The 56,792-nt window shown below is 59.9% G+C and carries 50 protein-coding genes and 1 pseudogene (1 of these 51 cut by a window edge); 24 read left to right on the top strand and 27 right to left on the bottom strand.

Annotation, left to right across the window (positions count from 1 at the left end; all coding sequences use genetic code 11):
* Positions 1 to 25: 25 nt before the first annotated feature.
* Positions 26 to 856 carry a transporter substrate-binding domain-containing protein gene (locus HWX34_RS18160; protein ID WP_178973585.1) on the bottom strand — a complete coding sequence of 277 codons (831 nt, stop codon included), beginning with the start codon at positions 854 to 856 and terminating at the stop codon, positions 26 to 28.
* A gap of 146 nt (positions 857 to 1,002) precedes the next feature.
* On the opposite strand from HWX34_RS18160, the gene HWX34_RS18155 reads away from it, so the two are divergent.
* A complete protein-coding gene (locus HWX34_RS18155; protein WP_178973584.1) occupies positions 1,003 to 1,896 on the top strand; it encodes a homocysteine S-methyltransferase family protein in 894 nt (297 codons plus the stop codon).
* 1 nt (position 1,897) lies between these two features.
* Here the strand turns inward: HWX34_RS18155 and HWX34_RS18150 are convergent, their stop codons facing one another.
* Positions 1,898 to 3,049 (bottom strand): alpha/beta fold hydrolase, encoded by a 1,152-nt coding sequence (locus HWX34_RS18150; protein WP_178973583.1) that lies wholly within the window; start codon positions 3,047 to 3,049, stop codon positions 1,898 to 1,900.
* 251 nt (positions 3,050 to 3,300) lie between these two features.
* On the opposite strand from HWX34_RS18150, the gene HWX34_RS18145 reads away from it, so the two are divergent.
* Together HWX34_RS18145 and HWX34_RS18140 are read left to right on the top strand one after the other, a co-directional pair.
* Positions 3,301 to 4,215 carry a substrate-binding domain-containing protein gene (locus HWX34_RS18145; RefSeq protein ID WP_178973582.1) on the top strand — a complete coding sequence of 305 codons (915 nt, stop codon included), beginning with the start codon at positions 3,301 to 3,303 and terminating at the stop codon, positions 4,213 to 4,215.
* On the top strand, positions 4,205 to 5,416 hold the full coding sequence (locus tag HWX34_RS18140) for a diguanylate cyclase (protein ID WP_178973581.1): 1,212 nt from the start codon (positions 4,205 to 4,207) through the stop codon (positions 5,414 to 5,416). The genes HWX34_RS18145 and HWX34_RS18140 overlap by 11 nt, the downstream gene beginning before the upstream one ends.
* Positions 5,417 to 5,435: 19 nt before the next feature.
* Here the strand turns inward: HWX34_RS18140 and HWX34_RS21125 are convergent, their stop codons facing one another.
* The 4 genes from HWX34_RS21125 to HWX34_RS18125 all read right to left on the bottom strand — a co-directional run bounded on the left by HWX34_RS21125 (position 5,436) and on the right by HWX34_RS18125 (position 9,673).
* Positions 5,436 to 6,827: a bifunctional diguanylate cyclase/phosphodiesterase gene (locus HWX34_RS21125; protein ID WP_218645257.1), complete on the bottom strand. Its 1,392-nt coding sequence runs from the start codon at positions 6,825 to 6,827 to the stop codon at positions 5,436 to 5,438.
* Between the two features lie 32 nt (positions 6,828 to 6,859).
* Complete coding sequence (locus HWX34_RS18135) at positions 6,860 to 7,429, bottom strand: LysR family transcriptional regulator (protein ID WP_304506144.1); 570 nt, start codon at positions 7,427 to 7,429, stop codon at positions 6,860 to 6,862.
* 143 nt (positions 7,430 to 7,572) lie between these two features.
* Positions 7,573 to 8,871: an MFS transporter gene (locus tag HWX34_RS18130; RefSeq protein ID WP_178973580.1), complete on the bottom strand. Its 1,299-nt coding sequence runs from the start codon at positions 8,869 to 8,871 to the stop codon at positions 7,573 to 7,575.
* Between the two features lie 13 nt (positions 8,872 to 8,884).
* Positions 8,885 to 9,673: a substrate-binding domain-containing protein gene (locus HWX34_RS18125; RefSeq protein WP_178973579.1), complete on the bottom strand. Its 789-nt coding sequence runs from the start codon at positions 9,671 to 9,673 to the stop codon at positions 8,885 to 8,887.
* Positions 9,674 to 9,763: 90 nt separating this feature from the next.
* On the opposite strand from HWX34_RS18125, the gene HWX34_RS18120 reads away from it, so the two are divergent.
* Positions 9,764 to 10,687, top strand: a complete 924-nt coding sequence (locus HWX34_RS18120) for a LysR family transcriptional regulator (RefSeq protein WP_178973578.1) — start codon at positions 9,764 to 9,766, stop codon at positions 10,685 to 10,687.
* Between the two features lies 1 nt (position 10,688).
* Here HWX34_RS18120 and HWX34_RS18115 read toward each other — a convergent pair whose 3' ends face one another.
* The 4 genes from HWX34_RS18115 to HWX34_RS18100 all read right to left on the bottom strand — a co-directional run bounded on the left by HWX34_RS18115 (position 10,689) and on the right by HWX34_RS18100 (position 16,413).
* Complete coding sequence (locus HWX34_RS18115; RefSeq protein ID WP_178973577.1) at positions 10,689 to 11,480, bottom strand: EAL domain-containing protein; 792 nt, start codon at positions 11,478 to 11,480, stop codon at positions 10,689 to 10,691.
* Between the two features lie 73 nt (positions 11,481 to 11,553).
* Positions 11,554 to 12,546, bottom strand: coding sequence for an L-threonylcarbamoyladenylate synthase (locus HWX34_RS18110; protein ID WP_178973576.1), 993 nt, complete (start codon positions 12,544 to 12,546; stop codon positions 11,554 to 11,556).
* On the bottom strand, positions 12,534 to 14,951 hold the full coding sequence (locus tag HWX34_RS18105; protein ID WP_178973575.1) for a YbcC family protein: 2,418 nt from the start codon (positions 14,949 to 14,951) through the stop codon (positions 12,534 to 12,536). The genes HWX34_RS18110 and HWX34_RS18105 overlap by 13 nt, the downstream gene beginning before the upstream one ends.
* A complete protein-coding gene (locus HWX34_RS18100; protein WP_218645246.1) occupies positions 14,938 to 16,413 on the bottom strand; it encodes an NADH-quinone oxidoreductase subunit L in 1,476 nt (491 codons plus the stop codon). The genes HWX34_RS18105 and HWX34_RS18100 overlap by 14 nt, the downstream gene beginning before the upstream one ends.
* 98 nt (positions 16,414 to 16,511) lie before the next feature.
* On the opposite strand from HWX34_RS18100, the gene HWX34_RS18095 reads away from it, so the two are divergent.
* Positions 16,512 to 17,402, top strand: a complete 891-nt coding sequence (locus tag HWX34_RS18095) for a LysR family transcriptional regulator (protein WP_178973574.1) — start codon at positions 16,512 to 16,514, stop codon at positions 17,400 to 17,402.
* Positions 17,403 to 17,557: 155 nt separating this feature from the next.
* Positions 17,558 to 18,004: a hypothetical protein gene (locus tag HWX34_RS18090; RefSeq protein ID WP_178973573.1), complete on the top strand. Its 447-nt coding sequence runs from the start codon at positions 17,558 to 17,560 to the stop codon at positions 18,002 to 18,004.
* 22 nt (positions 18,005 to 18,026) lie between these two features.
* Here the strand turns inward: HWX34_RS18090 and HWX34_RS18085 are convergent, their stop codons facing one another.
* Positions 18,027 to 20,012 carry a sigma-54-dependent Fis family transcriptional regulator gene (locus tag HWX34_RS18085; protein ID WP_178973572.1) on the bottom strand — a complete coding sequence of 662 codons (1,986 nt, stop codon included), beginning with the start codon at positions 20,010 to 20,012 and terminating at the stop codon, positions 18,027 to 18,029.
* A 431-nt stretch (positions 20,013 to 20,443) separates the two neighbouring features.
* Here HWX34_RS18085 and HWX34_RS18080 point away from each other — a divergent pair, with 431 nt between their 5' ends.
* The 10 genes from HWX34_RS18080 to cobA all read left to right on the top strand — a co-directional run bounded on the left by HWX34_RS18080 (position 20,444) and on the right by cobA (position 35,074).
* Positions 20,444 to 22,588 carry a hydantoinase/oxoprolinase family protein gene (locus HWX34_RS18080; RefSeq protein ID WP_178973571.1) on the top strand — a complete coding sequence of 715 codons (2,145 nt, stop codon included), beginning with the start codon at positions 20,444 to 20,446 and terminating at the stop codon, positions 22,586 to 22,588.
* A gap of 12 nt (positions 22,589 to 22,600) precedes the next feature.
* On the top strand, positions 22,601 to 24,925 hold the full coding sequence (locus HWX34_RS18075; RefSeq protein WP_178973570.1) for a hydantoinase B/oxoprolinase family protein: 2,325 nt from the start codon (positions 22,601 to 22,603) through the stop codon (positions 24,923 to 24,925).
* A gap of 25 nt (positions 24,926 to 24,950) precedes the next feature.
* Entirely contained in the window at positions 24,951 to 25,457 is a 507-nt protein-coding gene (locus HWX34_RS18070) for an acetone carboxylase subunit gamma (RefSeq protein ID WP_178973569.1), read from the top strand.
* Between the two features lie 107 nt (positions 25,458 to 25,564).
* Complete coding sequence (locus HWX34_RS18065; protein WP_218645245.1) at positions 25,565 to 26,155, top strand: ANTAR domain-containing response regulator; 591 nt, start codon at positions 25,565 to 25,567, stop codon at positions 26,153 to 26,155.
* 9 nt (positions 26,156 to 26,164) lie between these two features.
* The gene (locus HWX34_RS18060) at positions 26,165 to 27,268 is read left to right on the top strand and encodes a CmpA/NrtA family ABC transporter substrate-binding protein (RefSeq protein ID WP_178973568.1); all 1,104 of its coding nucleotides are present in this window, start codon (positions 26,165 to 26,167) and stop codon (positions 27,266 to 27,268) included.
* Positions 27,269 to 27,521: 253 nt separating this feature from the next.
* A complete protein-coding gene (locus HWX34_RS18055) occupies positions 27,522 to 28,724 on the top strand; it encodes a NarK/NasA family nitrate transporter (protein WP_178973567.1) in 1,203 nt (400 codons plus the stop codon).
* Between the two features lie 24 nt (positions 28,725 to 28,748).
* Entirely contained in the window at positions 28,749 to 31,199 is a 2,451-nt protein-coding gene (gene nirB / locus HWX34_RS18050) for a nitrite reductase large subunit NirB (RefSeq protein ID WP_178973566.1), read from the top strand.
* A 12-nt stretch (positions 31,200 to 31,211) separates the two neighbouring features.
* The gene (gene nirD / locus HWX34_RS18045; RefSeq protein WP_178973565.1) at positions 31,212 to 31,529 is read left to right on the top strand and encodes a nitrite reductase small subunit NirD; all 318 of its coding nucleotides are present in this window, start codon (positions 31,212 to 31,214) and stop codon (positions 31,527 to 31,529) included.
* 58 nt (positions 31,530 to 31,587) lie between these two features.
* Entirely contained in the window at positions 31,588 to 34,296 is a 2,709-nt protein-coding gene (locus HWX34_RS18040; RefSeq protein ID WP_178973564.1) for a nitrate reductase, read from the top strand.
* 16 nt (positions 34,297 to 34,312) lie between these two features.
* Complete coding sequence (gene cobA, locus HWX34_RS18035; protein ID WP_178973563.1) at positions 34,313 to 35,074, top strand: uroporphyrinogen-III C-methyltransferase; 762 nt, start codon at positions 34,313 to 34,315, stop codon at positions 35,072 to 35,074.
* A 14-nt stretch (positions 35,075 to 35,088) separates the two neighbouring features.
* On the opposite strand, the gene HWX34_RS18030 is transcribed toward cobA, so the two are convergent.
* Positions 35,089 to 35,574, bottom strand: a complete 486-nt coding sequence (locus HWX34_RS18030; protein ID WP_178973562.1) for an OsmC family protein — start codon at positions 35,572 to 35,574, stop codon at positions 35,089 to 35,091.
* Between the two features lie 12 nt (positions 35,575 to 35,586).
* Positions 35,587 to 36,069: a DinB family protein gene (locus HWX34_RS18025; protein WP_178973561.1), complete on the bottom strand. Its 483-nt coding sequence runs from the start codon at positions 36,067 to 36,069 to the stop codon at positions 35,587 to 35,589.
* 93 nt (positions 36,070 to 36,162) lie between these two features.
* On the opposite strand from HWX34_RS18025, the gene HWX34_RS18020 reads away from it, so the two are divergent.
* Positions 36,163 to 37,065, top strand: coding sequence for a LysR family transcriptional regulator (locus tag HWX34_RS18020; RefSeq protein WP_178973560.1), 903 nt, complete (start codon positions 36,163 to 36,165; stop codon positions 37,063 to 37,065).
* On the opposite strand, the gene HWX34_RS18015 is transcribed toward HWX34_RS18020, so the two are convergent.
* Complete coding sequence (locus HWX34_RS18015) at positions 37,062 to 37,316, bottom strand: DUF2917 domain-containing protein (protein ID WP_178973559.1); 255 nt, start codon at positions 37,314 to 37,316, stop codon at positions 37,062 to 37,064. The genes HWX34_RS18020 and HWX34_RS18015 overlap by 4 nt on opposite strands.
* 175 nt (positions 37,317 to 37,491) lie before the next feature.
* Here HWX34_RS18015 and HWX34_RS18010 point away from each other — a divergent pair, with 175 nt between their 5' ends.
* Entirely contained in the window at positions 37,492 to 38,916 is a 1,425-nt protein-coding gene (locus HWX34_RS18010) for a PLP-dependent aminotransferase family protein (RefSeq protein WP_178973558.1), read from the top strand.
* Between the two features lie 55 nt (positions 38,917 to 38,971).
* Here the strand turns inward: HWX34_RS18010 and HWX34_RS18005 are convergent, their stop codons facing one another.
* Positions 38,972 to 40,243, bottom strand: coding sequence for a RidA family protein (locus HWX34_RS18005; protein ID WP_178973557.1), 1,272 nt, complete (start codon positions 40,241 to 40,243; stop codon positions 38,972 to 38,974).
* Positions 40,244 to 40,541: 298 nt separating this feature from the next.
* Between HWX34_RS18005 and HWX34_RS18000 the strand changes: the two genes are divergently transcribed.
* The 3 genes from HWX34_RS18000 (at position 40,542) to HWX34_RS17990 (ending at position 43,851) form a co-directional block, all read left to right on the top strand.
* Positions 40,542 to 41,777: a hypothetical protein gene (locus HWX34_RS18000; RefSeq protein ID WP_218645244.1), complete on the top strand. Its 1,236-nt coding sequence runs from the start codon at positions 40,542 to 40,544 to the stop codon at positions 41,775 to 41,777.
* 87 nt (positions 41,778 to 41,864) lie between these two features.
* On the top strand, positions 41,865 to 42,041 hold the full coding sequence (locus HWX34_RS17995) for a hypothetical protein (RefSeq protein ID WP_178973556.1): 177 nt from the start codon (positions 41,865 to 41,867) through the stop codon (positions 42,039 to 42,041).
* Positions 42,042 to 42,600: 559 nt separating this feature from the next.
* Entirely contained in the window at positions 42,601 to 43,851 is a 1,251-nt protein-coding gene (locus HWX34_RS17990; RefSeq protein ID WP_178973555.1) for a cystathionine gamma-synthase family protein, read from the top strand.
* A gap of 132 nt (positions 43,852 to 43,983) precedes the next feature.
* On the opposite strand, the gene HWX34_RS17985 is transcribed toward HWX34_RS17990, so the two are convergent.
* Complete coding sequence (locus tag HWX34_RS17985; protein WP_178973554.1) at positions 43,984 to 45,990, bottom strand: methyl-accepting chemotaxis protein; 2,007 nt, start codon at positions 45,988 to 45,990, stop codon at positions 43,984 to 43,986.
* Between the two features lie 691 nt (positions 45,991 to 46,681).
* Here HWX34_RS17985 and HWX34_RS21515 point away from each other — a divergent pair.
* The 3 genes and pseudogenes from HWX34_RS21515 to HWX34_RS17970 form a co-directional block, all read left to right on the top strand.
* Positions 46,682 to 47,812: pseudogene (locus HWX34_RS21515) on the top strand (PAS domain-containing methyl-accepting chemotaxis protein); the annotation flags it as partial.
* 204 nt (positions 47,813 to 48,016) lie between these two features.
* Positions 48,017 to 48,265 (top strand): hypothetical protein, encoded by a 249-nt coding sequence (locus HWX34_RS17975; protein WP_178973552.1) that lies wholly within the window; start codon positions 48,017 to 48,019, stop codon positions 48,263 to 48,265.
* Positions 48,266 to 48,457: 192 nt separating this feature from the next.
* On the top strand, positions 48,458 to 48,646 hold the full coding sequence (locus HWX34_RS17970; protein WP_178973551.1) for a hypothetical protein: 189 nt from the start codon (positions 48,458 to 48,460) through the stop codon (positions 48,644 to 48,646).
* A 443-nt stretch (positions 48,647 to 49,089) separates the two neighbouring features.
* On the opposite strand, the gene HWX34_RS17965 is transcribed toward HWX34_RS17970, so the two are convergent.
* The 11 genes from HWX34_RS17965 to HWX34_RS17915 form a co-directional block, all read right to left on the bottom strand.
* A complete protein-coding gene (locus HWX34_RS17965; RefSeq protein ID WP_178973550.1) occupies positions 49,090 to 49,338 on the bottom strand; it encodes a DUF6538 domain-containing protein in 249 nt (82 codons plus the stop codon).
* A 221-nt stretch (positions 49,339 to 49,559) separates the two neighbouring features.
* Positions 49,560 to 50,045, bottom strand: coding sequence for a hypothetical protein (locus tag HWX34_RS17960; protein WP_178973549.1), 486 nt, complete (start codon positions 50,043 to 50,045; stop codon positions 49,560 to 49,562).
* Between the two features lie 452 nt (positions 50,046 to 50,497).
* Entirely contained in the window at positions 50,498 to 50,911 is a 414-nt protein-coding gene (locus tag HWX34_RS17955; protein WP_178973548.1) for a hypothetical protein, read from the bottom strand.
* A gap of 308 nt (positions 50,912 to 51,219) precedes the next feature.
* Positions 51,220 to 51,876, bottom strand: a complete 657-nt coding sequence (locus HWX34_RS17950; protein ID WP_178973547.1) for a hypothetical protein — start codon at positions 51,874 to 51,876, stop codon at positions 51,220 to 51,222.
* On the bottom strand, positions 51,873 to 52,211 hold the full coding sequence (locus tag HWX34_RS17945) for a MarR family transcriptional regulator (RefSeq protein WP_178973546.1): 339 nt from the start codon (positions 52,209 to 52,211) through the stop codon (positions 51,873 to 51,875). Before HWX34_RS17945 ends, HWX34_RS17950 begins: the two co-directional genes overlap by 4 nt.
* A gap of 76 nt (positions 52,212 to 52,287) precedes the next feature.
* Positions 52,288 to 52,629, bottom strand: coding sequence for a hypothetical protein (locus HWX34_RS17940; protein WP_178973545.1), 342 nt, complete (start codon positions 52,627 to 52,629; stop codon positions 52,288 to 52,290).
* 26 nt (positions 52,630 to 52,655) lie between these two features.
* A complete protein-coding gene (locus HWX34_RS17935) occupies positions 52,656 to 53,072 on the bottom strand; it encodes a hypothetical protein (protein ID WP_178973544.1) in 417 nt (138 codons plus the stop codon).
* Positions 53,073 to 55,946, bottom strand: a complete 2,874-nt coding sequence (locus tag HWX34_RS17930) for a DUF927 domain-containing protein (protein WP_178973543.1) — start codon at positions 55,944 to 55,946, stop codon at positions 53,073 to 53,075.
* 86 nt (positions 55,947 to 56,032) lie between these two features.
* Entirely contained in the window at positions 56,033 to 56,317 is a 285-nt protein-coding gene (locus HWX34_RS17925; protein WP_178973542.1) for a hypothetical protein, read from the bottom strand.
* On the bottom strand, positions 56,311 to 56,637 hold the full coding sequence (locus tag HWX34_RS17920; RefSeq protein WP_178973541.1) for a hypothetical protein: 327 nt from the start codon (positions 56,635 to 56,637) through the stop codon (positions 56,311 to 56,313). The genes HWX34_RS17925 and HWX34_RS17920 overlap by 7 nt, the downstream gene beginning before the upstream one ends.
* A protein-coding gene (locus HWX34_RS17915; protein ID WP_178973540.1) for a hypothetical protein crosses the window boundary here: on the bottom strand, positions 56,634 to 56,792 show its 3' portion. 138 nt of this gene lie beyond the right edge of the window; 159 of the gene's 297 nt are visible here — the last part of the coding sequence; its start codon lies off the right edge, out of view; the stop codon is at positions 56,634 to 56,636. Before HWX34_RS17915 ends, HWX34_RS17920 begins: the two co-directional genes overlap by 4 nt.

The following is a 56,792-nucleotide window of genomic DNA, read 5'->3' as shown; positions in this document are numbered from 1 at the left end:
ATGACTGCAGCCACGGGGCGTATTCTTAGTTGGTGATATCGCTGCCAATCCACTTCTTGGAAATGGCGCTGAGCGTGCCGTCTTTCTTCAGCTCGGTAATGACTTGCTTGACGCGGGCATTCCACTGCGCATCACCCTTGTCCACGGCGACCCAGTTGGGTTCCTGGTACAAGGGGCTGCCGACAATGCGGAACTTGCCGGTTTTGCTGATACGTTCGTTGGCTGTCACCAAGTTGGAAATGACAGCATCCACTCGTTTGCCCGCACCCAGTGCCAGGTCCTGGAAGGCCAGTTCTTCATTGTCGTACGGGGCAATCACTACCTTGTTGAAGGGGTAGGCGGGTTGTACGGCGTTGGGAGCTTCAATGGTCAGCTTCTTTTGCAGATAGCTTTCGTAGGACGAGCCTTGCTGAACGGCAATCTTCTTGCCTTCCAGGCTCTTGATGCTGCTGGTTTTCTTGTCGGCCACATTGGCAATCAGCACGGCCGGGGAGTTGTAGTAAAACACCGGGAAGTCCAGTACCTGGGCGCGTTCCTTGTTGGGCGTCATCGAGCAGATGCAGATATCCCAGCGGCTACCCCATTTGCCGGCAGCAATCACTTCCCAGGAGGGTGTGTCCAGCTTCAGCTTGACGCCCAGCTTTTTCGCCACGGCCTTGGCGACATCCACATCAAAGCCATCCAGCTGGTTTTTGCTATTGAGGAAGGAGAAAGGCGGGTAGCTTTCCAGCAGCACGCCGCGCAGTACGCCGCTTTTCTGTACGTGGTCCAGTGTGGCACCGGCATGGCTCTGGCTGGCAGCCAACAGGGCGATGAGGGCGGCGGTCTTGGTGATCTTGGATTGTCGTTTCAACATTTTTATGGTCTTGATGCTGTTTGGGTGTTAATCTATATATCAAACTATTATAATAATTACCAGCTTGATTAAATATAAGTATATAACATTTCCCATTCGTCATTGGTGCCTGGCACCTTTGATGTCGTGATTGCATGGATAAGCAAATGAGCCAAACTCTTGTTCTTGATGGCGGCATGGGCCGCGAACTCAAACGTATCGGTGCACCGTTCCAGCAACCGGAATGGTCCGCGCTGGCTTTGCTGGAAGGCCCGCACTTTGTCGAGCAGGCCCATGATGCCTTCGTTAACGCCGGTGCGCGGGTGATTACCACCAACAGTTATGCTGTCGTGCCTTTTCATATTGGTCAACAACGTTTTGATCAACATGGCAAGCGTCTGGCGGCATTGGCAGGCGAACTGGCCCGCCGCAGTGCGGACAAGGCAGCACACAAGGTAACTGTGGCCGGCTCTTTGCCGCCTGCGCTGGGTTCTTATCGCCCGGACCTGTTCAAGGAAGCCGACTCGCTGGCCATTCACCGCGTGCTGATCGAGGGCCTTGCTCCGTATGTGGACGTATGGCTGGCCGAAACACAAAGCTCGCTGGCTGAAGTGCGCGCGGTGCGCCTGGCACTGGGCGAACAGGACAAGCCCTTGTGGCTGTCCTTCACCTTGCAGGACGAAGATGTCGATAACGTGGCCCGTTTGCGCTCTGGTGAAACGGTCAGCGAGGCGGTGGCCGAGGCCATCCGTCTGGGCGCTGCTGCGGTGTTGTTCAACTGCAGCCAGCCGGAAGTCATGGAGGCCGCGCTGGATGCCGCCAATGCCGTGCTGCAAGCGCAAGGCCAAAGCCTACAACTGGGCGTGTACGCCAATGCTTTCCCGCCCACCCCGAAAGATGCCAAGGCCAATGCCACGCTGGATGAAATCCGTGCCGACCTCACCCCGCAAAATTATCTGGGCTGGGCCGAGCGCTGGGTAGGCAAGGGCGCGGGCATTGTTGGCGGTTGCTGCGGCATTACGCCAGAACATATTGCGGCACTGGCGGCGCGGCTGGGCTGATTCATTGTTCTGACAGCAAGTGCTGTAACACCTGTTCGGCCACGTCCTGCCATTTCCTGCTGGAAATCACGGCGTGGCCAGCGTCTTCTATCATCACCGGACTGGTGTCGTAGGAGCGGGCGGTGGCTGCCACCACCTCGGATGGAATCAGCCGGTCGCGGCTGCCGCCTATCACCTGTACCCGGGCGCTGATATTGTCCGGATTGACATAAGCCGGTTTGCCTTCCGCCGCCTGAATGGCAATGGCTTTGCCCAGCGGGTCGCCCATGAATTCCACCACATTGTCCAGTGTGCCCGGCAGCAAGCCCCATGGCGGCACCGAGCAGATCAGGCTGGCGTTTTGCCATTGCTCATTACCTTCCAGTACGCGCTGGGTCAGGAATCCGCCCATGGAATGGCCGACAATCAGGCTGGGCGTGACCAGCAGGCGTGCCAACACCTGCTGTACATCCTGCTCGTAGTCACGCAGGGTCTGGTTTTCCCTTGATTTGCTGCCGCCGTGTCCACGCAGTGACAGGGCCGAGCTGCTCAGACCGTGCGCAGCAAACCAGGGCTGCATGTTTTCCCGCCATTGCCAGCCATCACCGGCCACACCATGTATAAACAGAATATGGCCACGTGCTGCCGGTGCATCGGCATGAAATACTTCTATGCCATCCTCCATTTCACGGCGGCAGGCATTGGCCGGGTCGTCTGCGGCCAGGGTAATCAGACAGGCGGTTTCTTCGCCGTCCTGGGCAAACTGGGTACTCAAGCCACGGCACAATGACGCCATGCGACCATTGCGCCGCAGGTACTGGATGCGCAGCCGGTTTACCTTGCGGCGCAGTGCATGATGCAAGGCTTGATCGAATAGCTGACGACCAATACCCTTGCCCTGAAAGAAGCCGTCCACGCTGATGCCCAGTTCGCCATGGGGAAAGGCATCGTGTTGCAGTACGGCAATGTGGACCACGCCAATCAATAGCCCACGGTAATGGGCGGCAATCACGATGTCGCGATTGAAATTGATACTATCCACATAGCTGGCCAGACTGGCCGGGCCCAGGGTGAGGCCGAAGCGGGTGAAGAGATCGTCCGGGCTAAGTCCGGATAGATGCTCCAGAATGGCAGGGCGCGCGCTGGCTTGCAGGCGGTCGAAAGTAAGATGCATGATGCTTGCCTTATGTTGCAGTGCAACATAACTCAGTTTAGGCCATCCCCGGGTAAATGCAAGACATTCTGTGCAGGCAGGGCGGCAACTGGTGAAATCAGCAGCATGACGCATAAATATCAACTATCACTAAAGCAAACCGCGAGTCCACAGGCTGCAGAGCAGGCCTGCACGCCGCATAAAACAGAATAATCATGATTTGTCGGTACGGGAGCTCTGTGTTCAACCTCTCTTCATTGTTACGGAACGGCATGGCATTGCGCTGGCGCATCCTGCTGTGCGTGGCACTGCTGTGTTGTAGTCCGCAGCTGCAGGCACGCGAGTGTCTTTCCTTCATTTACGCCAGTGGCGGACGTGCGTTCTGGGCCAATCTGCAGGAAAACATTGCGCAGGAGGGGGCCAGGCTTGGCTATTTCATTTATGACCGTGGTTCGGTGGATAGCGAGCACCTGATTGATGATGCCCAGATTGAGCTATTGAATGTGGCCATCGCCCGCAAATGCCGGGCCATCATCCTGGCACCCAGTGCCACCATCGAAAATTACAATGAGATTTTGCGTTTCCTGCCTGTACCGGTGGTGCTGATAGACCGCAACCCTGGCCTTAGCAGCCAGTTTGGCGCAGTAGCCTCAGACCAGACCGCCATTGGCAGTTTGGCCTGGGAGCAACTGAAAAATAGCCATCCGGACATCCGTCGGGTACTGGTATTTCCCAATCAGGGCAAAGTACCGTCCACCGAGCAGCGCATGGCGGGCTTTGCCATGGCAGCAAAAAAAGACCATGTCAGTGTGCTGTACGGCCCGGAGCTGGACCAGTCCATTGGCCGCGGGCGTCAGGTGGTGCGTACCTGGCTGTATACCCAGCAGCCGCAGTTCGATGCCATTTTCACCCCGAACGAATCCACCACCAGCGCGGTGCTGCTGGCCTTGCGGCAATTGCAGCAGGCCGGACGCTATCCCTTTGTCGGGGTGGACCGCAGCCCCCTCGTCCTGGAGGCCATCCGTTCTGGTGAATTGCTGGCCAGCATGGTGCAGGACACCGAAAAAATGGCAAAAGTTGCCGTGCAGATGGCGGATGATGCCATACGCCACCCATCGCGGAGCGGACGCAATGTCCTGCTACCGCCCTTTGTGCTGAACCGCGAGGTGCTGCGCAATGCGCGCTAAAGCTGAGCCAGACCACGGCATGGACGCAGCCGGCATCCGCTTGTGCCATTACTATTTCGAGGAAGGCAGCAGCTCGATCAGGCTGTCGCTGGTGGTGGCGCTTGCCATTTATGCCGTGCACTGGACGCATGCGCCGGGCTGGCCAGGTAGCGCATGGCTGCTGGCCATGTTCTGCATCCAGGGTTTGCGGCTGTGGCATTTGCAGTTCATGCGCACCAGGCTGACAAACCCGGCAGGCTGGCAAGCATGGTTTGCCAGCCTCTATCTGTCAGTGGTGCTGGCGGCGCTGGCCTGGGGCAGCATGCTGTTTGCCTTTCCGCACCGTGAGTTCGATTTTGTCTACCTGTTCAAGATCATCGCGCTGGCAACCATCAACAGCATCACTATCCTGTCTCACGGCCTGATTTTCCGTCTGTATGCGCTGTTCAGCAGTGTGCTGACGCTGGTGGTGCTGATCCAGTTATATGGTTTTGACCGGGTGATGTCTGCAACAGACCGCAATGCCTTTACCGCCATTGCCCTGCTTTTTGAGTTGTTGCTGTTGTTCACCGCCTGGAAATATGCAGAGCGTAACCGCGCCTTCTTTACCCAGCAGCAGACCATGAACACGCTGGTCAGCTCGCTCAAGCGCATGCATGACGAAGAGGTGGGACTGCGCTCCAGCCTGGAGTTGAAAACCGCCGGGCTGGAAGAAGCACGCAATGCCTTGCTGGTGTTGGCCACCACCGACAGCCTCACCCGGACGCTGAACCGGCGTGCCATTCTGGAGCAGCTGCAACAGCAGGTGGACAAGGTGAGCCACGCCGAGGGCAGTTTTTGCGTGCTGGCCTTTGATGTGGATAACTTCAAGAAAATCAACGATGTTTTCGGCCACAATGTGGGGGACGTGGTGTTGCAGGTGCTGGCCGAAGAGGTCAAGGCCAGCTTGCGCCCGGAGGATGTGTTCGGCCGTATCGGTGGCGAGGAGTTTCTGGTGATCCTGCCCGGCCTGAATCTGCCAGAAGCGGTGGCCTGTGGCGAGCGCTTGCGCCTGCAATTGCAGCACAGTACCCGCATGCAGCAAGAGGCCGGCATTGCCATTACCCTGTCGCTGGGCTGCTGCCTGGCATTCCCGGGCGAAAGCGCGGTCGATATCCTGGGCAAGGCCGATACCTTGATGTATCAGGCCAAGCGTGAGGGTAAAAACCGGCTGTGCTACTAGCCTGCGCTGGCAAGGGCATTCAGGCCTGGTCCTGTTCCCAGTGGCTGATCGGCATCGGCTTGCCAAACAGGTAGCCTTGGTAGGCATAGCAGCCCTGGCTTTCCAGGAAGTCGCGCTGCACAAGGGTTTCCACCCCTTCGGCAATCACTTGCAGGCCTAAGGCGCGCGACATGGCCAGTATGGCCTTGACGATGGCACTGGTGGCCGAGTCCTGCACCAGTTGGCGGGTAAAGGACTGGTCGATTTTCAGCTGATCCAGCGGCAGGCGGCTCAGATAGGACAGCGACGAGTAGCCGGTGCCAAAGTCGTCCAGCGCAAAGCGGATGCCCAGCGCCCCCAGTTGCTGCATGCGCTCTACCACCATGTCCAGGTTTTCCAGCACGATGCTTTCGGTGAGTTCCAGCTTCAGCCGTGCCGGGTTGGCACCGCTCGATTGCAGGCAGCGCTGTACCGATTCGACAAAGTCCGGCTGGTGGAACTGGCGGGCACTGACATTGACCGCCAGCTCCAGCCGGGCGAATTGCGGATGTGCCTCCCAGGCTTTCAGCTGCTGACAGGCGGTATGGAGCACCCATTCGCCCAACTCCAGAATCAGCCCCATTTCTTCGGCCAGTGGAATGAACTGGGCCGGTGACACCATGCCGCGTTCCGGTGACTGCCAGCGCAGCAGGGCCTCTGCACCGGTGGTCTGGCCGTACTGGTTAACCTGCGGCTGGTAGTACAGCAGAAATTCCTTGCGGGCAAAGCCCAGGCGCAGCGCGTTTTCCAGCTGGGCGCGTTCCTCGATATGGGCCTGCATGGCGGGGCTGAAGAAGCGTACCCGGTTGCGTCCGGCATCTTTGGACTGGTATAGCGCCACATCGGCCTGTTTCAGCAGGTTTTCCATCGAGGTGTGCTGGCCGCGAAACAGGGTCAGGCCAATGCTGGCGGTGTACAGGTGTTCGTCTTCCTGCTGCATGTCCAGGCAGTAGGGGCGAGCCAGGGCATCGCGTATTTTCTCGGCAATCTGCTCGGCGCGGCTGGCTGCCATTGTTTCGTGACTGCCCAGCCCTTCGATGATGAGCACAAACTCGTCCCCACCCAGTCGTGCCACGGTATCCACCTCGCGCAGACTGTCGCGCAGGCGGTGTCCCACTTGCAGCAGCAGCTTGTCACCCATTTCATGGCCCAGGGTGTCGTTAAGTTTCTTGAACTGGTCCAGATCCAGCATGATCAGCCCGCCGTACTGCTGGTTGCGTTCACTGTTTTTCATGGCGTGTTCCAGCCGGTCAAACAACAGGCGACGGTTGGGCAGCATGGTGAGCGGGTCGAAATGGGCCAGGCGGCGGATTTCTTCCTCGGCAGCCTTGCGCTCGGTGATGTCATGCAAGGTGACGCGCTGGCCCAGGTAGTCCCCGGCGTTGTTGAGCAAGGCGCGCAATCCATGCGGGCCACTGGGCATGATCAGCGGAATGTCACCCAGCTCGGCCAGGCTGATGTGGTCCTGCGGGGCGCGGCGGGCAGATCGCGGCGGCAGATCAGGAACAGCTTTTCCTCCAGCAGTGGCAGCACGCTCCAGCGCCGGGTGCGCTCTTCCTGAAACAATACCGCTAGGTCCAGCTGGCGCGCGCCCAGCATGGTAGCCAGATTGCCGGACAGGTTTTCCACCAGATGCAGGCGGATATCCGGGTAGCGCTCGCGCATGGCCGCCATGAAGGGCAGGCCCAGCACCCCGGTGGTGCTGGGGGCCATGCCCACGCTGACATGGCCGGACAGCCGCGCCAGCTGGGCAGCGCGCATGGCGTCGTCGGCATGGCGTATCGCCAGTTGCGCCTGCCGCCAAAAGGCCAGCCCGGCATCGGTGGGAACTACGCCGCTGGAGGTGCGCTGCAACAACCGGGTGGCCAGTTCACCCTCCAATCGGCTGATCTGCTGGCTCTGCGCCGAGGTACCCACCCCCAGCTCCAGCGCAGCGCGCCCCATGCTGCCTTGCGCCACCACGCTGACAAAGTAGCGTAGCTGTCGTAATTCCATTGTTCGTCCTATTGCTGCCCGTGTGGCTGTTGATCACGCAATCCGCAGTTTACTGTGCTATTTCCTCCGGAAATAAAAAAAGCCCCCGAAAGGAGGCCAAACATGTGCTGACTGGTAAGAAAAAGCACACGGAGAGAGGGGGCTCAGACAGTGGCAGCCTTGCCGACAAAGCTGCTGCGGATATCCTTGCGGTACAGCATCAGGGTGGCGGCCAGGCCGCAGGCAGCGGCCAGCATCATCCAGTAGCCGGGTGCCGCCTTGTCGCCGCTGGCGTCAATCAGCGCGGTGGACACCAACGGGGTGAACCCGCCAAAAATCGCCGTGGCCAGGCTGTAGGCCAGCGAGAAGCCCACGGTACGTACATGGCTGGGCATCAGCTCGGTCAGGGCCACCACGGTGGCGCCGTTATAGCTGGCATACAGGAAGGACAGCCACAGCTCCACAGCCAGCATGTGGCCAAAGCTGGGAGAGGCTACCATCCAGGCCAGCGCCGGGTAGGCAGTCAGCATGGTCAGCAGGCTGAAACCCAGCATCAGCGGCCAGCGGCCAATACGGTCGGACAGCGCACCCATGATGGGCAGCCAGATAAAGTTGGACAGGCCGACAAAGAAGGTCACCATCAGGCTGTCGTTTTCGCTCAGCTTGAGCACGCTCTTGCCAAAAGTCGGGGTGTAGACGGTGATCAGGTAAAAGCTCACCGTGGTCATCACCACCAACAGCATGCCACCGGTGATCAGCTGCCAGTTTTGGGCTATGGAGCGCAGGATTTCGGCAAAACTGGGGTGATGCTTGTGCGCCAGGAAGGCATCGGTTTCCTGCAGCGAACGACGAATGGCAAAAATGAAGGGAATGATCATGCAGCCGATGAAAAACGGAATGCGCCATGCCCATTGGTCGATCTGGTGGCTATTGAATGCCTGATGCAGCAGGTAGCCCAGCACGGCGGCAAACATGATGGCCACTTGCTGGCTGGCCGACTGCCAGCTGACAAAGAAGCCCTTGCGGCCCGGTGTGGCCATCTCGGCCAGGTATACCGACACCCCGCCCAGTTCCACCCCGGCGGAGAAGCCCTGCAACAGGCGGCCCAGCAACACCAGCAAGGGCGCGGCCAGGCCTATGCTGGCATAGCCGGGTACAAAGGCGATCAGGGCCGTGCCACAGGCCATGATGGCCAGGGTGACAATCAGCCCCTTGCGGCGGCCGATGCGGTCGATATAACTGCCCAGCACGATGGCACCGATGGGACGGGCCAGAAAACCGGCACCAAAGGTGGCAAAGGCCATGATCAGCGAGGCATACAGATTGCCGCTGGGGAAAAAGGTTTTGGCAATATAGGTGGCGTAAAAGCCGTACAGGAAAAAGTCGAACATTTCCAGGAAGTTACCGCTGGTAACGCGTAACACCATGGAAAGGCTGGACTGGCGTGGGCTGGCAGTGGTCATGTCGTCGTCCTTGTTATTGAGCGGAAGTGCTGACCGGTGTCATCCCGGTCTGGCGAATGCTGGCCGCAACCTGCGGCGAAGCAAGAAAGCGCAGCAGTTGGCGGGCTGCTACCGGGTGTCCGCTGTCACGGCTGATGCCAGCGGAAAAAGTGGTGACTTGCTGCGCCTGTTCCGGCAGCAGGCCGACAATATCGATGCCGGCAATCGGAATCAGCTCGCTCAGTTGCTGGAAGCCCAGTTCCGCTTCGCCGCGAGCCACCACCTTGCCCACCGGTTCGGCCGGAATCATGCGACTGCGGTCTTTGATCTGCTCGGCCACGCCCAGGCGGGCAAACAGTACGGTAGACAGGAACACGCCACTGGCACTGTCGGAATAGGCAATGGAGTGGCTGTTGAGCAGGGTTTGCCTGAGGGCGCCCAAGGTGCTGATATCCGGGTGCGGGCTGCCGTGTTTCACCGCCAGCGCAATACGCGATGCAGCCAGCGGGGTATTGCTGTCTGGCACAACCTTGCCTTGGGCTTGCAGCTGGTCCAGTGCACTGCCCACCATCACCAGCACGTCGATTTTTTCGCCACGGGCCAGGCGTTGCGGAATGGCCTGCGGGGTATCGCCCATGGAGGGGCCCCATTCCAGTTTCAGCTGATTGCCGGTTTCCTGTTCGAACTGAGGTGCCAGCAGCTTCAAGGCCGCAGCAAAACCGCCGGAACTCACCACCGTGAGTTGTTCTGCCATTGCCGGGGTACAGGCAAACGCCAGCAGCAGTGCAGCCAGGCCGCAGCCTGGCTTCCATGTCCTTGCCATGTTGATCTCCTCTTGTTGTGTATGTGTTGTGCTGAAATAATGCACAAGATGCAATAAATGTTTAATTGCTTTTATTTCATGGATTAATCGATGGCGCGCATCAATCTGGAACTCAATGAATTGCAGGCATTTCTGGCGGTGGCGGAGAAGTCCAGTTTCAAGGCCGCAGCCGAGGCCTTGTACCTGTCGCAACCGGCCTTGAGCCGGCGCATCGAAAAACTGGAACAGTCCTTGCAGGTGCGCTTGCTGGAGCGCACCACCCGCAGCGTGCGGCTGACCGAGGAGGGCGCGCACTTCCTGTTGCATGCGCAGAATGTGGTGGACGAATTGGAACAGGCCATGAGCGGCCTGAGCGAGCGGGCCGAACGGCGCAGCGGCGTGGTGTCGATTGCCAGTATTCCGTCGGTGGCACAGCATCTGCTGCCCGCCGCACTGGCCGCACTGACGGCCAGCTATCCTGCGCTGTGCCTGCGGGTATTTGATGAGGGTGCCCAGGAAGTGCTGGAGCAGGTGTTGGCCGGGCATGCCGACTTCGGCATCAATTTAATCGGCGCGGAGGACCCCAATATCGACTTTGAGCCACTGCTGACCGAGCACTATCTGGCGGTGGTGCGGCACGACCATCCGCTGGCCACGCAGCGCCGCCTGAACTGGGAAGACCTGGTGGGCGAGCGTCTGATAGGGGTGTCGCAACGCAGCGGCAACCGCTTGTTGCTGGACCATCATCTGGCCAGCCTGCCACAGCGGCCACGCATCCACTATGAAGCCAGCCACCTGCAGGGTGCGTATGGCATGGCGGAAGCGGGCTTGGGGGTGCTGGTCGTGCCCGAGTTATCGTTGACTCCGGCTTACCGGCATCAACTGGTGGGGATTGCGCTGGGCAAACCGGCGGTGTCGCGTACGCTGGGGCTGATTACCCGCAGCGGCTACCAGCCTGGCCCTGCGGCAGAGCAGTTGCGCACCTTGTTACGCGCGCAGTTCGCGCAATACCGCGCCCGGCAGGCAGCGGACTGAATCAGGCAGGCAGGTGGGGCGGTACCTGCTGCATGCATTGCTCGAACAAGGGCCGCGCCAGCAGGTAGCCTTGCATCAGGCTGATGCCCAGGTCTTGCAGGCAGCGGTATTCGTCTTCGGTTTCCACCCCTTCGGCAATCAGGCGGATGTCCAGTTCGCGGCAGATGTCGGCCACGCTGCGGATGATCACCTGGCTGCGTCGCCGCTGCTGGACATCGCGTATCAGGGCCATGTCCAGCTTGATGATGTCGGGCTGGAAATCAGCCAGCAGGTTGAGTCCGGCATAGCCCGCGCCAAAGTCATCAATCGCGGTAAGAAAACCAATGCGCTGGTACTCACGGAAAACCTCGGCCAACCATTTGCCATCTGCTATCTGTTCGCCTTCCACCGTTTCAAACACGATGTTCTCGATGGGAAAATCATATTCCCGTGCCGCCTGCAAGGTGGTGTTGATACACACTTCCGGGCGGTAGATGGCATTGGGCAGGAAGTTGATCGACAGACGGCTTTGCATGCCCAGACTGGCTGCAGTGCGGATGGCTTTCACCCGGCAGGCCTGATCAAAACGATAGCGGGTGGCATCTGTCACCTGTTGCAGCACGGTGAGTGCGCCTTCGCCAGCCGGGCCGCGAATCAGTGCCTCGTGCGCGAATATCTGGCGGGTAGTAATGTCGATGATGGGCTGGAACGCATAGCTGAAGGCAAAGTCCAGATCCTGGCCATCCTTGCAGATACGACATGTCGGTGCGGTTTCCAGATGCAGTGCGTGTTTGCCCGCTGCGTTGCGTTCCATGGTGTGGCTTGCCTCGTGTGCTGTTGTTTTGTTCTTGCTCCATGCTAGCTGAATGGTAAGTTGTCTGCAGTAATCAATGTGAATCGGGCTTGCACAATGCTGCCGGTGTGCTGGCGCGCAGCAGCCGGTCACGCACATGCAGCCAGGCAGCTTCTTCCGGCGGCATTTCTATCACGATGTGCGCCGCCCCGCTGGCTTCGGCCTGATGCAAGACGCTGTAGATCTGGCTGGCGTAGTCGGCTGGAGTTGCGGGCAGGGCGTAGTGCTGCCAGGGCTGGCTGGGTGGGGGCAGGACATTGTCCAGGCTGATCAATGCGAAACGGCCTTCCCACAAGGCCGGGTCCAGCTGCGGGTGCTCGCCGGCTTCAAAGCGGAAGCAGGGCAGGCGCGGTGCATAGTGCGAGGCAAGGGCACCGGGGACGCGTGGCGCCTTGGCACTGTGCTGGCCGGATAGCGGCAGGATGTCCGCCAGCTGCGCGGCGCTGATGCTGCCCGGACGCAAGATGCGTGGGGCGGGGCCGGACAGGTCGATAATGGTGGACTCCACCCCCACCCGGCAGGCACCACCATCCAGCACCGCTGCAATGCGCCCTTCCAGCTGCCTTGCCACATGTTCGGCGCTGGTGGGACTGATATGCCCGAACGGGTTGGCCGACGGGGCCACCACCGCGTGGCCCAGTTCATCCAGGACAGCCTGGAACAAGGGATGGGCAGGCCAGCGCACCGCTACCGTGTCCTGACCGCCGGTAATCAAGCGGGAAACGGAGGACGCAGCGGGCAGCACCATGGTGAGCGGGCCGGGCCAGAAGGCAGCCGCCAGTTGCAACGCTTGCGGCGGGATGGGGTCGGCCCAGCGTGACAGCTGGCTGATGTACGGAATGTGCACGATCAGCGGGTGGTCTGCCGGACGGCCTTTGGCGGCAAACACCCTGGCCACGGCAGCCGGGTCGTCGGCATTGGCGGCCAGTCCGTACACGGTTTCGGTGGGCAGGGCCACCAGCTGGCCGTCTTGCAGCAGGCTGGCAGCACGCGTGATGTCGTCGCGGTGAGGGGTCAAGATTTCCATGTTGTATTTCCAGTGTCTGTGGCGGCATCTTGCGGCAGGCTGAATGGCTGCCAGTTGCCGTGTTGCCAATATTCCATGCCCTTGTCGGCAAAGCGGTACAGGTGCAGCCAGCCATTGGCCACCAGCGTGGCCACTTCCGGCTGTTTTTCCAGTGCCAGGGCAATCAGGCTGGCCGGGGCGTCGATGCAGGCGGCAAGGCGCAGCGGTGCGTGCCGCCATTGCTGGCCATCGTGTACCGACTGCCAGGACAGGCCGATGCGCAAGTCACCGCTATTACCTTCGAACACGCCGATGCGCCCGCCCACCACGTTGTGCAGCAGCTTGTTGCCGCTGCCGTAGCGTTTAGGGTCCACCACTGCGGCGAAGTACTGCATGTTGATCCAGTGGGCCACCACCAGCGGGCCGCCAAAGATGCCGGACAGCTGACGGGCTTCCGGGTCTTGCTGCCAGTCGTATTCCTGCAGGAAGGCACGGCCTTGCAAGTCCAGCTTGCTGCTACGGCTGCGTGGGGCAGCAATAAAGAAAGCGTTATTGGCCAGCCCCCATTCCGGGCGGGTTTCTGCCCAGTGGTGGCCTTTTTGCCGCAACAGGGCCAGCAGGGCCTTGCTGTCGATGTCGGGGCGAATACCATCCTGCCCCTTGCGCCGTTCCCGTGCGCGCTGACCTGCCTGCTCCAGCAGTCCTTGCAGGCTGGCGGCACGCTGTTGCAGCGCCGGGGATAGCTGGTCTAGCGGCAATACTTCCAGTTCGTCACTGTGAGTGAGGTGCAGCAGTGGCAGGAAGACGGTGTCTTCCGGTATCGGCATGTCTTGTGCGGCCAGCCCGGCGCGTACTTCCGGGCGCTGCAACCACTCACTGAGCAGCAGCACGTGCAAATGCCCACCGTGGCCGCCGCAGGCACCACATTGCAGGGCTGAAGCTTGCGGATTGTTGCTGCTGTGACTGGCATGACCGATCAACAACACGGTACGCGGAAAGGACTGGCCCAGCCCCATGGCGGGCAACAGGGTTTGCAGGATGGTGATGATGGCGTCGCTGCCCAGCTGACGACCGGCCGATACCATGGCCTGCTCCTTGTCGTTGAGCCAGGGGTCCAGCTCGGCCAGCGTGGCGCGGCGCTTGCCGGGGAAGGCTTTGCGCAGCAGTTTGCCCACCTTGCCCAGCCCAGCGCTTTCCACCAGGGTGAAGCTGGACAAGGGGGCGCGTTCAAACTGGCCCCATTCCTGCAAACCCTTGTCCAGTGGGGGCATCACTGCCTCCCAACTAGGAGCCAACAGGCCGGGCAGGCGCGGCTGGCTGTGGTCCTCACCAGCAAAGCGGATGGCCAGCGGCAGGCCGAAGAAACCGGCAAACCCGGCGGTGCGGATGCCGGGTGCGGTTTGTTCCAGTGCCCGGCGCATCGGTTCGGAGCGCACGTCGATGCAGAACACGGCGTGGATGTCGGTCTCAGTGCTGGCAGGTCGGGCCGGGGCATCGGCCAGTTGCGTAAGCAGGCTGGTGTGAGTGGCCAGTTCTGCTGCGCGTTGCCAGATCAGCCCGCGTGCCGGGCTTGTTGCCGGCTGCTGGGTGTGCCAGGCCTGTTGCCAGTGCTGCCAGTGGCTGTCGATATCCCGCTTGCCATCATCCAGCAGCCATTCCCAGGCCAGCTGTATGGCCAGCAGCTGTTGCAGCAGGCTGCTGTTGCCACCGGACAGCTCGGCTTGCCAGCCCTGATAACGGCACCAGGCCGCCCAGCCGCTATTGCGTTGCAGCAGCACATAAAACCAGTCGGCCAGCCAGTCGGGCCGCGCTTGCAAGCGTGCTACCGCCTGGCTGAGCAAGCTGTGGTGATCTTCCGGCAGCGTGGCGATGGCCTGTTGCATTGCCTGGCGCAGCGCCGGGTCCGGGCTGGGCACCGGCTGCATGCGCATTTCCGCCAGCCAGTTCTGGTATAGCTGGCCGTGACGGTCTGGCTGCCATTCGGCCTGGTCGTGGTCGAACCAGGCGGCACAGCACTGGCTGATTTGCTGGGCAATCACTTGCTGCCAGTTTTGCAAACCGGCATGCCCTGCCGGGTCGCGCCGCCACTGGCTTTGCAATAGCCGGGCAGGCGGGTTGCCAGCAGCTGCAGGCGCTTGCATCAACCAGTCGCGGGCAGAGCAGGATAGCCCGGCTTCTTGCAGCGCTGCTTGCAGGTGAGTCAGGCCGATGCTGCCGGCGCGGAAGGCTTGTTGATAGTCAGACTCGTCCAGATGCAGGCGGCTGTCCGCCAGTCGCTGCAAGCTGTCATGGGCACGGGCAAAGTGCTGCTGGCGCAAGCCCCAGTAAGGCGAGCTGGCCAGCAGGCTGTCCAGCGGCCAGCTGGGGGCAATCCGGCCGGCAGCGTTTGCAATGGCGTGCTGCAAGGGGGAATCAGGCAGGGTCATGCGCGGTGGCTCCTTGCTGGCGTGGTTGGGCGAGGCGACCCAGGCGGTACAGCCGGGTGCGCATGCTGGTGCGTACCCACCATTCGTCCAGATACAGGCCCCCAAAGGCCAGCGCATACAGGCGACGGGTGAGTGCGTGGTCGGGATGGTGTTGCAGCCAGCCTTGCAGCAGGAACAGCGCCACAAACAAGGCAGCAACCAGCAGCTGGCAGCTGAGCGGTACGCTGGCCTGGTCGGCTTGCAAGCTGGCAAACAGGGTGTGCAGCAACAGGTATACCTGACAAAGCAGCAGTGCCAGGGCATAGCCGCGCAAGCTGCGTTGGCACAGCGGGGCCAGCCCCAGTCCGATCACCAGAATCAGTAGCAGCGGCGGCTGCAGCGCGTGGCCCAGTGCCAGCTGCCAGGCTTGCAGGCTGGCCAGTAGCAACGCGATACCGGCCATGCCACTGCCCACATGCCACAGCTGGCCGTGCTGGCCGGGTACGGCGCTCTGGCGGATGGTGGCGCGTACCTGGCTGCCCGAGCTGAGAAAAGCATGGGCTTTATAAATGGAGTGAGTAAGCAGGTGCAGCAGTGCCAGCGAATACTGACCCAAGCCGCACTCCAGCAGCATGAAGCCCATTTGCGCGCAGGTGGACCATGCCAGCCGCAGCTTGATGCTGATGCGGGTTTGCATCACCCAGCAGGCAAGGCCGGCAGTCAGGCCTCCCCACAACACCAGCAGCCAGCTGGCCAGCGGCACCACGCTCCACAGTGCAGACAGCTTGATCAGCACCATGCCACCCAGATTCACCACCCCGGCGTGCAGCAGGGCAGACACCGGCGTAGGCGCTTCCATCACCTGGGTCAGCCAGCCATGAAAGGGCAGCTGGGCGGTTTTCAGTACCACGCAGGCCACCAGTAACAGTGCGCCGGTCTGGCGTGCCAGTTCGGCATTGGCGGAAGCCAGCGGCTGGGCCACGGTATCAAAAGACATGGAACCCACCGCCCAGCTGATCAGCGCGGCTGCCAGCAGCAGGCACAATTCGGCCAGACGGCTGGCCACTGCTTCGCGCCGGGCGGCAATGCGCGCCTGCGGCCGCTGTGGGAAGAAGGTCAGCAGGCTTTGCAGTGCCGGGCTGGTCAGCAGCCAGCCAGCCAGCAGGGTCAGCCAGTCCTGGCTGGCCACCACCAGCGTGGCACCGCACAGCAGCCAGCCTACGGCGCGCAAAAATCGCCCCTGGCCGCTTTCGCCGTTCAGGTAGCGGGCGGAAAAACGCAAGATCACCCAGGCCAGCAGCTGGATCAGCAGCTGGAATAGCAGAGCGGCATGCAGGCCCTCGCTGGCCATCAACAGGGCGGCACACAGCGCCCCGCCCGCCGCACTGGCCTGGGCCAGCCGCCAGTGGCGCGACAGCTTGCCGTGCATCAGGGCAGGCAACAGCCACAGCAGGGCGAGCAGGGTGTGAAAAGAAGGCAACATGATGTCAACCCGCTGGAAATTGAACACAGCGGCACTATGCCTGCCAAAGCATGTTCGGTAAAATACATTAATACGGACAAATCAATCTATTAAACAGAATGATTAATCGCCTCAACTATCATCATCTGTATTACTTCTGGCGCGTGGCGGCGGAAGGGCACCTCACCCGTACCGCCGAACGGCTGCACATTTCCCAGTCCGCGTTGTCGGCGCAAATCCGCCAGCTGGAGGAGCAACTAGGCACGCCTTTGTTCCTGCGCGAAGGCAAAAAACTGCTGCTGACCGAAATGGGTGCGTCGGTACTGCGCTATGCCGAAGCTATTTTTGCGCTGGGTAATGAGTTGTTGGCCACCACCACCAGTCAGGATGCCGGGCAGGGCGGTCAGCTGCGTATTGGCAGCGTATCCACCCTGTCACGTAATTTTCTGGAAAGCTTTCTGCATCCGGTACTGGGGCGGCAGTCAGTCAAGCTGAACCTGGAAGCGGGCGGGCTGGAAGAACTGCTCAACCGCCTGGCAGCTTTCGAACTGGATGTGGTACTGAGCAACCGCCCGGTGATTGCCGACGACAAGCATCCATGGCGCTGCCGTACGCTGGCACGACAGGAAGTTTGCCTGATCGGCCCGCCGGGGCTGGTTGACGGGCCATTCGACCTGGCGCAGATCCTGCGGCAGCAATGGCTGGTGGTGCCCAGTGCCAAAAGTGAAATCCGTGTGCGCTTCGACCTGTTGTGCGAAAAACTGGGCATAGAACCGCGTATTCGCGCCGAGGTGGACGATATGGCCACTTTGCGCTTGCTGGCGCGTGATGCCGGAGCCGTGGCGCTGATTCCTGCCATTGTGGTGAAGGATGAGCTGGGCAAGGGGCTGCTGGAAAAATACGGCTCGGTACAAGGGGTGGAAGAAACCTTTTATGCCATCACCGTGCGGCGCCGCTTTGAAGCGCCGCATCTGAAAGAATTGTTCCAGCTGTTTGCCATGCCCGCCTGATGTCTGCGCTGCCCAGCCTGTCATGGCGGTGTAATTTCCGGTAAATGATGTTATCGCCCACCGGCATTGCCATTACATTGGCAACACCCCCGGTGGGCTGTTGCAAGGCAATGGCCTGTCGGCTTGTTGTCGAATCTGCCGCTGCCCTTGCCATCATGCCTTCCGCCCGAATTGCGCTTTCCTTCCTGTCCAATGCCATTGCCGGCTTGTGCTGCTTGTTATTGTCCTGCCTTGCATTGCAAGCCCAGGCAACGCCCTTGTACTGGCAATGCAGTGATCAGTGCGAACAGAACGCCAGCCTGGAAAACAAGCCGGTGAAACAGGAGAAGGGAGGCACCATCTCGCTGTGGTGGAGCCTGAATTTTGTTTTGGGCGGCAGTGCCGTGCACAGTGCGGAAATCCTCACCGAGCTGGACTGTGTCAGCGGTCAGGGACGGGATCGGGCCATCCTGTATTTTGCCGCGCCCAATCTGGCCGGAGGCGTGCAAAGTTTCAGCATCGACAATCCATGGTATGTGTACACCACGCAGCGCTTTGGCGAATTCCTGCACCATGCCTGCCAGCAGCATGTACCGGCCAGTGCGGCCAGCGGGGCGACCTGACGCCGGAAGGCATAGCTGCCGTCTAGTCTTTGCGCACGGCCTTGCTGCTACCGCGTATGCCAGCCAGTTTGCTGTACAGGGTGGAGCGTGAGATGCCCAGGCTGCGGGCTGCGCGGGACAGGTTGCCGTCCGACTGCGCGATGGCCCGTTCTATGGCCTGTCTTTCGACGGCATCCAGCCGGCTTTCCTGATGCAGCTTGCTATCCGTTTGTATACCTTGCGTCGTACTGCCTGCCAGCAGGTTCTGGGGTAATTGCGCGAGCTCTATGCATGCTCCGTCGCACAGCGCAAACAGCATCTCGTACACATTGCGCAATTCCCTGACATTACCGGGCCAGTCGTGCCGGGTCAGTACCTCCATGACACCTTCACCCAGTCGCTTTCCTGCTGTGCCATATTTGCGGGAAAATTGTGCGTCCAGATGCGCAATGATATCGATGATGTCTTGCTTGCGGGAACGCAGGGGCGGTATCAGCACACTGCTGACGCACAGCCGGTGATAGAGGTCGTTGCGGAACCGGCCGCTGGCTACCTCGGCCTGCAAATCACGGTTGGTGGCCGCGATGAGGCGCAGATTGATCTGTCGTTCATGTCGATCGCCCAGTCGCACCAGTCGGCCATCTTCCAGCACGCGCAGCAAATGGGGCTGCACCTCCAGTGGCATTTCACCGATTTCATCCAGAAACAGCGTGCCGCCATCGGCCTGTTCTATCTTGCCCGGCATCCCGCCCCGGCGTGCACCGGTAAAGGCTCCGTCGACATAGCCGAACAGTTCGCTGGCCAGCAAGTCGCGTGACAATGCCCCGCAATTGAGTGCAATAAAGGGGGCTGTCGCCCGGCCTGATGATTGATGAATGGCGCGGGCGAACAGCTCTTTGCCCACCCCGGTTTCGCCCAGCAGCAATACCGGCAGGTCCAGTGCGGCCAGACGCCGGGCCTGGTGGCGGGTGGCGTGCAGGCCCGCGCTGCTGCCGATGATGGCATCAAAGCTATCCGCAGCTTGTTGAGGTGGGGCAGGGCGCGCAGGTTTGATTGGGGTTCCGGCTTGCCGCAGCGGAATGATCAACAGGCTGCCCAGCTGCTGTCCCTTTTCCTGCAGGCTTTGTACCCAACCTTGTTGCAGCCAGGCGGGTGCCTGTTGCTGACGCAATTCGGCCGGGTTGCCCAGGTTACAGGCGGGCAGATACCAGTTGCCGTCATGTAGCAGGCTGACGCCATGTTGCTGCCGGGCTTCGTGCAGCTTGCCGTTTTGTTTCAGCAGGCGGCCATGCCGGTCAAACAACAGCAGGCAGTCGTTGCGGTACTGATTGAAAGCCAGGGTGAAAAGCTCCAGCAAGCGTTGATTGAGAGTGTGGGCTTGTTGCAGCAAGGTACATTCGATCTGTCTGGCTGCGGCAATGGCCAGGCCCAATGAATGGCCGTGAAAGGTCTCCTTGCGTCCTGACAGGTCAATAACCCCCAGCAAGGCCTGGCTATAAGGGTCGAAGATGGGCGCGGCAGCACAGGTCCATTGCTTGATATCCAGGCAGTAATGTTCGTTGGCATGAATCTGCACGGACTGGCGGGTGGCAATGGCTGTGCCGATGGCATTGGTGCCGATGAGCGATTCGGTCCAGAGACCGCCGGGCGCCAGATTCACCTGCTCACCAGCCTGCCGCGCGCGATGGGCTCCGTGCTGATCGAGAATCATGCCGTCTGCGTCGGCCAGCATGATCATCGAGCCCGACTCCCTGAGCACCTCCCGCAACAAGCTCATCACCGGGCGTGCCGCACCAAGCAGTGTTTCTGCCTGCTGGCAGCGTGCAGTCAGCAGCTGCTTGCTGTCGATGACCGGCGCAACTTGCAGTGCCGGGTTGACCTCGCTGGTGCGACAGCGCAACCAGGACTGCCAGATGACCTGGCGCACAACATCGGACGGGCTGCTTTCCTGGCAGATGAACGCTTCCCAGCAACTGGCAACCCGTTGATCGTTGATGGCACTCGGAATCAGCGGTTTTGAACGTGGCATGGTGATTTCACCCTCAGCATGAGTGGAATGATCAGCTACCGCTGGGCACGGTGCTTGTCGTGGCTGAAACAGGGTCCATCATCATGGAAAACCGGGAAGGACTGGCCTGCACCCATTGGTCAGGCGGGCTGTCCGGATTCCGTACACTGTCCGCAGCCTTGTCCGTATTCAATACAAGCTGGCCGATACGTGCATTCCCCGTGCAAATGCTTTATTTTTTTAAGTAATTGTAAACAAAAGGAAAAGTGTGAAATTTGTTTTGATTTGAAGGGTGGCATGCAAGTTGCCATTACCAGGCTGGGGGCATTCCCTGTGGCGTGGTGCCTGTCATTGATTTCTGGCCAAAAGATTTGTCGCAACCAGGTTGGCCAACTCTTGATGCTGTCAGGGCAATACCACGATGTCGAACCACTCAGTCTGGAGGAATCAATATGCAAAGGCGTTCCGTTGTTCAGGTCATGGGCATCGATGCCGGCGGCACGATGACCGACACCTTTTTCGTCCGCGAAGATGGGCGTTTTGTGGTTGGCAAGGCGCAAAGCAATCCCGCTGATGAGTCACATGCCATCTATCACTCCTCGCTGGATGCGCTGGCACACTGGGGCCGGACGGTGGAGGATGTCTATCCGGAACTGGTGACCTGCGTGTATTCCGGCACGGCCATGCTTAACCGCATCCTGGCACGCAAGGGTTTGCCGGTGGGGCTGATCTGCAACAAGGGATTCGAGCAGCTCCACGCCATGGGGCGAGCCTTGCAAAGCTATCTGGGCTATGCGCTGGAAGACCGCATTCATCTGAATACCCATCGTTACGACGAACCGCTGGTGCCGGTATCCCGCACCCGTGGCGTGACAGAGCGTACCGACGTGCAGGGTGAGATCGTCATCCCGCTGCGCGTGGATGAAGTGCGCCAGGCCACCCGCGAGCTGCTGGAAGCCGGTGCCCAGGCCATCGTTATTTGCCTGTTGCAGTCGCACAAGAACCCGCGCAGCGAACAGCAGGCACGCGATATTGTGCTGGACGAACTACAGCAAGCCCATACCGATATTCCGGTTTTTGCCTCGGTGGACTATTACCCGTCACGCAAGGAAAGCCACCGCATGAACACCACCATTCTGGAAGCCTACGGCGCCGAGCCCTCGCGCCAGACCCTCAGGCAGGTGAGTGATCTGTTCAGCAAATACGGTGCCCGCTTTGACCTGCGGGTGATGGCCACCCACGGCGGCACCATCAGCTGGCAGGCCAAGGAGCTGGCGCGCACCATCGTGTCCGGCCCCATCGGCGGGGTGATCGGGGCCAAGCTGCTGGGCGAATACCTGGGCGATGACAATATCGCCTGCTCGGATATAGGCGGTACCAGCTTTGATGTCGCCCTGATCACCAAGGGCAACTTCGCCATCAAGTCCGACCCGGACATGGCCCGGCTGGTGTTGTCGCTGCCGCTGGTTGCCATGGACTCGGTGGGCGCAGGAGCCGGCAGCTTCGTGCGGCTGGACCCCTACAGCAAGGCCATCAAGCTGGGGCCGGACAGTGCCGGATACCGGGTGGGTACCTGCTGGCCGGAAAGCGGGCTGGATACCGTGTCAGTGTCCGACTGTCATGTGGTGCTGGGTTACCTCAACCCCGACAACTTCCTGGGCGGAGCCATCAAGCTGGATGTCGCCCGTGCCCGGCAGCATATCAAGGCGCAAATTGCCGACCCGCTGGGCCTGAGTGTGGAAGATGCCGCAGCAGGCGTCATCGAACTGCTGGACCTCACCCTGTCCGAATACCTGCGTGCCAATATCAGCGCCAAGGGCTACAACCCGGCGGAATTCACCTGCTTCTCTTATGGCGGGGCCGGGCCGGTGCATACCTATGGTTATACCGGTGGCGTCGGTTTCAAGGACGTGGTGGTGCCGGCCTGGGCTGCGGGTTTCTCGGCCTTTGGCTGTGCCTGTGCCGATTTCGAATACCGCTATGACAAGTCGGTGGATCTGGGCGTGGCGCAGCATGCCAGCGCAGCCGAAAAGGTGGCGGCCTGCCAGACCTTGCAGGAGGCATGGTCCGATCTGGCGCTAAAGGTGATCGACGAGTTCGTGCTCAATGGCTACCAGCCCGAGGACGTATTGCTGATACCCGGTTTCAAGATGCAATACATGGGGCAGCTGAATGATCTGGAAATTGTCTCGCCGGTCACCTGGGCCAGCACGGCCGAACACTGGGACCGGATGGTCGAGGCTTTCGAAACCACCTATGGCCGGGTTTATGCCACTGCCGCACGCTCGCCGGAGCTGGGCTTTTCCATTACCGCAGCCATTTTGCGCGGTACGGTGATCACCCAGAAACCTGCCTTGCCGGAAGACCCGGACGCCGGCCCGGTGCCCCCCGCTGCCGCCTGCCTGGGAACCCGGCCGTTCTACCGTCACAAAAAATGGTCTGAAGCCACGCTGTGGAGCATGGAGGGCCTGAAGGCCGGTAATCACATCATCGGGCCGGCCATTATCGAATCCGATGCCACCACCTTTGTGGTGCCCGACGGCTTTGCCACCCGGCTGGACAAGCATCGTCTGTTTCATCTGAGCCAGCTGCAATAAAGGAGACGCACCATGAACATGTTCAACCAGCGGGAATTCAAGACTGCCGACCTGTTGCACAACGGCCAGACCCTGAAACAGTATCGCGACGCCATCATCGAACGTACCCGTGCCACCGGGCATTACAACGGGCTGACAGAACTGGCGCTGCGCGATGGCGACCCTATCGGCTACGAAAAGCTGTTCTCCAAACTGCGCGGCGGGCTGGTACATGCCCGCGAAACCGCCAAGAAAATTGCCGCCAGCCCCATCGTCGAGCAAGAAGGTGAGTTGTGCTTCACCCTGTATAACGCGGCCGGTGACTGCGTGCTGACTTCCACCGGCATCATCATTCATGTCGGCACCATGGGTGCTGCCATCAAATACATGATTGAAAACGACTGGGAGAGCAATCCCGGCATCCATCCGGGTGACATGTTCACCACCAATGACTGCGCCATTGGCAATGTACACCCCTGCGACATTGCCACCATCGTGCCCATTTTCTGGGAGGGCAGGCTGATAGGCTGGGTGGGCGGTGTCACCCATGTCATCGACACCGGGGCGGTGACACCGGGCTCCATGTCTACCGGGCAAACCCAGCGCTTTGGCGATGGCTACATGATTACCTGCCGCAAGACCGGCATCAACGATGTACCGCTGCGCGACTGGCTGCATGAATCGCAGCGTTCGGTACGCACGCCCAAGTACTGGATCCTCGACGAAAAAACCCGCATTGCCGGGTGCCACATGATCCGCGATCTGGTGGAAGAGGTGATTCGTGCCGATGGCATCGAAGCGTACGAGCAATTTGCCTTCGAAGTGATAGAAGAGGGGCGTCGCGGACTGATGAGCCGCATCAAGGCCATGACCCTGCCCGGTATCTACCGCAAAGTGTCTTTCGTCGACGTGCCCTACAAACACGAAGACGTGCAGGTATCCAATGCCTTTGCCAAGCTGGATTCCATCATGCACTCTCCGTGCGAGATGACCATCAGGCCGGACGGCAAATGGCGGCTGGACTTCGAAGGTGCCAGCCGCTGGGGCTGGCACACCTTCAATGCTCATCAGGTGGCCTTCACCTCCGGCATCTGGGTGATGATGTGCCAGACCCTGGTGCCCACCCAGCGCATCAACGATGGCGCTTACTACGCCACCGAATTCCGCCTGCCGAAGGGCACGTGGTGCAACCCGGATGACCGCCGTACCGGACATGCCTACGCCTGGCATTTTCTGGTGTCCGGCTGGTCCGCCTTGTGGCGCGGGCTGAGCCAGGCCTATTTCAGCCGTGGCTATCTGGAAGAAGTCAACGCCGGCAATGCCAACACCTCCAACTGGCTGCAAGGCGGTGGCATCAACCAGGATGGCGAAATCCACGCGGTCAACAGCTTTGAAGCCAGCTCCTGCGGCACTGGGGCCAGCGCCATCAAGGACGGGCTGAACCACGCCGCTGCCATCTGGAACCCTGAAGGCGATATGGGTGACATCGAAATCTGGGAAATGGCCGAGCCGCTGCTTTACCTGGGGCGCAATGTCAAAACCAACTCCGGTGGCTATGGCAAATACCGTGGTGGCTGCGGGTTCGAAACCCTGCGCATGGTGTGGAAGGCACAGGACTGGACCATGTTCTTCATGGGCAATGGCTACATGAACAGCGACTGGGGACTGATGGGCGGCTATCCCGCGGCCACCGGCTATCGTTTTGAAGCCCACAACACCGGGCTGGCAAAACGCATTGCTGCTGGCGAATCGCTGCCATTGGGCGGGGACGCCAACCCGACACAGCCAGACTACGAACGACACCTGGCGGCAGGGGCCAGGGTCAAGCGTGACAAGCAGTGCATGAGCACCGAAGACTGTTACGACAACTACGACCTCTACCTGAACTACCTGCGCGGCGGGCCGGGTTTTGGCGATCCGATAGACCGCGACCCCAAGGCGATAGAGGCCGACCTGAACCAGCAATTCCTGCTGCCGGAATACGCAGAACGCGTGTATGGCGCGGTGTTCAGCTGCGACAGCAAGGGCCGTTATACCGTGGATGTCACGCAAACCCGCCAGCGGCGCGCGCAAATGCGGCAGGAAAGGCTGGCCCGTGCGCAGCCCACCCGCGTCTGGATGCAGAAGGAACGCGAGCGCATTCTGGCCAGACAGGCCTCGGTACAGGTGCAGCACATGTTTGCCACCAGCTTTGCCTTGTCGGACAAGTTCAGCCGCCAGTTCAAGGCCTTCTGGAGCCTGCCGGATGAGTGGCAGCTGCTGGAAAGCGAGCTGGGCGTACCGTCATATGGCGCCAGGCACCGCATGGATTTGTCCTTGCTGCCCGATGTCACCACCGTGGTTCAGGTGGAAGAGTAAAACCCCATGCAGAAGGAGACAAAACATGACGGCATATACCAATGAACAGATTGCCCATCTGGTGGATGGCACGCTGGACTGGGACACCACCTTTCGCATGTTGTCCATGCCCAAGGATCAGCAGCGCTTTGTACAGTACCTGGCCGCCTTGCAGGAAAAGGTGAGCTTTCCCGACCGCATCATCCTGCCTCTGGGCCCGCACCTGTATATCGTGCAGTCCTGCCAGGACAAGCGCTGGGTGACGCAGTGCGATTGCGGCCATGTGTTTGGTGATTACCGCCAAAACTGGAAGCTCAATGCCATGATTCATGTGCGTGATAGCCCCGAAGCCATGGCCGAGGTGTACCCGCCGCTGATGGCACCGGACACGCAGTGGCAGGTGTATCGCGAGTATTACTGTCCGCAATGCGCCACCATGCATGATGTGGAAGCACCCACTCCCTGGTATCCGGTGATTCACGATTTCGAACCGGACATCGAAACCTTCTATCAGCAGTGGCTGCAAATGCCGCTGCCAGAACGAGCAAACTGATTCCATCGGCTGGCCGGTGCGGGGTGCTTGCAAGCCCTTGCACTGGTCGCTTTGATCCTGGGCATGAATTTTGCATTGCTGGTGGCCATCACCCGATGATGGCTGCCATGACTGCTTCCACTCCATTACGACTACTACTGGTCAACGATACCGACCGCCCGATGGCGCAGCTGCATGCTGCGCTGACGGCGGCCGGCTATCTGGTGGTGGCGCAGGCACAAGGCGCTGCCGAGTTGCTGCAACTGGTGGACAGTCAGTCACCGGACATCATCATCATTGATACCGAATCTCCCTCCCGTGACACGCTGGAGCAGCTGGCACTGATGGGCCATGCCGCACCACGCCCGGTGGTGATGTTTGCCGAGCAAGGCGGCCTGCCCGCCATTCAGGCTGCGGTCAGCGCCGGTGTCACCGCCTATGTGGTGGACCAGGTGGCGGCCAGCCGCCTGGCTCCCATCATCGACATGGCGCGGGTGAAGTTTGAAGAAGATGCCCGGCTGAAAAAGCGTCTGGCCGAGGTGGAAGAACAACTGGCAGACCGCAAGCTGATCGAGCGCGCCAAGGGGATCCTGATGGAACGCCGCCAGCTTTCCGAAGCCGAGGCCTATGCGCTACTGCGCAGCCAGGCCATGCAAAGCGGCCTGCGTTTGGTCGAACTGTCCCGCCAACTGATCAATTCCAGCAAATTGCTGGGCTGAAAGCCTTTGATGACCGTACCTGCAAGCTTACACACACTGAACCTGGGTTTTGTTGCGCTCACCGACTGCGCCGCACTGGTGGTGGCGCACAAACTGGGGCTGGACCGGGAGCTGGGCCTGCAGTTTTGCTTGCAACGCCAGCCGTCCTGGTCTGCCGTGCGCGACAAACTGAGCAGCGGGCAGCTGGATGCCGCCCATGCGCTGTACGGACTGGTTTACGGCATGCAGCTAGGCCTGGGCAGCCCGCAATGCGACATGGCCATCCTGATGACGCTGAACCAGAACGGGCAGGGCATCAGTCTGGCACCGCACCTGGCACAGCAATACCGGCAAGGCGTCAGCTTGCGCGAAATAAGCCAGCAACTGGGGCGGCCGCTGGTGCTGGCGCACACCTTTCCCACCGGCACCCACGCCATGTGGCTGTATTACTGGCTGGCGGCGCAGGGCATACACCCCTTGCGTGACGCCCGCTGCGTGGTGATTCCCCCGGCACAAATGAGCGATGCCATGCAGGCTGGTGTGCTGGACGGATTCTGTGCCGGTCAGCCCTGGCATGCTCTAGCACAGCAGCGCGGCGTAGCCCGCCTGGTGACGGACAGTGCAGTCATTTGGCCGAATCACCCGGAAAAGGTGCTGGCTTCTCGACGCGAGCTGGCACAGCAACAGCCGTATGTAGCCGGGCGTCTGGTACAGGCGTTGCTGCTAGCCTGCCACTGGCTGGATCAGCCGGAAAACCATATGCAGGCTGCTGCCTGGCTGGCGGCGGATGACTGCCTGGCCATGCCGGTGGAACTGATCCTGCAGCAATGGGAAAGTGCCGATGCCAGCCCGCTACGCTTCTGTGCCGATGGCCTGGTCAATTATCCCTATCTGTCGGACGGGCTGTGGTTCCTGCAGCAATACCGCCGCTGGGGCATGTGGCAGGGTGAGGCGGAGCAGGATGTGGTGGCAGCCGTCAACCAGACCGCCCTGTACCAGCAGGCAGCACGGGCTTGTGGTTTGCCGCTGCCACCGAACAGCATGCGCCACAGTGTATTGATGGATGGCGCGCACTGGCCGGCGCTGGCGGATGCTGCGCCCAGTGTCGGTGCGATACGGTATTTTACGCACTGATGCGGTGCAGCATCCGGGCAAAACCGGCCTGAACAATCCAGCAAGCAGCTTTTTCAGGCTGGCACGCAAATTGCAATAAGTCCGGTGTGGCAGCGCAATGGCGCGCTGACTGCACCATACATCAGGGTAGTGGCCAACGGCGGCCACTGCCGATACGGACAACGGCGTCCTCTCCTGACTTCACAGTCAGGGAGGGCGCCGTTTTTGTTTTGGCCATTTGGCGGGAAGCACGCTTCCCCGACAGGAGTACTACATGGACCGCACTTTCTGGCAAGCCGGACACAAGCCGACCCTGTTTTCAGCCTTTCTGTATTTCGACCTCAGTTTCATGGTGTGGTATCTGCTGGGTCCCTTGCAGGTGCCCATTGCCACCGCATTGCATTTGTCCACCCAGCAGCGCGGCCTGATGGTGGCCACGCCGATTCTGGCCGGAGCCATCCTGCGCCTGCTGATGGGCGTGCTGGTGGACCGCATCGGCGCGCGCGGGGCCGGCATCATCGGACAGCTGGTGGTGATTTCCGCCTTGCTGGCGGCCTGGCAGATCGGCATCGCCAGCCTGGGCGGTGCGCTGTTGCTGGGCCTGTTCCTGGGCGTGGCCGGGGCCTCGTTTGCTGTATCACTGCCGCTGGCCTCGCGCTGGTATCCGCCGCAGCATCAGGGCACGGCCATGGGTATTGCCGGTGCGGGTAATTCCGGCACGGTGCTGGCCGCGCTGTTTGCTCCGGCGCTGGCACTGGCCTTTGGCTGGCAGAACGTGTTTGGCTTGGCCTGCATTCCGCTGGTGGCCGCGCTCATCATCTTTGCTGTCTGTGCCAAGGACGCACCGAATGCGCCGCCAGCCAAGAAGCTGGCCGACTATCTGGCGGTGCTGAAGGAAAAAGACGCCTGGTGGTTCATGTTTTTCTATTCGATGACCTTTGGCGGCTTCTCCGGCTTTGCCAGCGCGCTGCCGGGTTACTTTCACGACCAGTTTGCCTTTGATGCCAAAACCGCAGGGCTGTACACCGCAGCCTGCGTGTTTGCCGGTTCAGTGATGCGGCCGCTTGGCGGCATGTTGGCCGACCGTCTGGGCGGCACCCGTTCCTTGCTCGCGGTGTATCTGTGCTGTGCGCTGCTGATTGGCGCGGCCGGTTTCAATGTGGGTGGCCCAACGGTAGCACTGCTGCTGTTCATCCTGGCCATGCTGTGCCTGGGTGCCGGTAACGGTGCGGTGTTCCAGCTGGTGCCGCAGCGCTTTGGCAAGGAAATCGGCGTGATGACAGGTCTGGTGGGGATGGCGGGCGGGGTGGGTGGTTTTGCGCTGGCTGCCAGCCTGGGGGCCATCAAGCAGGCCACCGGTGGTTATGCAGCAGGCCTGTGGCTGTTTGCCTGCCTTTGCTGCCTGGCCTGGCTGAGCCTTTCCGGGGTGAAACAACGCTGGCGCAGTGGCTGGACCGTTGCCGCAGCCCGCGTATAAGAAGCAAAGGAGAGCAGAATGGACATGGCAGAACTGCAGGGCAAGACTCGGCAAAAGCTGGTGGTAGTGGGCAACGGCATGGCTGGCATCCGCACGGTGGAAGAGTTGCTGAGCCTGGCACCGGATTTGTACGACATCACCGTGTTCGGTGCCGAGCCGCACCCCAACTACAACCGCATCCTGCTGTCGCCGGTACTGGCCGGGGAGCAGGACTTCAAGGACATCATTCTCAACAGTGTTGAATGGTATGCCGCGCACGGCATTACCCTGCACATGGGCAAGAATGTGGCCACCATCGACCGGGTGCGCCGCAAAGTCATCGCCGAAGACGGCACCGAAGCGGCTTACGACCGCTTGCTGCTGGCCACCGGCTCCACACCCTTTATCCTGCCGGTGCCTGGCAAAGAGCTGGATGGCGTCATCAGCTATCGAGATATCCGCGATACCGAACTGATGATGGAAGCAGCCAGAACCAAGCGTCAGGCGGTGGTGATTGGTGGTGGCTTGCTGGGGCTGGAAGCGGCCAACGGCCTGAAACTGCGCGGCATGGATGTCATCGTGGTGCATCTGGGTGACTGGCTGCTGGACCGCCAGCTGGACGATGTGGCCGGTGGTCTGCTGCGCCGGGCACTGGAAGAGCGTGGCATCGGCTTTTTGCTGGGCAAGCAGACCGCCGCCATTCTGGATGACGGGCAGGGTGGTGTGGCCGGGGTACGCTTTAGCGATGGCGAAGAGATAAACGCCCAACTGGTCGTGATGGCGGTAGGCATTCGCCCCAATACCGCGCTGGCCGAATCCTGCGGTCTGCATTGCGAGCGCGGCATTGTGGTGAGCGATGCGCTGCAAACCTACGACCCGCGGGTGTATGCGGTGGGCGAGTGTGTCAGCCATCGTGGCGTGGCCTATGGTCTGGTCGCCCCGCTGTTCGAGCAGGCCAAGGTATGCGCCAACCATCTGGCCCAGCTGGGCATAGGCCGTTATCAGGGCTCGGTGCTGTCTACCAAGCTGAAAGTCACCGGGATTGATCTGTTCTCGGCTGGCGACTTCATGGGCGGCGAGGGCATGGAGGACATCGTGCTGTCCGACCCGGCCGGCGGCGTGTACAAGAAGCTGGTGATCAAGGACGACAAGCTGGCCGGGGTCTGCCTGTATGGTGATACCGCCGACGGTGCCTGGTATTTCAAGCTGCTACGCGAGGGCCGCTCGGTGGCGGATTTGCGCGACACGCTGATGTTTGGCGAATCCGCCATTGGCGACGTTGGGGTGCAGGGCCAGAGCAAGGCTGCCTGCATGCAGGACAGTGACGAAGTGTGCGGTTGTAACGGCGTGTGCAAGGGCACCATCGTCAAGGCCATCAAGGACAAGGGCCTGTTTACCCTGGACGAGGTGAAAAAGCACACCAAGGCGGCCAGCTCCTGCGGTTCCTGCTCGGGGCTGGTGGAACAGATATTGATGAGCGTGGTGGGCACAGATTTTCAGGAAACGCCCAAGACCAAGGCGGTGTGCGGCTGTACCGAGCGCAGCCATGGCGAAGTGCGCAAGGCCATTCGCGAACAGCACCTGCTGACCCATGCCGAGGTGTTCCACTTCCTGGAATGGCGCACCCCCAATGGCTGCGCCACCTGCCGCCCGGCCATCAACTACTACCTGCTGTCCAGCTGGCCGCACGAGGCAGTGGACGACCCGCAAAGCCGCTTCGTCAACGAACGGGTACACGCCAATATCCAGAAGGACGGCACCTTCTCGGTGATTCCGCAAATGAAGGGCGGCGTCACCACCGCCAGCGAACTGCGCCGCATTGCCGACGTGGCCGACAAATACCAGGTGCCGATGGTGAAAGTCACCGGCGGTCAGCGTATCGACCTGTTGGGGGTGAAAAAGGAAGACCTGGTCAATGTCTGGCAAGACCTGGGCATGCAGTCCGGCCACGCCTATGGCAAATCCATCCGTACGGTGAAAACCTGTGTCGGCAGCGAATTCTGCCGCTTTGGCACCCAGAACAGCACCCAGATGGGCATTGATCTGGAAACCATGCTGGCCAATATGTGGTCGCCGCACAAAGTGAAACTGGCGGTGTCCGGCTGCCCGCGCAACTGTGCCGAAGCCGGCATCAAGGACGTGGGGGTGATCGCGGTGGATTCCGGCTGGGAGCTGTATGTTGGCGGTAACGGCGGCATCAAGACCGAGGTGGCGCAGTTCCTGTGCAAGGTGAAAACCGCCGAGGAAGTAAAAGAATACAGCGGGGCATTTTTGCAGCTGTACCGCGAGGAAGCCTATTACCTGGACCGCACCGTGCACTACATCGCCCGTGTCGGCCTGGATGTCATCAAGGCCAAGGTAGTGGCCGATGCCGCCAACCGGCAGGCACTGTACCAGCGGCTGCTGTTCTCGCTGCAAGGCCTGCCCGACCCATGGGCGGCCCGCATTGCCGGCACGCAGAAAAACGAATTCATTCCGATCAAGCTGCACGCCTGAGGAGCGCACACCATGACAGACAGCCAACACTGGGTACACATCTGCGCCCTGACTGACATCCCGCCGCAAGGCAGCCGCGTGGTGGAACGTGCCAGTGGCAATGTGGCGGTGTTCCGCACCCATGATGACAAGGTGTTTGCCTTGCTGGACCGTTGCCCGCACAAGGGCGGGCCGCTCAGCCAGGGCATTGTGCATGGCGAGTCGGTTACTTGCCCGCTGCACAGCTGGAATATCGACCTGACCACCGGCGCAGCACGCGCGCCGGACGAAGGCTGTGCCCGCCATTTTCCGGTGAAGCTGGAACAGGGCATGGTGCTGCTGGGCTTGTGAACAAGACCTATTGCAAAGGGTTGCAACGGGACCTTGTCATCAGAAAAGGATGGGAAAAATGGGCAAGACTGAAACCCGCTCCACCTGCTGTTATTGCGGCACAGGCTGTGGCGTGCTGATTGCCAGCGAAGACGGACGCATTACCGGTGTGCGCGGCGACCCAGAACATCCAGCCAATTTTGGCCGGTTGTGCAGCAAGGGGCTGAATCTAGCGGCCAGCGCCGCCAGCGACAGCGGCCGTGCACTCTACCCGGAAATACGGCCCACCCGCGATGCGCCGCGCCAGCGCGTCGACTGGGACAGCGCGCTGGACAGCGTGGCCGAAGGTTTTGCCCGCATCATCCGCCAGCACGGGCCGGACGCGGTGGCATTTTATGTGTCCGGCCAGTTGCTGACCGAGGACTACTATCTGTTCAACAAACTGGCCAAGGGCGTGGTGGGAAGCAACAACATCGACACCAATTCCCGCCTGTGCATGTCCAGCGCCGTTACTGCCTATAAAAAAGCCTTTGGGGCCGATGGCCCGCCCACCTGTTATGCCGATCTGGAACAGGCCGACTGCGTGTTGTTTGCCGGTAGCAATCTGGCGTATGCCCATCCGGTACTGCTGCGCCGTCTGGAAGAAGCGCGCGCAGCACGGCCTGACACGCGCTGGATTGTCATCGACCCGCGCCGTACCGATACCGCCGCCATGGCCGACCTGCATTTGCAGATTCAGCCCGGCACCGATGTTGCGCTGTTCAACGGCATGCTGCATCACCTGATCTGGGAAGGGCTGGTGGCAGCGGATTACATCAGCGCCCATACCGAGGGCTTTGCCGAACTCAAGCAGATGGTGCGTAACACCACGCCGAAAATGGCGGCGGAAATCTGCGGCATCCGCGAAGAAGACCTGATCCAGGCAGCCGAGTGGTTTGGCCACAGCCCGGCCAGCCTGTCGCTGTACTGCATGGGGCTGAACCAGTCCAGCCACGGTACTGACAAGAACCTGGCGCTGATCAATCTGCATCTGGCAACGGGGCAGATAGGCAAGCCGGGTGCCGGGCCGTTTTCGCTCACCGGCCAGCCCAATGCCATGGGCGGGCGCGAAGTGGGCGGCATGGCCACCATGCTGGCGGCGCATCGCGATATCGACAATGCCGCGCACCGCGCAGAAGTGGCCGCTCATTGGGGCGTGCCGTTCGAGCGACTGTCCGCCACTCCCGGCCTGCCCGCCATCGCCATGTTCGAGGCCTTGCAACAGGGGCGAATCAAGGCCATCTGGATTGCCTGCAGCAACCCGGCGCACTCGCTGCCCAATCTGCCGCAGGTGCGCGCCGCACTGGCGCAGGCCGAGCTGGTGGTGGTGCAGGACGCCTTTGCCCACACCGATACCACCGCGCTGGCCGACATCCTGTTGCCCGCCGCCACCTGGGGCGAGAAAGAGGGTACGGTCACCAATTCCGAACGCCGCATCAGCCGGGTGCGCGCCGCCGTGCCGCCACCGGGCGAGGCACAAAGCGATAGCTGGATCGTCAGCCAGATTGCGCGCCGCCTGGAAGCACTGCTGTATCCCGGCGCGGCCAGCCTGTTTGGCAATACCGCTGCCGCCAGCGTGTTCGACCAGCACCGTGCGCTCACCAGCGGGCGCGATCTGGACATCAGCGGGCTGGACTATGCCTTGCTGGATAAGGCCGGGCCGCAGCAATGGCCGCTACCGGCGGGCATGGTACAGGGCCAGGCGCGGCGCTATGTCGATGGCGTGTTTGCCACCGCCGATGGCCGGGCGCGCTTTCATGCGCTGCGCTACCAGCCACCGGCAGAAAATGTATCGGCACATTACCCCTTCCGCCTGCTGACTGGCCGCTTGCGCGACCAGTGGCATGGCATGAGCCGTACCGGCCGTCTGCCACAACTGTTTGCCCACCGCCCGGAACCGGCACTGGAAATGCACCCGGACGATGCCGAACGCCGTGGCCTGCAAGCGGGCGAGCTGGTGCGTATCAGCAGCAAGCGTGGTCAGCTGGTGTTGCCGCTGGCGCTCAGCCGCGAACTGGCCAGCGGCACGGTGTTTGCCGCCATGCACTGGAATGGCCAGTTCCTGAATAGTGGCGGTATCAACGAAACCAGCCAGCCGCAGGTGGATGGTCAGTCCTTCCAGCCGGAACTCAAGCATGCGGCAGTCAAGGTGGAAAAAATCAGCCTGCCGTGGCGGGTAACGGCGGCGCTGCGTTGTGACGACCTGCCCGCCATGCAGGCGCGGCTGTCCCCGTTGCTGCGCCAGTGCAGCTACGCCGCCATTGCGCTGCACGGTCCGGATGTCTTGTTATTGCGTGCCGCGCATGCGCAGGCACTGGAGGGCTGGCTGCAACAACTGCTGGATGTGCTGGGCCTGCAGCCGGGGCCAGATGTACTGGAATACCGTGACGACCGCCGTGGCGTGGTCAAGCGCGTGGCCTGGGCGGATGAACGTCTGGCGGCCTTTGTGTTTGCCAGCAGCAATGTCACAGACGGCCCGGCAGCGGACAGCCTGTTGCAGCAACTGCAAGCCGGTGATGCATGGCAGGGTTCGCGGCTGACGGTGTTTGCCCCGGCCGGACAGCGAGCCGTAGTGCGGGAAAAAATCATCTGCCAGTGCAAGCAGGTGGGAGAAAACGCCATCCGCCAGTGTCTGGAGCGGGGCGATAGCGTGGAACACATCAAGGGCACTCTGGGTTGCGGCAGCGTTTGCGGCTCCTGCGTGCCGGAAATCAAACGCATGGCCGCCAGCGTGGCGCAGCCTGCCTGAGCACAGGAGTAACAGCATGAAACGCGAAACCGGCAAGGTAGTGCTGCTGGGGGCAGGCCCCGGCGATCTGGAACTGCTCACTCTCAAGGCCGTACGCCAGTTGCAGGCGGCCCAGGTGCTGCTGCTGGACGAACTGGTCAACCCGGACATCGTCAGCCTGGCCCCGCAGGCGCAAGTGGTGCGGGTGGGCAAGCGCGGCGGCTGCAAATCCACGCCGCAGGATTTCATTCAGCGTCTGATGCGCCGCTATGCGATGCAGGGCAGGCGGGTGGTGCGGGTAAAGGGCGGCGAGGTGCTGTTGTTTGGCCGGGCCGGGGAGGAAATCCGCTACCTGCAACAACACGGCATCGCGGTGGAAGTGGTCAATGGCATCAGCGCGGCACTGGCCGCCGCCGCCAGCCTGAGCGTGTCGCTCACCCATCGTCAGCATTGCCGTGGCGTGACGCTGGTAACCGCCCATGCGCAGGATCACAGCGAGCCGGACTGGCAGGCGCTGGCTGCCACCGGCACCACGCTGGCCATCTATATGGGCATGAGCCGCATCGCCAGCCTGAATCAGGCGCTGTTGCAGTATTTACCGGCCAGCACCCCGGTGGCGGTGGTGCAATGGGCCAGCACGCCGCAGGAACAACGCCTGCTCAGCACACTGGCCACACTGGAGGTCGATGCCCTGGCCGCAGGCATGGGCAGCCCGGCCATCATTCTGGTGGGCGAAGCCATGGCCGAAGCCAGCCTGCCCGCCATGCAGCAGTCCGTAGCAGACCGAAGCTGTGCCTGATGCCCAGACCGATGTTACTGGGCCGGTGTATCGTCCAGCCCCACCGGCTGACACAGCACCGTCGATGTCACGGAATTGGCAATAAAGCAGTTGCTGTGGGCCTGATGATGCAAGTGGGCATGCTGGGCCGCGCTGGGCGGGTTGGCACTGCCAAATTGCACCTCCGGACGCAACGTGACGCGGGTGATGGCCAATTGCCCGGCGGCGTTCTTGCCCATCTCGCCGCTGGCGCGGTCCAGATAACGCTCCACCGTGAAACCGGCGCGGGCGGCCAGGTCCAGAAACCACAGCATGTGGCAACTGGATAGCGCTGCCACAAAAGCTTCTTCCGGGTCCACCGCGCTGGCGTCCGACATTGGCAGCGGCACCACGGCGGGGGAGGACGAACCCGCCACTTCCGCGCCACCATCAAAGCGCAACACATGCTTGCGGCTGTAGCGGCGGTCCAGAAAGTCCTGCCCCTTACGTTGCCATTCCACTTCCACGCCAAATTGTGCCATTGCGTTTTCCCCTCAGGCTGTTTGATGCAGAAAAATGGTGAGGCTGTCCTTGGGCGGGCGGATTCCCGCCTCGGCCAGCATGCGGCCCACCATGCCGCGATGATAGCTGCCGTGGGTAATCAGGTGCAGCAGCATCTCGCTGCGCTGCATACGGCCCGGCTTGCCATCGACAAAACGGAAATCCACCGCCTGTGTCAGTGCGACGTTATCCAGTGATTCCAGATAGGCGCGATACCAGTCATCGCTGGCCTGCTGACGCGCCTGTAGCTGGGCCAGCGTGGGCGTGTCCGGCGTATTCAGCGCGTCAAAGCCATGTGGCTGCTGTTGCAGATTGGCCTGGAATATCTGCTCCACCAGCCACACATGGTTCAGCATGCGCACGGCGGCGGTCTGGGTCTCGTCGGATAGTGCCTGCAGTTGCTGTTCCAGCAGGGTAAACAATTGCCGGTTGGCCCAGGCCTTGGCCTGAAACAGGGTGTGTAACATGGCGTGCATCGGGTGTCCTCCGTGAAAAGCCTAGCTTATTACGCATTGCGGGTTTTAGAATCTGCTACTCAGGAAATTCATTACTGAAACAGATTCATTAATATGATAGAAACGCAAACCACCGAATTGCTGGCTGTGTTGTATCTGAGCGAAACCGCCAGTTTCACCCGCGCGGCAGAGCGGCTTGGCCTGACCGCCTCGGCCTTGTCCAAGGCGATAGACCGGCTGGAGAAGCGTCTGGGTTGCCGCCTGTTTGCCCGCAGCACCCGCCGGGTGGTGGCCACGGCGGATGGCGAGCGCTTTATCGCCCATGCCCGGCGCATCGTGGACGACCTGGCCAACGCCGAAGCTGATCTGCGTTTTGGCCGCAATATCCCGCAAGGCACGCTGCGCATTACCGTGGGTACCGCCTTTGGCAACCAGCAATTGCTACCGGCGCTGCCACGTTTCATGGCGCGCCACCCGCAGGTACGGCTGGCCTTGTCGGTAAGCGACCATCTGGTGGACATTGCCGCCGACGGTTTCGACCTGGGCTTGCGGCTGGGGCCGCTGGGCCCGGTGGATCATCTGGTGGCACGGCCCATTGCCAGTCTGCCACGCAAGGTGTGTGCGGCACCGGCCTATCTGCGCCAGTTCGGCAGCCCAGGGCACCCGGACCAGCTTGCACAGCACCAGTGCCTGGTGGTGGCGGATATGGAACAGGCCGACCAATGGCCCTTCATGGTGGATGGCCAGCTGCAAAAAGTGGATGTCAGCGCCCGGCTGAGTGTGGACAGTGCCGAATCCCTGCTCAGTCTGGCCTTGGCCGGGGCTGGCATCATCCGTCAGTCGGCCTTCTTGCTGGAGCCGGCATTGCAGGACGGCAGGCTGGTGGAAATCCTGCAGCCATGGCGGGTGGACGACAGCATGCCGCTTACCGCCTTGTACCCGCCGGGCCGCCAGCATCAGGCCAAGCTCACCGCCATGCTGGACTTTCTGCAGGAAACCTTCGGCCAGCCCGACTAGCCGCAGCTGGCCAGTTGCAACAGGCTGTGCTCACCCTGCAGCTGCAAACTCAGCTGTGCCGGGCCGCCCACTGCTTCCAGCAATAGCGTTTCGCCGCGTGCCATGCCCGGCGTCCAGCTGGCACCGCGCCCCAGAATCACATCCTGGCCGCAGTAGCTGATCCATATCCGCCCTTGCTGCACCTTCAGGCTGTGCGGCAAATGGCCTTGCAGGCTCAGCAATTCACCCTGATTCAGTAGCAATGTGGTCATGTTGTGCGCTCCCGTGCTGTTGATGCCAAACAGCTTAGCGTTGGCCAAATGGGGCCGGTAGCCACACAGTTGACCAAAAAAGACCATGACAGCACCGGTTCTTGCCCAACTGTACTGGCTGTTTTTGTGCACAACTGTCCGTGGTGCCAGTGATTCAATCCCTTATCATGGAGGCATGGACAAGCAGCCTCTTTACCAGCAATTGGCCGATGACATCGCCGCCCAGATCGCCAGCCGCGTATTACGTGTAGGCGAGCGCCTGCCGTCGCTGCGCGACATGAAGTTGCGGCGCGGTTTGAGCCTAAGCACAGTGCAGCAGGCATTCCGCTTGCTGGAAGACCAGGGACTGGTGGAGGCGCGGCCGCAATCCGGCTACTTTGTGCGCCAGCGCAGTGACAGCGCACCTTTACTGCGCCTGGCGGCGGCTACCGAAGTCACGGTAGACCCGCTGCTGTGGAGCTATGTGGAGGATCAGTCCGAGCAGCACACCGAGCGCATACAAGGCTTTCGCAGCGCCGTGGCGCCGCACGACCTGCTGCCTACCGCCCAGTTGCAACGCATGACGCTGGACTGCATGCGTCATCACCCGGACTTGCTGTCCGACTACGGGCGGCCCAGCGGCCTGCCAGCCTTCAAACGTCAGATCGCGCGGCTGGCACTGGAGTGGGGGGGGCAGTTGCTGCCCGAACAGCTTATTGTCACGCAAGGCACCATCGAGGCATTGAACCTGGCCTTGCGCGCGCTTACCCAGCCGGGTGATGTGGTGGCGGTGGAGTCTCCCGCCTATTTTTCGTTGCTATATACCCTGAAAGCGTTGGGTTTGCGCGTGGTGGAAATTCCCACCGACCCGGTGAGCGGCATTTCGGTAGATGCGCTGGAGCTGGCCACCCGTGATGCCGCCATCAAGGCAGTCATTCTGGTACCCAATTTTTCCAATCCGCTGGGTGCGCTGATGCCGGATGCCGCCAAGGAAAAAGTGGCCGACATGCTGGCCGCGCGCGACATTCCGCTGATCGAGGATGATGTTTACGGTGAGTTTTACTACGGCAGGCAGCGGCCACGCCCGATCAAGGCGTTTGATCGTAGCGGCAACGTACTGTATTGCGCCTCGCTCACCAAGGATGTGGCGCCCGGCTTGCGCATAGGCTGGATAGATCCGGGTCGCTATCGCAATCAGGTGGAAGTGCAGAAATACCTCAGCACCCACTCTACGCCTACGCTGAATCAGGCGGTGTTGGCACGCTTTCTGGAGAGCGGTGCCTATCCGCGCCACATGCGGCGCTTGCGGCGCGCCATCGCCAGCCAGATGCAGGGGCTGTTACAGGGGGTGGAGCAATATTTTCCGGCGGATGTGCAATACACGCCGCCGCAGGGTGGTTTTGCGCTGTGGCTGGTGTTTCCGGAAGGCTTCGACAGCCTGGCCCTGCACCAGCAAGCCCGGCAGGAAGGGATAGGCCTGGCACCCGGGCCGCTGTTTTCGCCACGCGGTGGCTACCGCCATTGTGTGCGCCTGTCTTGTGCCGCAGTCTGGACGCCGGAACAGCAGGCCAGACTGGTACAGCTAGGCCGCTTGGTGTGGCAACAATACCGCAGCGGCTGACAAACACGGCAGTACCGCATTCGCCAACCGCTGCAAAGTGGCCAGTCACCGTGCTTTAACGGCGCGGCACAGTGCCTTCGGCATTGGCCAGTACGGCATCAATCTGGATGTCCGCGCCAGCCGGCAGGCTGGCCACGCCGATAATGCGACGGGCCGGAGTGGCATTGGAGAAGTAGTCCCGGTATACCGCGTCCACCAGCGGCAAGTCGGCCAGGCGAGTCAGGCAGATATTCACTTTCACCACATCTGCCAGACTGTGCTCAATGCTGTGCGTAATGTTCTGCAAGTGTTCCAGACACTGGCGGGTTTGCGCGGCAATGCCACCAGCCACCACCTTGCCGTCATGCGCGCTCACGGGCAGCAGTGCTGAAATATGGTTGTAGTGCGAGAAGGCAACCGACTGCGTGGCCAGCTTGTCCTGCGGCACCTCTGCGCTGCGGCCGGTACGGATGACAATACCGTGGCGGTCTTCCACCGCTTGCGGCGGCGTGCCGTCGCCATGCGATACCACGGCTTCAATCTGGATGCGGGCAGCCAGCGGCAGTGCCTGGGCCGGAATCACGCTGCGTGCCGGGAAATAAGCATGGCTGCGGGCAATGGCGGAATCCGGGAAGAAGGTGCTGTAAACCGCGTCCACGGCGGGCAGGTCGGCCAGGTCGGTCAGGTAGAGGTTGATTTTGACAATATCGTCAAACGGCACGTCAATGCTGTTCAGAATGGCCTTGATATTGCGCAGGCACTGGGCGGTCTGTTCTTCGATCCCCCCTTCCACCAGCACGCCGGTGTGCGGGTTGACCGGCAGTTGCGCGGTCAGATTGTTGTAATGGGAAAACGCTACGGTCTGGGTAGACAGGGCAGAGCAGGGGGCGCTGTCGGTATTGCGCGCCAGCTTGATCAGGTCGCCGGCTTGCGGTGCATGCGGAATGGTGCCTTCGCCATTGGACAGCAGCGCTTCCACTTGCAGCAGCGCGCCCAGCGGCAGGTCATGCACGGCCACGGCGGTCAGTGCCGGTACGTAAACCGGAAAGAAAGTGGCGTACACGGCATTCACCGTGGCCAGGTCGGCGATGTCACGCAGGAAGATGGTGATGCGCACCACATCGTCCATGTTGTGATTGATGCTTTCCACAATGCTGCGGATATTCTCGAAGCACTGTTCCGCCTGCTGACGAATGCCACCGGCTACCAGTTGCCCGGTGGTGCGGTCCAGCGGCAGCTGCGCGGACAGATTGTTGTAATGAGAGAAGGCGACGCTGTGCGCGGCCTGACGGTCGGCGGAGGGAAGACCGGCAGCGTTGCGGGCCAGAACGGCATTGAATGTACTCATGGTATATATTGCCTCGTGCGGAGAAAGAGTGGCTTGGCTTGACCTTTGGCTTGCCTGTGCGTACGTGACGCAGTTTGCTACCGGCTTGCAGCCACCAGATAAGAAAACGTGAATATAAGAGAAGTCTTATTATTAGTAAATAAGCGAATGTTGATATTTATCAAGCAAAGGCCATGCCGCCAAATCCGCCGTTTTCCCCGGCTGAAAACCGGGCGGCGCGCTCGCGCAATGTCCTGGCAGGAATTCTCAAGTTTTGTGGTAACAGCAGGCCGGTAACCGATTCACGAACGGAGCAACCATGCTGCATCGCTCAATTTGCACCACGCTTTTACACAGCCTTGCCAGCTTGTGCCTGAGCCTGCTGATGCTGGCAAACACGCAAGCCGCACCGCGCAGTCCGCAAGACTTGCGCAGTTACATGCATGGCGTGGTGGCGCTACCCGCAGGGCAGAGCGGCGACTACGATGTGTTTTTCAGCAGTGCCGGCCTGCCGCCGCGAGGGGAAAATGCACTGGGCCACTGGCAGCATGATGTCTATCTACTGCATTGGCGTGCCGATGAAGGTGCGCAAGGCCAGCCGCAAATCCTGATTGCCAGACCGGAAGCGCAGGAGCCGGTTTCCGCCGCGCGCAACCGCAGTGGCCATGTGATGCTGACTTTTGAAGATGGCTGGAACAGCAAAGACGAAGTCAGCCAGCGCTACGGGGTTTACGATGCCGCCTTGCAGCCGATCAAGCCCTATCCGCAAACCGCAGTCCCAGGCGGGCATTCCGGCCATGTGGCGGCGGTGGGCGAGCGCTTTGTACTGTTTTATTCCGATGGCTGGGTGGATGGCGACGGGGTGAACGGGCAGGGCAGCGGCAACGGGGTATACCTGCAGGTTTACGACGGGCAGGGTGAAATCCTGCAGTCGATAGATGTGGTGGACGAACAGCGGGCCTGGTGGCCCATGCTGGCCGGTGGCGAGCGCACTGCTTTGCTGGTGTGGCAGCAAATCACCAATGGACAGAAAACCGGCCAGCTGAACATGGCGGTGCTGGACCCGCAGCGCGGCAGCCTCAGCGACATCCGGCTGCTGTCCGCTGGCTTGCAGCTATACCACTACAATCTGACCTGGCTGCCTGCGGTGTCACGCTTTATGCTGCTGGCCACCATCAAGGGACAAGGGGTGGCCTGGCTGCTGAACAGTACCGGTGAAGTCAAAGCCCGCCTTGACTGCCTGCCCGCCACGGTGCGCGAGGCCGGGCTGATGGTGAGCGGCAATACCGTGTTTACCCCCACGGCGGACGGCCAGCTGATGCAGTTGCTGGCCGGGCTGGACAGCCTGCAATGGCAAGGCCTGCTGGCAGAGCGCAAGGGGCGGCCGGTGGCCTGGCGGCCCTTGGGTAGTGTCGGCCTGCCCCGCAGCGATGGGCGACTGGATTGGTTGTCGCTGACCGAGCGCGGCCTGCAATGGTGTCAATTCGACCCGCAGCAAACCCGCCCTGCGCTGCGTCCGGCTGCCTGTCGCGACGCGGATGCCGCTAGCAAATGAACAAATTTTTCATCTTTTTCTATAGTGCTGCTCAAGGTTTTGTTACCTGCGTCGATAAATACCCAAACAAAGCATAAGGGGAAATCGATGACAAACCGCGACGGCATCAAGATTGAAGCCTACACGCTGGAATTTTTTGTACTGGACGAAAAAGTAAAAGAAGCACGGGCACAGTTGCAGCATATTGAAAACCTGTTGCTGGAAACCGGCTGTTTGCCGTCGGCACCTGCGCTTATGCCTGTAGTATCTGCCACCGCACATTAACAGGCAGTCCAGTTGGCAGCACACCACAATGGCCGGGTTTCCCGGCCATTGTCATTTCCGCCTATCCGTCACGACTGATGGTTTGCGCTGTTCCGGTCATGTCGATGGCGGCCAGTCCGCCGTTTTTTGCCAAAGAAGCCGGGCATCTGCCGCTGGCTCTGGTTAAAATATGGCCTGTTCGCGCCCCGGCATGTTGTCAGGCGCAGGGACACACCCGATCAAGGACAGCATGTCCAATTTCATTTCCCGGCTGCTGCGCGGTGCCGGCAAGCCAGCAGCATTACCACCGGCTACTGCGCTGCTGGTGGATGTGCGCGAGCCCGCCGGGTTTGCTGGTGCATATGCGGCCGGAGCCATCAATATCCCGCGCCCAGGCCGCACAGCTACTGGCAGCGGGTTTGCCCCAGCTTATCAATGGCAAGAACATGGCAGAATTTCCTGCTGCTGCAGCGCTAAAATACGCCGATTACCGGACAGATAAAAACAGGCGGCATGGCCGCTGACACCAGGCATTCGCTTCCGGACAGGAGGTGCATGGCCGTCATCAGGAAACAGGATAATGAGTAAAACAGACAAGCAGGGCCTCTCCACCACCATCGTGCATCGCGACCGCCGCGCTGGCATGGAATATGGCGCATTGCGTGCCCCGCTGCATAATTCGGTGCAGTACGGGCTGGACAGCGTGGAGGACCTGATCGGCATTTTTCAGGGCAGCAAGAAAGGCGGCTTCAACTATGCCCGTCAGGGCACGCCCACCACGGCCGCGCTGGAGGCCAAGATCACCGAGATTGAACGCGGCATTGGCACGGTCTGTTTTGCCACCGGCATGGGCGCGATTGCTGCTATCTTCCTGTCCCTGCTGAAGGCCGGCGACCATATCGTGTCCAGCCGCCATGTGTTCGGCAATACCAACAGCCTGCTGGGCACCCTGCGTCAGTTTGGTGTGGAAGTCAGCATGGTGGACATGGCCTCGGCAGGCAGTGTGGCCGCTGCGCTGACCCCGGCCACCCGCATGGTGTTTGTGGAAACCATTGCCAACCCCGGCACCCAGATTGCCGACCTGCAAGGCATAGGCCAGCTGTGCCAGTCCCATGGCCTGGTGTATGTGGTGGACAACACCATTACCTCGCCCGCCTTGTTTAACCCGGCCAGTGTAGGTGCCAGCCTGGTGGTGAACTCGCTCACCAAGACCCTCGCCGGTCATGGTGCGGCACTGGGTGGCGCAGTGACTGATACCGGTCTGTTCGACTGGTCGGCCTATCCGAACATTGCGGACGACTACCGCAAAGGCGCAGCCGCCCAGCAAGGCCTGACCCAGATCCGCAAAAAAGCCTTGCGCGACATGGGTGCGTCGCTGTCGTCCGAGCATGCCAACCTGATTTCCATCGGCATGGAAACACTGGCCTTGCGCGTAGGGCACTGCAGCAATACCGCCCAGCAACTGGCCGAATACCTGGAAGCCCACCCGGCAGTGCGCAAGGTGTCCTATCCGGGCCTGCCCAGCCACCCGCAATACCAGCGTGCCCGTGAACTGTTCAGTGGTAATGCCTGGCTGCTGTCTTTCGAACTGTACGATGCCGCACAAACCAATACCTTGCTCAATACCCTGCAAGTCCCGATCAAGGCCACCGGGCTGGGGGATACCCGTACCCTGGTGATTCCTGTGGCGTCTACCATTTTCTGGGAAGCCGGCCCGGAGAAACGCAAGGAAATGGACATTCCGGACGGCATGGTGCGGGTGTCGGTTGGTCTGGAAGAAGTGGGCGATCTGATTGCCGACTTCGAACAGGCATTTGCCAGTCTGGGCTAAACCATCCAAAGCACATGAGGCAGGCTGGCCTTGTGGCGTGCCTGCCCCTTGGCGCATGGACAGTTTTGTCATGCAGCGGAAAAAACCTCCGCCACATTCATCAGGGTGATGCCGATTTCTTCAGCACGGCGCTCAGTCATATTCGTGGCTGTGATTGAAGAACTCGAAACAGGATTTCAGCTCTTCCTGCTGGCGCGGGCTGATGTCGACAAATTCCAGGCCGTAGATTTCGCCATTGGCCTCCGCCTGCACCCATTTCACCCGGCCAGTCAGTTGTAGCGGTGCCTGCTCGCGGTAATCATCAATGCTGTCGTGTGGCAGCAGCACCTTCAGTTTCATCAGGCTGTGTTCTGCCCGGTTCAGCGCCAGCGGCAGCCGTAACTTGATGCCGGACAGGCTGAAGTCTTCGGTAATGGCGTCGCGCAGTTGGTCGCCATCCTTTACCTGCACCAGAATGTGCTGGCGTACACGCGGCAGTTTGCGGTTGTCGTTGGCAATGGCCTGAATCTGGCTGGATTGGTCGAACTGGAAGCTCTCCATGATGGTGCGCAAATCGGTGGAGGTGCGAAACAGCACTTCGCTGATGGCCCCGGTGGTATGCACTTTGTAGGCATTGTCACTTAGCGTGGTCAGCAGGGTTTCCAGTTGACCGCGCATGGTTTCCAGCCGCGCCATCTGTTCCTGGCTGGCTGCGCCGATTTGCCGGGCCGCCGTCACATTGCCTTCAATATCCTCCACCAGCCCGTTGATGGACTGGCTGGCCTGCTCGGCCTTTTCCATACCCAGCCGCGTGCTGCTGATGATGCCTTGTACCGATTCGGTGTTTTCCTGAATCAGCGAACCCAGGCTGTTGATGATCTGGGTAATTTCATCGGTGGCTTTCGCCGCATTTTGTGCCAGCTTGCGCACTTCGTCGGCCACCACGGCAAAGCCACGGCCGTGTTCACCCGCGCGTGCCGCCTCGATAGCCGCATTCAGCGCCAGCAGATTGGTCTGGTCGGTGATGCTGGCAATGGATTGGGTAATCACCTGGATTTTCTGGTTGGCTTCTCCCAGCGCCACAATGCGGGTTTCGGCGTGGTGTGCTTCGGCGACTGCTGCATCCATCTCACGGATGTTGTCACGCATGGTGGACATGCTTTCGTGCGCACTCTTGCGCGCCTTGTCCGCGTGTTCGGTCACGCTGCCGGCAAGGTCCAGCACGATTCTGGCGGTTTGTGACAGGTCTGACGTGGCCTGACGCACCGCGGCAGAATGCTGCTCCTCCTCATTGGAGGTATCGGCAATATGGCTGGAGATGTCTGAAATCTGGTAGGAGGACTGCACCACCTGCTTGGTGTTCAGGTCAATCTTGCGCATGTACAAGGTTAATTGTTCGGCCATGTGACGCATGGCGGCCAGCAGGCTGTGGTCATGACCGGAGCGGTCGATGATATCCACGGCCAGATTGCCAGCGGCAATGGTGTTGGCAATGCTGGCTGCGTAGGCGGGCTCCCCGCCCAGAATCCGCAGCAGGCGACGGTATTGCAGCAGGCTGATGCCCAGCACACTCAACGTGGTGAGAATGGCAATCAAGCCATATGCCAGCACGGCATTGTCGCGCACCGTGGTTTTGTACTGCTGGGTTTGCTTGCTCTTGTTTGCCAGGCTTTGCGCCAACTGGTCCAGGCTCTTGTTGATGGCTTCGGTTGAATCATCAAAGCCATTGCCTTTTGCCTTCATGATGGCATTGCCAGCCTCGCGCCCCTGATGGATATAAGCCTCGGCCATTTTTACCCCGGTCTGGTGCAGGGCTTGTACCAAAGGCTTGATCTGTCCTACCTCGCTTGCCACTTCCGGCAACATGGTTTGCAGCACATCCAGGTTCTGCATGGCCTGCTTGAGGTTTTCCGCAGCATCGCGGTAATCGTCCGGCCCTTCGCCCGTGGCACCTGCATCTGTCAGAAACTGCTGAATCTGCACCACGTTAAAACGGGTGTCCTTGAACACCAGGCTGGCTTGTTTATACCGCTCCACCTCGTCATCGGCCTGACGTTGCAGATTATTGGTCCACCAGGTAACGGCACTGCCCGTCAGCAGCAGGCCGGCAACCAGCACCGCACCCAGAATCATGGTTTTCTTTACCGATGATGAAGACATATATGCTCCAGCCAAAGCTTGATAAATGGTTTTGTCGGACAGAATACACAAGAAGCGGCAAAAGGAATATGCAGTTTCTGATAGGAAATGGAGTGTATAGATGAATGCAGTATCGTGTTGCGCTGCATATGGCATAGCCGGGATGGCAAATGAGACGACTTCATGCCGCAGACTTGCCAATGGATGACGCACTGCGCTGGTTTGCGTTCGCCAAGATAATCAGCCCATGACTGAATCATGCGCTGTCACCCTGCCATGTATTTAATGCACAGGGAGGGCGGTGACATGTAGTTGCGCCGGGCGTGGTTACAGTGCGGAGGTGCTGTATTTTTAATGAATATATTGGTGATGAACCAATAACACATGTCATGAAAATAAAAGCATTTTGGCTTGATGGCTGTTTCTTGTGTGCCATGTTCTACGACAGGCAACGATAGTGGAGAAAAGAAGTGCGAAGAGTATTGCGGAAGGTGGGGCTTGCGTCGTAGTTTAAATGATAATGATTATCAGTTTGTAAGAAATATTACAAATTCCACGAACAATTCATCCCTGATAAACACCCACCCGCCAAGGAGAGATAATCATGTTCAATAGCAAGCTGAAAGAAACCATCCAAAACCAGGCGCGTATGATTGCACAGCAAAAAGCAGTGCTGGATGCAATTGGTTTGTCCATGGCCAGGGTCACCTTTGACATGAATGCAAATGTGGTGGAATCCAACCATGCCTTTCAGCAGGTGATGGGCTATTCCGCCGAAGTACTACCTGGCATGAATCATCGCACCTTTTGCGAAGCAAGCTATGCCAACTCCAGCGAATATCAGGCCTTCTGGAACAGCCTGCGCAAAGGTAGTCCGTTTGCCGGCAGGGTCAAGCGCCTGCGGCGCGATGGCAAGGTCGTCTGGCTGGAAGCCACTTACAATCCCATCAAGAACGAGCAGGGCCAGGTGTGTGGCTTTGTGAAGTTTGCCGCGGACATTACCCTGCGTGTGGAGGAAGAATTACGCAACAAGGCCGTGCTGGCCGCCATGAACCGGGTGATGGCCAGCATCGAATTTTCGATTGACGGGGTAATTCGCATGGTCAACCCCAATTTCCTGCGCACCATGGGATACCAGGAATCCGAGCTGATCGGTCAGCACCACCGCCGCCTGTGCACCATGGAATATGCGCAAAGCCGCGAATACATCCAGCTGTGGGAGCAGTTGCGCAGTGGGCAGTTTTACTCCGGCCAGGTATTGCGTATTGCCCGTGACGGTAGCGAGCGCTGGCTGGAAGCCAGTTACAATCCGGTGTTTGATGATCATGGCCAGGTTGTTTCCATCATCAAGTTTGCGACAGACATCACCGCCAATATTGCCGCGCAAAAACAGGAACGGGACAGCGCCCTGTTTGCTTTCAATACCTCGCAACAAACCCGTCACTGGGCAGAAGAAGGGGTCAAGAACATCAGCGAAAGCGTGAACAATATCGAAACCATGGCCAATGAAATCGCCACTGCGGCGCAGGGTGTGCAATCGCTGGGCGAGCACTCCCAGCAAATTGGCACCATTGTCCAAACCATCAAGGATATTGCAGACCAAACCAATCTGCTGGCGCTCAATGCAGCCATCGAAGCTGCCCGCGCAGGCGAAACCGGCCGTGGCTTTGCCGTCGTGGCAGACGAAGTACGCAAACTGGCCGAGCGCACCTCACTGTCTACTGCCGAGATTTCCGGCATGGTGAATGCCATCCAGCTGCAAACTGGCAAGGCCGTCAGCAATATGGACCAGATCAAGCATTTGGTAGAAGGCAGTGTCGGTCAGGTCAACAAGGTGGGTGAAGTCATCAGCCAGATCAGAACCGGCGCGGAATCGGTTGTCACCGCTATCCAGCAACTGGCGCTGGACAAGGGTTATCAGTAAGCATTATGCCGCTTTGGCTCCACGGTGCTGTTGCGAGTGGCCGTGCCGTGGAGCATGTCCTGAGCATCCCGGTCAGGTGAGTTGTTACCCACGATGGGTGGAAATTTGATCCAGCAGGATTAAATGTGGAAAAACGTGGGGCCAATTTGGGGCCGACAGCGGCAAAACCCGCTACTGAAATTGCTGGTGCTATTCGACAATATGGGCATGAAAGAAGCCATTGAAGACCAGCAGATTACTGATCATCAATGGCTTTTAGAGGTTGTGGTGAAGGCGGCGGGTGGGGGGCTAGATCAAGCTTGCGTGATCACGTCCTTCGACAACATTGAACTGGTGTTGTGCTTCATCCAGTTGCTGGTGCACATCGCGTAAGAGTGTTTCCAGCATTTCCAGTCTCAACTTCTCTGCTGCACTCGATGTGAGTCCGGAGATTTCCTTGGCAAGGAGGATTGCTGCTTGTAACTCTCCTTGTGCCACTTGGAGAACGTCCATCTTTTGCTATTCCGATACGGTGTGGGTTAGTGGTGATGCGTAAAGCATATTCTATCACCTGTGGACATACGCTTGTTTGACTATATTGGTCTGCTTGCCAAGGCAACCCGTGATGCTGTCCTGGCCTTCATGGCTGCACAGGCTGAAGTGGACTATGTGAACCGCAAGGAGATGCAGCGCAGAGAGATTGAGGTTGCCAAGATTGAAGGCCGCTACACAGGGAGGCCCAAGTCAGTGGGTGACGCTGCTGTGGCTGCATGAAAGGCTGAGACTGGAGCCACCATCAAGGCCACTGCAGAATACTTTGGCATCGGTGAGAGCCGCGTGAAGAGGGCGTCCCGCGCTTAGAGAATCGCCGGGACAGCTTGCGGACATTCTGTCCGGTCGGTCTGAGGGCTGACTTTGGGATGTTCGGGAGCTTGTCCCTGCATATCTGTTTCAGCCAGAGGGGCACCAGCGCCAACTCTTGAAGGCCCTTTTCCCAGGCTTGCCTTGGCAAGGACGCAACAAGCGCAAAACTCGAATACCTTTTTCCGGCTCCTGCTTCATCTCGTACTGCGGAACCGTCTTGAGAGGCATGTAGTCACCCGCACTGGCACTACCAGAGAGCGCGAGACTGATGCTGGCGAGAATGGCTATTTGATAAGTCTTCACTGCGTAACCTTGGGGACGTTCTGTCATCAGGGGCTTGTTAGATTCTACACCTACGGAGTAAGGCCTGAAACCAGATTGGCTTTCATGGCTTGCCGCAAGACGGAGAACTCGCCTTGCAGGCGCAGGCCTTCATCAGCAGCCTTGAGCTTGGCCTCAGCTGCATCTTTGGTCTTCAGGCTGAAGATGATTTCGTCTTTGCCGTAGTGTTCAAGGAGATCGGCAGGTACTCTGAGACGGTAGTAATAGACCGCACCACGGCGTACAACATGGGCTGTTTTGGACATCGAATTCTCAGTCATGTGTAACACCCACAGGTAACAAAGCATGAAAAAAGCCATTGAGAACCAGTAAGTTACTGATCATCAATGGCTTTTAGAGGTTCTGGTGGGGCGGCGTCTACCGAATTGTGGCTTGAAAGCCACGCCCAGTAACAAACACGACGATTTGAATTTAAAAAGTGCCCCCAAATATGCCCCCACGACTGAACGGCTACCATCTCTTCACCACCCAAGATGACAGATTAGAGGCCTTTGCTTCTCATGACCTGCATCAGGTCATCGACTGTATTGATACGGTCCAGGTCCGCCTTAGTAATCTTTGTGTTCAATGCCCGGCTTAGGCGCCTGACCAGACCACTACGCATTGGGAGGGAATGACGATACCCACCCAAGGTGCTACCCACCCACAGGTAGTCGTACAACCCAATTTGACCGAGATTCGCCCCCGTGGCTTGATGCAGGGCCAGGCAGGCCTGGGTAATGGCAGGCATGGCCGGACTGTGACTGTGTTCCCGCTTCAGTCGCTCGATATCGAATGGTGCAGGCTTCCATGGTCCCGCTGAGAAACTGAGATGAAATTTCAGGTGGGCAATTTTTGTTGTCACCAGCACGGCGCCGGCGACAGCTAGCATGACGGCTTGCAATGGGCTGACTTGTGCGTAACTGACCAGAACCCCGCCAGCAATGAAGAGCATGATGATAGTTGTGATGATGAGTGCCAGCCGCATGATTGCTGCTCGAAGGTGTGACGTTGGCATTCTACGGTTTGTCATGACGCGCTGAATAGCCTTGAGGCAAATAAGTGCTAGGTAGCGTGTCCACTCCGACCTTAAGAGAGTCATGTAGCCAGGCGCTCGACTCCGACCTTATGGCAGCCAGGGGGATGATGCCCTCCATGGGGTTGGTTTTCGCAAACACACCAGCATACGCAAAAATGCCCGCGTTGGGCGGGCTGTAGGGTGCGTACCGCTTTGGAGTGAATACTGCACTGGATACCAGCCAGTGGATACCGGGTTTAGGGTGGCAACCTGACTGGCAACCATGCGGTGGAAACCAGCACTTCGGGTGCGAACCGGTAACGGTGCAAACTGGCCAGCCCTGTTCGTGACATGAATCGCAGGGGGGCAAACCGTTATGACATTACCGCCCAAAATGCTGCATTGCTTCTTAACTTTAGAAATCAGTCTTCTTTTTTAAGTACGGCTTGATCAGGACCGAATACAGGGGAGCCATCTTTTACCCGTATCCTACGGCAGTTTTCTACACCAAGACTCCAGGCTGAGTAGAGGATGCATAGCTTGCTTTTTTCGCCCAAATGCCACTTCCCGACGTCTTGAATAATAATGCTGTCGTCACCTCTCTTTGTGGATTTCGCCCTAAGTGTCCCATCTTTGTAGAAATTCACTTTATACTTTTGCCCATTACTACTGCTACCTGTCATGGTTGGTTCACTGTTCATAAGTTCGATTACTTGCTCAGTTTTTAAAGCAGGGAGCCGTTCAATTGCATCTGTATCGACTTTTGATGAGTCAGTATCGGCATAGACTTTGAAAGTTACGCAACAAATGAAGCTTGCAAGCAATAGTTTCTTCATGATTACTCACTTTGATAGATGGGGGGCTGCAAAATTTTATAGCATGATTTGCTGTCCGGCGCTGCTTGTATTTGTTCAATTGTTGCGTCTCATATCAATCTATAAAGCGAAGGCCTCCACATCGGTGGGTCTTGTTGTACTAGCGCTTATCTTCGCGCCGTCGTCGCTCCCGTATCGCCTCTGCCGCCTCCCGGCCTGCCTCTTTCATCCGCTCGATGATGGCCCGACTGCTACGCATCACGTCGTTGAACTGCTTGCGGGCAGCTATCGCATCGGCGCTGCGCTCACCATGCACCAGGGCGTTCTGGCTACTGGCTGCCTTGCCTTCTTCGGTGCGTGGCCCGGTGCTTTTCTCCCACGGTTTCGACTGTCTGATGCGCTCGGCCTGCTTGTCTCGGCGTTCCTGTGTCCAGCCGTTCCCCATCCTGATACTCCAATAGTTCGTTCGTCATGTTTACACCTGCCGCAGAATCGCTCCGTGCGGGCGCGGGTGAAGGTGTTCCGTTGTTAACTTGCTGCGGGCCGCTGGTGACATTGGCCTGATTGGCAAACACGGCAACACGTGGGTTCTTCACCTCTGACAGCGTTTCCAGCGTAGCCCTGCATTGGCTCTGTGCCTTCATGGCCATCTTCATATAGCGCTCAGTCGATTCGAGGCTGCTGCCGATGTTGCTGATAGCTCGCTGAGCCATCAGATGGAATATGCCGTCGAGCACCTGAGCTTGTGATATCAGGGTGGTTTCAGAAAGCCGCATGTCACCGGCAATAATGGCTTTGCCTCTATCGATGACTGCCCCCATCTGTGCTTCAAGGTCTGGTGGCGTCGGCCCGCTGAATGGGCCTTTGTTGTAAATCTCCATGAGAGTGATTGCGGCCCGGGTGTCAGGTGCATTCACGGCCTTGGCAACTGCTTTCCCAGGGTCGTCATGAGATGTAACTGCCAGTACCTCATTCTTTCTGCTCATTTCCCGCTCCTTGAAAACAAAGCCACCATCTCTGCCATTGACTGACTGCTGCGCTCCTCTGCACCGTCGGCCCATGCCTTGGCCAATACCTTGTCACGCTCCATCGTGCTGGCGCTGTAGTAGGCCGTGACGGGCATTTCCACAAAGTTCTGTGCAATGGCGTTCCACACATCATCACGATGCCGTACAGCCACTAGTAGGCCAGCAGCAACCATGCCTCGCAGGGTGCGGGCCACACTAGGGCGGCTCCCTCCGACATACTCTGCAATGATCGTTGCACTGTATGGGGGTGCGCCGCGTTCGAGGTAGTCGTGTTCGTTGTGCTGCTCCAGCATCAGCAGGATGGCCCGCTTCCGTGAGGTATCACGCCCACCAGCCTTTGGGGTTAATGTGTCGCTCCGCAATGGCACGTTAATTTCCCTCCATCAACCGGTTGATCATGCGTCCCACTGCTTCTTGTCCTACTGCATCCACGGCCTTAACCAGGGCGGGCAGCAAGCGGCGGGCATCAGGGTTGCCACGTAGCAGCCACGTTTCCAGATACTCGGCTTGTGGCCAGTGAATCTTGCGCAGCATGGCGACAAACTCTGTGATGACTGCCTTGGCCCGTTGCTGGCCCTCTGGTGTGCTGTCATCGCTGCCGATGCAGTCAGCTATCACCAGCAGGGTTGCGGGCATACTCAGGTGCATAGCGCCGTCAGGATCGCCGGGAATCGGGGTGAAGTGTTCATGCAGGTTCAGCGGCTTAGTCATTTGCGTTTCCTTCTGCTGGTTGGATGCTATGCGGCCATGTCGGCGGCGTGGTGTACGGCAAGGTGCAATGCAAGGCACTGGGTAAGCTCATGTGCTGGCGTCCTGTCCTCGGTAATCTGGCGGTGCAGGATCAGTAGCCACTCCTCCCTGTCTTGCCGTGTCCACCGTTCCAGCCGACAAATCAGATTGACCTTACTCAGCAGGTCGGCGGGCAGCGCGGGGGACGATCTGGCCATAAAAGGGGCGTTCGCCGCATTCTTTGGGGGGTGCTGTTTTTGAGTGGGAACAGTGGGAACAGTGGGAACAAACTCCTGAAACCCTTGCCAGATAAGGCTTTCCGCTGTTCCCACTTTTTGTTCCCAGTCTGTTTTGTTCCCACTCGACTGGGAACAAACCGTCAGTTTTTCGCTTTCGTTCAGTGCGTTCTCAAGCCAGTCAGTCATTTATTCCGCCCCCTCTAGTGCTGCACCAGTCATCACATAGACATTCGATGTTGAGCCAAGGGCCTTGATGCGCTTCTTGCGGGTGAGGCGCTTGGTCTTGCCCTCGATGTCGCCGGGAAGCATCCAGCCCGCACTAATCAGGGCCTTGGCGGCACTGGTGGGATTGAAGCCTTTGCACAGCTCGCGCTTGAATGGCTCAGACATAACCCAGAATTGGATGCCCCCTTGCTCGTCAGGGCAGGTGAAGCCAGCTCGGTTGTAATAGCGGTTCAGCGTTTCTTCCGGTGCATCGTGCGGCGGGAACCGGGTTGAGCTATTGGACTGCATGAAGGCAGATACCTGGGCGAGCAAGGCGCGGTCGTCGGCAGCTTTGCCAGTTCCATTCTCGGCCAGCCATTCACGGAAACACTGCCGTGCTGATCTGACTGCTTCGCCTGACTTCCAGCCTGTTACACCGTAACGTGTCGCCAGTTCGCCAGCTAAGCCCACCAGGGCGAACCGGGCAGCCACACGGCCCACCTCTTCGGCAGCCCCGGCAGGAATGCTCATGCGTTCCAGCACCATTGCCATGTGGTTGCGTACCTCGGCCCTGATGGTTTTCTGTTCGTCTGGGCTGGCCAGCTTGTTCAGGAATGCTTGACCGGCTGTGCCGTAGTAGCGGCGGGTATTGGCCTTCATGGCATCAGCAAAGGATTGGCCGCTGGTGTGATGGTGCAGAGTCTCCAGCGTGCCCATACCGGCCCCGGCATCAGCAGGAATGGCAGGGAGGCGGGCCATCTGGCCACCCTTGGCGGTTTTCCCGGCCTCTGCCATGTGCTGTGCAAGGTCGATCTCCCCAGCAGACAGCAGCATGACACGCCATGTCTGTGCGGGTCGGTTTCCGCCTTCCCTTGCCATGCGGGCTTTGGCTTGCCCATTGGCAATCAGATAGGCAGCCCCGCCAGCATCAGCGGCAGCAATCTGTGCCAGTTCGTCCAGTATCAGCAGGTTGTCATTGCGGCCCAGGCACAGCGACTCCAGCCCGTTCTGTGTGGTGCGCCATTTCTTGGCGAAGCGGTCAGGGTTGCCCCAGACACTGGCGGCAGGGTCTAGTAGCGTGGAAGTCTTGCCCTTGCTGGTCGTGCCAACATAGTGGAAGCCACCCCCAGACTCTCCGGCCATATCTGCCAACACACCAGCAAATGCCACGCTGATGGCAAACACGATCCGGGTGTTGCCTGATGCCATCGCGGCAATGTGCTGCTGCCACTCTTCCAGGGTGCCGCCTGTGGCAAAGTCTCCATTGTCCGCACCTTGGTAAATCACACCTTCGCCGTCTTGCTGGCCATGCACGGAAGTCGGCAGGACATAGCGCATGTCTTGCCAGCCAATGCGGGAAACGCACCGCAAACGGTCTGCCGTGCGCGGGCTGTGATTCAGTACGTATTCAACAAGCTTGGCACGGGCTTTGTGGGCAATGGCAATGGTCAGCCCACCTCTTGCCAGTTCGCGGCGGAAGTCTGCTGTATCACTGGCTGCCAGCATTTCTACCGGGCAGGCCCAGCGGTGCGGGTGGCCATCATTGTCTTTCCACTCCAGCAAGCGGCCCCAGTTGCTTTGCTCGGCGTCGCGGGTTTCGCCCAGAATGTGCAGCGGAGAGGACAGCCACCATATGGCGTCTTGGTCGTTCTTGTTCTCTGCTTTCTCTACCCAGTACACGCCATCACGCTGCCCCGGTATGCCTTCCGCGACAAAGAACGGTGAAGCATTTTCGGGCGCTGGGGCCATTTTTTCGCCCTCAGAGTGGGAACAAACCGAAGTGGGAACAGAAAAGTGGGAACAACTGGAAGCCTTGCCAGATAAGGCTTTCAGCGGTTCTGTTCCCACTGTTCCCACTGTTCCCACTATTTTTGAGTCACCCCGGTAAATGTGATTTTTGACCTCATCAAGACCGGCAAGCTGGTGCAGGTCGTTGAAGTCAGAGGGCTGCTTGCCATCGTGCTGCTGTCGGTATTGCTCAAGCTGGTCCAGGGTGAAAACCGGGACAACTGATCTGCCATTGGCTTGGAATGCCTGGGCGGCTTTGCTTGCTGCCTGCTGTCCGGTCATGCTGGCGTCGCTGTCGCCACAAACAATGATCTGCATTCCCTCGGGAATGCTGGATGCCATGCGCTCAGAGACAGCCACCAGATTGTGGGCGTTGAATGCCACGACAACAGGCAGGCCAGTTGCCTGATGCAGGCTGCACCCTGTGGCCCATCCTTCGCACAGTAATGCCTGTGTGGCGTTATTCAGTCGGCCCAGCAACAGGGATGCCCCTTTTACTTGCCCACCTGTAAGGAATCGCTTGCTGCCATCAGCGGCAATGATTTGCAGGTTGACCAGCTCACCAGCCATGCGCAGTGGGATCAGCAGCATGTCACGCAACTGGCGTACACCGTGCGGCGTGATGCCCTTGGCTTGCAGGTAAGGATGGTCAGCGCTCACATCGTGGCCACGCTCCCATAGTGCGGCGGCCTTGTCCGTGGCTGCCTGTCGATGCTGTGCGGCCAGTGCTTCGGCCTCTGCCTGTGCAGCGGCGCGTTCCTGATCCAGCTTGGCCCGTTCTTCCGGGCTTGGCTGCTGATAGGGCTTATCGGGCCTGTATCCGTGCTGGATGGCTTGGGAAAACAGGCTGGCGATGGTTACACGCCCAGCGGGCTTAATGCTTTTCCACACGCTTACAGCGGCCTTGTGCTGGTAATTGTCGGCAGCGCGGCTCCACTCATCCCAGATGGTGTAACCGGCTTCGCCTAGCTCGCTCTTTACCGCCATCCCCATCTGCACCCAGTTGTCGCGGTCGTGTGCGTCCAGGTGTTGCAGGGCGGCGCTTATTTGCTCGATCGTGCTGTTCATGAAGTCACTTTCTGGCGTGCCGTTCCCAGGTGCCCGTTATCAGCCCTGGGAATCGGCTTAAAGATATGAAATTGTCGAAGGGGGATTTAGCGGTTCAGGCTGGCCAGCAGTTGGGGGGCGTTCTGGATGATGCGCGCCACTAGCACGGTGGACTGTGCAGCACCATATCGCTGCTGTGCGTCTGTCGCGTCTGCCAGGCATTCGCCAAACACGGCGGCAAAGGCTCCCAGCAGGGTGCAGGCTGCTTCTGTGCGGTCGGTGGCGCTATCGTATGCTGCCGGGTGCAAATGCTCGTTCAGCAGCAACAGAAGGCGGTGGGCGGCGGCTTGGCCGTCAAACTCGGCGGCATGGCGCTGGTTCAGGGTCAGCATTCTTTACCCTCCAGTGCCGAAGCAATACTGCCCATCATGCCGACGATCCAGCCACGGGTACGCTGCTGCTCGATGCTGAGATTGTTGCCAGACAGGCCAAGGCGGATCAGCAATTGACGCTTGCAGGTGCGGATAGCCTGGGCAGGCTCACTACGCAAGGCGGCAGCAACAGCAAAGGCCGTTTCTCCCTCTACGCAGCCCAACACATAACTGGCGGTGTCGTCGTCCAGGTCGTCAAACTCGGTCAGGTGACTATCCAGCAGACGGTTGGCCATTTCGATCAGTTCAGAGCCATTAGCGGCATTAAAGCGGGCGGTCATTGGCAGACCTCCATTTTGCTGTATGCCTGTTTCCAGCGGGCCATCAGTGCGTCTGCATCGCCATATAGGCCAGACTTGCAAGATCCATCAGACATCATGGCCACAACAAGGCGGGCAGTGGTCGGGCGGGTGTCGTCAGTGTCAGCCAAGCTGTC

The organism is Aquitalea sp. LB_tupeE, assembly GCF_013391415.1.
Lineage (GTDB): Bacteria > Pseudomonadota > Gammaproteobacteria > Burkholderiales > Chromobacteriaceae > Aquitalea.
This window is presented reverse-complemented; position numbering and strand designations above follow the sequence as displayed.

Bases quoted from the DNA above. Each gene is read 5' to 3' on its own strand.
- HWX34_RS18095 (WP_178973574.1), top strand. From the start codon at position 16,512: ATGATTAATCGCCTCAACTATCATCATCTGTATTACTTCTGGCGCGTG.
- HWX34_RS18140 (WP_178973581.1), top strand. From the start codon at position 4,205: ATGCGCGCTAAAGCTGAGCCAGACCACGGCATGGACGCAGCCGGCATC.
- HWX34_RS18005 (WP_178973557.1), bottom strand. From the start codon at position 40,243: ATGAGTACATTCAATGCCGTTCTGGCCCGCAACGCTGCCGGTCTTCCC.
- HWX34_RS17920 (WP_178973541.1), bottom strand. From the start codon at position 56,637: ATGACCGCCCGCTTTAATGCCGCTAATGGCTCTGAACTGATCGAAATG.
- HWX34_RS18120 (WP_178973578.1), top strand. From the start codon at position 9,764: ATGGCGCGCATCAATCTGGAACTCAATGAATTGCAGGCATTTCTGGCG.
- cobA (WP_178973563.1), top strand. From the start codon at position 34,313: ATGAAACGCGAAACCGGCAAGGTAGTGCTGCTGGGGGCAGGCCCCGGC.
- HWX34_RS18070 (WP_178973569.1), top strand. From the start codon at position 24,951: ATGACGGCATATACCAATGAACAGATTGCCCATCTGGTGGATGGCACG.
- HWX34_RS18065 (WP_218645245.1), top strand. From the start codon at position 25,565: ATGACTGCTTCCACTCCATTACGACTACTACTGGTCAACGATACCGAC.
- HWX34_RS18080 (WP_178973571.1), top strand. From the start codon at position 20,444: ATGCAAAGGCGTTCCGTTGTTCAGGTCATGGGCATCGATGCCGGCGGC.
- HWX34_RS18160 (WP_178973585.1), bottom strand. From the start codon at position 856: ATGTTGAAACGACAATCCAAGATCACCAAGACCGCCGCCCTCATCGCC.
- HWX34_RS18115 (WP_178973577.1), bottom strand. From the start codon at position 11,480: ATGGAACGCAACGCAGCGGGCAAACACGCACTGCATCTGGAAACCGCA.
- HWX34_RS18055 (WP_178973567.1), top strand. From the start codon at position 27,522: ATGGACCGCACTTTCTGGCAAGCCGGACACAAGCCGACCCTGTTTTCA.
- HWX34_RS18060 (WP_178973568.1), top strand. From the start codon at position 26,165: ATGACCGTACCTGCAAGCTTACACACACTGAACCTGGGTTTTGTTGCG.
- HWX34_RS18030 (WP_178973562.1), bottom strand. From the start codon at position 35,574: ATGGCACAATTTGGCGTGGAAGTGGAATGGCAACGTAAGGGGCAGGAC.
- HWX34_RS17955 (WP_178973548.1), bottom strand. From the start codon at position 50,911: ATGAAGAAACTATTGCTTGCAAGCTTCATTTGTTGCGTAACTTTCAAA.
- HWX34_RS17940 (WP_178973545.1), bottom strand. From the start codon at position 52,629: ATGACTAAGCCGCTGAACCTGCATGAACACTTCACCCCGATTCCCGGC.
- HWX34_RS18155 (WP_178973584.1), top strand. From the start codon at position 1,003: ATGAGCCAAACTCTTGTTCTTGATGGCGGCATGGGCCGCGAACTCAAA.
- HWX34_RS18145 (WP_178973582.1), top strand. From the start codon at position 3,301: ATGGCATTGCGCTGGCGCATCCTGCTGTGCGTGGCACTGCTGTGTTGT.
- HWX34_RS17945 (WP_178973546.1), bottom strand. From the start codon at position 52,211: ATGCTGGAGCAGCACAACGAACACGACTACCTCGAACGCGGCGCACCC.
- HWX34_RS18085 (WP_178973572.1), bottom strand. From the start codon at position 20,012: ATGCCACGTTCAAAACCGCTGATTCCGAGTGCCATCAACGATCAACGG.
- HWX34_RS18130 (WP_178973580.1), bottom strand. From the start codon at position 8,871: ATGACCACTGCCAGCCCACGCCAGTCCAGCCTTTCCATGGTGTTACGC.
- HWX34_RS17960 (WP_178973549.1), bottom strand. From the start codon at position 50,045: ATGCGGCTGGCACTCATCATCACAACTATCATCATGCTCTTCATTGCT.
- HWX34_RS17990 (WP_178973555.1), top strand. From the start codon at position 42,601: ATGAGTAAAACAGACAAGCAGGGCCTCTCCACCACCATCGTGCATCGC.
- HWX34_RS17975 (WP_178973552.1), top strand. From the start codon at position 48,017: ATGTGGAAAAACGTGGGGCCAATTTGGGGCCGACAGCGGCAAAACCCG.
- HWX34_RS18040 (WP_178973564.1), top strand. From the start codon at position 31,588: ATGGGCAAGACTGAAACCCGCTCCACCTGCTGTTATTGCGGCACAGGC.
- HWX34_RS17930 (WP_178973543.1), bottom strand. From the start codon at position 55,946: ATGAACAGCACGATCGAGCAAATAAGCGCCGCCCTGCAACACCTGGAC.
- HWX34_RS17995 (WP_178973556.1), top strand. From the start codon at position 41,865: ATGACAAACCGCGACGGCATCAAGATTGAAGCCTACACGCTGGAATTT.
- HWX34_RS18020 (WP_178973560.1), top strand. From the start codon at position 36,163: ATGATAGAAACGCAAACCACCGAATTGCTGGCTGTGTTGTATCTGAGC.
- HWX34_RS17935 (WP_178973544.1), bottom strand. From the start codon at position 53,072: ATGACTGACTGGCTTGAGAACGCACTGAACGAAAGCGAAAAACTGACG.
- HWX34_RS18135 (WP_304506144.1), bottom strand. From the start codon at position 7,429: ATGGAATTACGACAGCTACGCTACTTTGTCAGCGTGGTGGCGCAAGGC.
- HWX34_RS18125 (WP_178973579.1), bottom strand. From the start codon at position 9,673: ATGGCAAGGACATGGAAGCCAGGCTGCGGCCTGGCTGCACTGCTGCTG.
- HWX34_RS18075 (WP_178973570.1), top strand. From the start codon at position 22,601: ATGAACATGTTCAACCAGCGGGAATTCAAGACTGCCGACCTGTTGCAC.
- HWX34_RS18110 (WP_178973576.1), bottom strand. From the start codon at position 12,546: ATGGAAATCTTGACCCCTCACCGCGACGACATCACGCGTGCTGCCAGC.
- nirB (WP_178973566.1), top strand. From the start codon at position 28,749: ATGGCAGAACTGCAGGGCAAGACTCGGCAAAAGCTGGTGGTAGTGGGC.
- HWX34_RS17925 (WP_178973542.1), bottom strand. From the start codon at position 56,317: ATGCTGACCCTGAACCAGCGCCATGCCGCCGAGTTTGACGGCCAAGCC.
- nirD (WP_178973565.1), top strand. From the start codon at position 31,212: ATGACAGACAGCCAACACTGGGTACACATCTGCGCCCTGACTGACATC.
- HWX34_RS18015 (WP_178973559.1), bottom strand. From the start codon at position 37,316: ATGACCACATTGCTACTGAATCAGGGTGAATTGCTGAGCCTGCAAGGC.
- HWX34_RS18000 (WP_218645244.1), top strand. From the start codon at position 40,542: ATGCTGCATCGCTCAATTTGCACCACGCTTTTACACAGCCTTGCCAGC.
- HWX34_RS17950 (WP_178973547.1), bottom strand. From the start codon at position 51,876: ATGAGCAGAAAGAATGAGGTACTGGCAGTTACATCTCATGACGACCCT.
- HWX34_RS18150 (WP_178973583.1), bottom strand. From the start codon at position 3,049: ATGCATCTTACTTTCGACCGCCTGCAAGCCAGCGCGCGCCCTGCCATT.
- HWX34_RS18025 (WP_178973561.1), bottom strand. From the start codon at position 36,069: ATGCACGCCATGTTACACACCCTGTTTCAGGCCAAGGCCTGGGCCAAC.
- HWX34_RS18100 (WP_218645246.1), bottom strand. From the start codon at position 16,413: ATGTTGCCTTCTTTTCACACCCTGCTCGCCCTGCTGTGGCTGTTGCCT.
- HWX34_RS17985 (WP_178973554.1), bottom strand. From the start codon at position 45,990: ATGTCTTCATCATCGGTAAAGAAAACCATGATTCTGGGTGCGGTGCTG.
- HWX34_RS18010 (WP_178973558.1), top strand. From the start codon at position 37,492: ATGGACAAGCAGCCTCTTTACCAGCAATTGGCCGATGACATCGCCGCC.
- HWX34_RS18105 (WP_178973575.1), bottom strand. From the start codon at position 14,951: ATGACCCTGCCTGATTCCCCCTTGCAGCACGCCATTGCAAACGCTGCC.
- HWX34_RS17965 (WP_178973550.1), bottom strand. From the start codon at position 49,338: ATGACTGAGAATTCGATGTCCAAAACAGCCCATGTTGTACGCCGTGGT.
- HWX34_RS18090 (WP_178973573.1), top strand. From the start codon at position 17,558: ATGCCTTCCGCCCGAATTGCGCTTTCCTTCCTGTCCAATGCCATTGCC.